Origin of the sequence: Nocardia ninae NBRC 108245, assembly GCF_007990755.1 — a bacterium.
Classification (GTDB): domain Bacteria; phylum Actinomycetota; class Actinomycetes; order Mycobacteriales; family Mycobacteriaceae; genus Nocardia; species Nocardia ninae.
In genome coordinates, this window is record NZ_BJXA01000005.1 from 1 (window position 1) to 57,671 (window position 57,671).

20 protein-coding genes and 1 pseudogene (1 of these 21 running past the window's edge) are annotated in these 57,671 nt (G+C 65.9%); 6 read left to right on the plus strand and 15 right to left on the minus strand.

The genetic code is table 11. The features are described 5' to 3' along the window. Positions 1-774 (plus strand): S8 family serine peptidase (locus tag NN4_RS06095; protein ID WP_147128967.1); only part of this gene is annotated, 774 nt, incomplete at its 5' end. A gap of 15 nt (positions 775-789) precedes the next feature. Continuing rightward, a complete protein-coding gene (gene eccCa / locus NN4_RS06100) occupies positions 790-4,827 on the plus strand; it encodes a type VII secretion protein EccCa (RefSeq protein WP_147128968.1) in 4,038 nt (1,345 codons plus the stop codon). Between the two features lie 92 nt (positions 4,828-4,919). Here the strand turns inward: eccCa and NN4_RS06105 are convergent, their stop codons facing one another. From NN4_RS06105 to NN4_RS06155, 11 genes and pseudogenes are all read right to left on the minus strand, one after another. Further along, positions 4,920-5,306, minus strand: coding sequence for a hypothetical protein (locus NN4_RS06105; RefSeq protein WP_147128969.1), 387 nt, complete (start codon positions 5,304-5,306; stop codon positions 4,920-4,922). Positions 5,307-5,470: 164 nt separating this feature from the next. Continuing rightward, complete coding sequence (locus tag NN4_RS06110; RefSeq protein WP_147128970.1) at positions 5,471-7,597, minus strand: WXG100-like domain-containing protein; 2,127 nt, start codon at positions 7,595-7,597, stop codon at positions 5,471-5,473. An 8-nt stretch (positions 7,598-7,605) separates the two neighbouring features. Beyond that, entirely contained in the window at positions 7,606-37,947 is a 30,342-nt protein-coding gene (locus tag NN4_RS06115; RefSeq protein WP_147128971.1) for a C2 family cysteine protease, read from the minus strand. A gap of 1,473 nt (positions 37,948-39,420) precedes the next feature. Beyond that, positions 39,421-39,813, minus strand: a pseudogene (locus NN4_RS47105) (WXG100-like domain-containing protein); the annotation flags it as partial. 3 nt (positions 39,814-39,816) lie between these two features. Beyond that, positions 39,817-41,025, minus strand: a complete 1,209-nt coding sequence (locus NN4_RS06125; protein ID WP_147128973.1) for a hypothetical protein — start codon at positions 41,023-41,025, stop codon at positions 39,817-39,819. 149 nt (positions 41,026-41,174) lie between these two features. Then, complete coding sequence (locus tag NN4_RS06130) at positions 41,175-42,575, minus strand: sensor histidine kinase (RefSeq protein ID WP_147128974.1); 1,401 nt, start codon at positions 42,573-42,575, stop codon at positions 41,175-41,177. Positions 42,576-42,587: 12 nt separating this feature from the next. Continuing rightward, positions 42,588-43,247: a response regulator transcription factor gene (locus NN4_RS06135; protein ID WP_147129092.1), complete on the minus strand. Its 660-nt coding sequence runs from the start codon at positions 43,245-43,247 to the stop codon at positions 42,588-42,590. Positions 43,248-43,321: 74 nt separating this feature from the next. Beyond that, positions 43,322-43,681, minus strand: a complete 360-nt coding sequence (locus NN4_RS06140; RefSeq protein WP_147128975.1) for a hypothetical protein — start codon at positions 43,679-43,681, stop codon at positions 43,322-43,324. Positions 43,682-43,984: 303 nt separating this feature from the next. Then, a complete protein-coding gene (locus NN4_RS06145; protein WP_147128976.1) occupies positions 43,985-45,580 on the minus strand; it encodes an MFS transporter in 1,596 nt (531 codons plus the stop codon). Positions 45,581-45,628: 48 nt separating this feature from the next. Then, the gene (locus tag NN4_RS06150; protein WP_147128977.1) at positions 45,629-47,062 is read right to left on the minus strand and encodes an aspartate ammonia-lyase; all 1,434 of its coding nucleotides are present in this window, start codon (positions 47,060-47,062) and stop codon (positions 45,629-45,631) included. A gap of 36 nt (positions 47,063-47,098) precedes the next feature. Continuing rightward, entirely contained in the window at positions 47,099-48,850 is a 1,752-nt protein-coding gene (locus tag NN4_RS06155; RefSeq protein ID WP_186818288.1) for a serine/threonine-protein kinase, read from the minus strand. Positions 48,851-49,173: 323 nt separating this feature from the next. On the opposite strand from NN4_RS06155, the gene NN4_RS06160 reads away from it, so the two are divergent. The 4 genes from NN4_RS06160 (at position 49,174) to NN4_RS44795 (ending at position 54,881) form a co-directional block, all read left to right on the plus strand. Beyond that, positions 49,174-49,920 carry a MerR family transcriptional regulator gene (locus NN4_RS06160; protein ID WP_147128979.1) on the plus strand — a complete coding sequence of 249 codons (747 nt, stop codon included), beginning with the start codon at positions 49,174-49,176 and terminating at the stop codon, positions 49,918-49,920. Between the two features lie 121 nt (positions 49,921-50,041). Further along, positions 50,042-50,356, plus strand: a complete 315-nt coding sequence (locus NN4_RS06165) for a hypothetical protein (protein ID WP_135235270.1) — start codon at positions 50,042-50,044, stop codon at positions 50,354-50,356. Positions 50,357-50,365: 9 nt separating this feature from the next. Further along, positions 50,366-53,347 (plus strand): WXG100-like domain-containing protein, encoded by a 2,982-nt coding sequence (locus NN4_RS06170; RefSeq protein ID WP_147128980.1) that lies wholly within the window; start codon positions 50,366-50,368, stop codon positions 53,345-53,347. 73 nt (positions 53,348-53,420) lie between these two features. Next, positions 53,421-54,881: a hypothetical protein gene (locus NN4_RS44795; RefSeq protein ID WP_186818289.1), complete on the plus strand. Its 1,461-nt coding sequence runs from the start codon at positions 53,421-53,423 to the stop codon at positions 54,879-54,881. Positions 54,882-54,902: 21 nt separating this feature from the next. Here NN4_RS44795 and NN4_RS06180 read toward each other — a convergent pair whose 3' ends face one another. The 4 genes in view from NN4_RS06180 to eccB are tightly spaced (at most 36 nt apart) and all read right to left on the minus strand, a layout consistent with a single transcriptional unit that may run on beyond the window. Then, complete coding sequence (locus NN4_RS06180; RefSeq protein ID WP_147128981.1) at positions 54,903-55,259, minus strand: YbaB/EbfC family nucleoid-associated protein; 357 nt, start codon at positions 55,257-55,259, stop codon at positions 54,903-54,905. A gap of 36 nt (positions 55,260-55,295) precedes the next feature. Next, a complete protein-coding gene (locus tag NN4_RS06185; protein WP_147128982.1) occupies positions 55,296-55,760 on the minus strand; it encodes a hypothetical protein in 465 nt (154 codons plus the stop codon). Then, positions 55,757-56,830 (minus strand): hypothetical protein, encoded by a 1,074-nt coding sequence (locus tag NN4_RS06190; RefSeq protein WP_147128983.1) that lies wholly within the window; start codon positions 56,828-56,830, stop codon positions 55,757-55,759. Before NN4_RS06190 ends, NN4_RS06185 begins: the two co-directional genes overlap by 4 nt. Before the next feature lie 29 nt (positions 56,831-56,859). Beyond that, on the minus strand, positions 56,860-57,671 hold the 3' portion of the coding sequence (eccB, locus tag NN4_RS06195; RefSeq protein WP_147128984.1) for a type VII secretion protein EccB. 589 nt of this gene lie beyond the right edge of the window; 812 of the gene's 1,401 nt are visible here — the last part of the coding sequence; the start codon falls outside the window, past its right edge — the gene reads right to left on this strand; the stop codon is at positions 56,860-56,862.

The following is a 57,671-nucleotide window of genomic DNA, read 5'->3' on the forward strand; positions in this document are numbered from 1 at the left end:
AATATCTCCGCGGTGTCGTGCAGGCCCGTCGGCGCCGAGGCGGTCGACGGCCCGCTCGGCGCTTCGCTGCGGTATGCCTACGACCGCAACGTCGTCGTGGTCGCGGCAGCGGGCAACCTGCAACAGCAGGGCGCGTGCAAGGAGCAGAACGGCACTGCGGGATGGAATGCGGTCGCTACGATCGCGACGCCCGCGTGGTTCTCGCCCTATGTCCTGTCGGTGGCATCGGTGGAGCCCGACGGGTCGCCCTCGGCCTTCACCCTTTACGGCCCTTGGGTTTCTGTGGCCGCGCCGGGCAGCAATCTGATGTCCCTGGACAGCGCGCCGGGCGGCACCGGGCTGGTGAACGGCACTCCGCAGGCCGACGGCCAGGTGGCGCCGGTGAACGGCACCAGCTTCGCCAGCGCGTATGTCGCGGGCCTGGCCGCCTTGGTGCGCGCCCGCTTCCCCGGCCTCTCCGCGCAGCAGGTGATGGACCGCATCATCCGCACCGCGCATGCCCCGGGCAGCGGCCACGACGCCCGGATCGGCGCGGGCCTCATCGACCCGGTCGCCGCGCTCACCGCAGTGGTGCCGCCCGCCCCGAAAACTGATCCGGCGCAGGGCATCCCGATCGCGGGCCCGACGCCACCGGCTTTCGTGAGCCCGTGGCCGCGCCGCATCGGCCTCGCGGGCGCGGTGAGCTGCCTGACGCTGCTGGCCATCGTGCTCGCCCTCTCCATTCCGTTCCGGCGCGAACAGCGCAGGCCCCTCGTCCTGCCGGGCGATGACTAACCGAAGGAATTGTCCATGGGCACAAAGGGGTTCATCCGCCTGGCCAGGATCGCACCGCCGCGGCCACCGGGCGGCGAGGTAATCCTCAACGCACCGCCGGAGATCACCGCGCCGGTCCCCGCGCCGCTGTGGCAGCGGCTGCTGCCGGTGGTGATGGTGGTCGCCATGGTGGGCATGATGGGGCTGATGTTCACCATGGGCGGCAAGTCCATGTTCTCCAACCCGCTCACCATGATGTTCCCGATGATGATGCTGATGTCGATGGTCGGCATGTTCGCCAGCCGCACCGGCGGCGGTGGAAAGCCGGCCGCCGAGCTCAACGAGGAACGCAAGGACTACTTCCGCTACCTCGACCAGCTGCGCCGCGACGTCCGCAACACCGGTACCGCCCAGCGCGAGGCGCTGTTCTGGAGCCACCCGCACCCGATCGACCTGCACGCGCTGATCGGCACCCGCCGGATGTGGGAACGCAGGCCGAGCGACCCCGACTTCGGGCACATCCGGATCGGCGTCGGCAGTCATCGCCTCGCCACCAAATTGGTTCGGCCGGAGACCGTTCCGTTGGAGGATCTGGAACCGGTGGCGACCGTGGCGCTGCGTCGCTTCGTCCGCACACACTCGGTGGTGCACAGCCTGCCGACCGCCATCTCGCTGCGCGCGTTCCCCGCGGTGAACGTGGAGGGACCGCGCGAGCACGGCCGCGCGCTCGTCCGGTCGATGCTGATGGAACTGGCCACCTTCCACGGACCGGACAGCATGATCTTTGCGATCGTCACCGCCGACCCCGACGGCGAGGTGTGGAGCTGGACCAAATGGCTTCCGCACCTGCAACATCCACGCGACACCGACCGGATCGGGTCGGCGCGCATGCTCTACGAGTCGCTGTCGGAACTGGAGACCTCGCTGTCGGAGGACCTGCTCGAACGTGGCCGGTTCCTGCGCAACGCACCGCCCACGGCGGGCAGGCTGCACCTCGTCGTGGTGATCGATGACGGGTACGTGAGTGGCGCCGAACGCATCATCAGCGACGCCGGACTCGACTCGGTGACCGTGCTCGACCTCACCGCACCGCAGACCGGCCTCGCTGTGCGGCGCGGTCTGCAACTGGTGGTCGAGGAAGACGTGATCGGCGCCCGCACCGGTGGCTCCGTCGAGAACTTCGCGGGACCCGACCGTGTAAGCCTGGATATCGCTGCCACTTTCGGCCGCGGGATGGCGCGCTACCGGATCGCCACCAGCGCCCAGGTCGTCGACCTCGGGGCCGAGGTGAACACCGACCCGGGGCTGATGGCCATGCTCGGCGTCGCAGATGCGGCAACCCTCGAAGCGGACACCGTGTGGCGGCCCAGGTCGGCCCGTGAGCGGCTGCGGGTACCGATCGGCTCGACCCCCGACGGCACCCGGGTCGAGATCGACATCAAGGAGTCCGCCGAGAACGGCATGGGCCCGCACGGGTTGTGCATCGGCGCAACAGGTTCCGGCAAGTCGGAGTTCCTGCGCACCCTGGTGCTGTCGATGGTGACCACCCACTCCCCCGATCTACTGAACCTGGTGCTGGTCGACTTCAAGGGTGGTGCAACGTTTCTCGGGCTCGATCCGCTGCCGCACGTGTCCGCGGTGATCACCAACCTCGAAGAAGAACTCTCGATGGTGGACCGCATGCGCGACGCGCTGGCCGGTGAACTGACCCGAAGGCAGGAACTGCTTCGATCGGCAGGCAACTTCGCCAACGTCACCGAGTACGAGAAGGCCCGCGCCAACGGGGCATCGCTCGACCCGCTGCCCGCGCTGTTCATCATCGTCGATGAGTTCTCCGAATTGCTCTCGCAGAAACCGGATTTTGCGGAACTGTTCGTGATGATCGGCCGACTCGGCCGCTCGCTGCGGGTGCATCTGCTGCTCGCCTCGCAGCGACTGGAGGAGAACCGGCTGCGCGGGCTCGACTCGCACCTGTCGTATCGAATCGGCCTGCGTACCTTCTCGGCTGGTGAATCCCGGCAGGTGCTCGGCATCACCGACGCTTACCATCTGCCCGCACAGCCCGGCGCCGGCTATTTGAAGAGCGATTCTTCGGATCCGTTGCGGTTCAACACCACCTACGTGTCCGGGACATACGTGCCGCCGGTCGCGGGCCGGACGACCGGCCCGACGGCCATGGCCGGGACGGTCGACCTGTTCACCGCCGCCACCATCGAGGTGGCCGCACCGAGCACGGAAGAGCAGCAACCGATCCCGGTCGAACTGCCCGATCTCAACGAACTCCTCGGTCAGGCGCCGTCCGCCGAACCCGAGCGGTCGCTGCTCCAGGTGGTGGTGGATCGGCTGACCGGACACGGCAGGCCCGCGCACCAGGTGTGGCTGCCGCCCCTCGATATCTCGCCGACCGTGGATCTGGTTCTGCCCGATCATGATTGGCGCTCTCAGGTCAACCAGAATGCCAATCTGTGGCTGCCGATCGGGATTGTCGACAAGCCGTACGAACAGAAACGCGATGTGCTCGCGATCGATCTGTCCGGCGCCCAGGGCAACGTCGCGGTGGTCGGCGGACCGCAGTCGGGCAAGTCGACCACCCTGCGCACCATCATTCTTTCCGCCGCCACCACGCACACTCCCGAACAGGTGCAGTTCTACTGCCTCGACTTCGGCGGTGGCACCCTGGCTGCCCTCACCGGGCTGCCACATGTCGGCTCCGCGGCCGGCCGGCTGGAAAGCGACCGGGTGCGGCGCACCGTCGCCGAACTCAGCATGCTGCTGCGCAGGCGTGAGGCCCGCTTCCTGGAACTCGGCATCGAGAACATGCGGGAATTCCGCAAGCGCAAGGCCGAATTCGCGCTGCTGACTCCGGAAGAGCGAGCCGCGCATCCGCTCGCCGCCGACGCGTTCGGCGATGTGTTCCTGGTGATCGACGGCTGGGCCGCCTTCCGGGAGGATTTCGACCTGATCGAGGGCCAGGTGCTCGCCCTCGCGGCCCGTGGGCTGTCCTACGGCATCCACCTCATGCTCGGTGCGAACCGGTGGGCCGAGATCCGGCCCAACGTGAAGGATCAGATCGGCACCAGGATCGAACTGCGCCTGGGCGACCCGTCCGACTCTGAGATGGATCGCCGTGCGGCGGTGAACGTTCCGATCAACCGTCCGGGCCGCGGCATGACCGGCGACAAGCTGCACATGCTGATCGCACTCCCCCGCCTGGACACCGACGTGAACCCGGAGACGCTTTCCGACGGCATCGTCGCCGCGAAGGCCGAACTCGCCGAGCTCTACGGCGATCGCCGGGCGCCCGGGGTACGGATGCTTCCTGGCGAACTCGACCGCGATCAGGTTTTGACCACCGCACGCGACCTGGATATGCGCCTGGACAACAAGCGGGTGCTGATCGGGTTGAGCGAATCGGAGCTGCTGCCGGTGGTGCTCGACTTCGAGGAGTCGCCGCATCTGCTGGTGTTCGCCGACGTCGGCTGCGGCAAGACCACGCTGCTGCGCAATATCGCGCAGGGCATCGTGGAGAACTCGCACCCGAACGAGGCGCGGGTGATCCTGGTCGACTACCGGCGCACCATGCTGGGTGCGATCGACGGGCAGCACCTGGCCGGGTACTCCACTTCGGCGCAGACGTCGATTCCCACGTTGAAGGAAGTTGCGGGATTCGTCTCGCAGCGGCTACCCGGCGCCGACATCACACCCGCGGAGCTGCGGGAGCGCAGCTGGTGGACGGGGCCTGAGGTATATGTGATCGTCGATGACTACGACATGGTGGCGTCGAACAATCCGCTGGTGCCGCTGCTGGATCTGCTGCCGCAGGCGCGGGATATCGGTTTGCATGTGATCATCGCGCGCCGGTCCGGTGGTGCGGCGCGGGCGCTCTACGATCCGGTGCTCGGGCCGATGAAGGATATGTCGGTGGACGGGATCTTGATGAGTACGCCGAAGGATGAAGGTGTGCTGCTCGGGGACGTGCGTCCGGCCCAGTATCCGCCTGGGCGTGGACTGTTGGTGTCAAGGACGCGGGGGCGGGATCTTATCCAGATCTGCCATCTGCCCCCGCCGAGCTGAGCGGAGGGGATGTTGCTCGGCGATGTACGCGCGAGCAACATCCGGCTGAGCGTGGGTTGTTGGTGTCGCGTGCCGTCCAGCGGGCGAGGCGGTCAGAAGAACGCTGCGGTGGCGTTCTCCTCGGTGCCGTCGAGATCGACTGCGGCGCGGCTCATTCCGTGAGCGAATTGCGACAGGGTGTGCGCCAGGTCGAATCCGCCTTGGAGCAGGTCGGTGCCGAGGTTCACGTAACCGGCCTCGCCATCGGCGAACGACTTGCCGTAGGAGTCGGTGCCCCACGGCGGGTTGGCGCTGCTGCCCGCGGTGACCGTGAATTCAGCGGTACTTCCGTTGTGCTGCAATGCGATCGGATCACCGAGCAGCGTCAGCGTGTCGGCGAGTACACGCACCGCACGGCCGACCGCGTCGGCCACGCTATCCATCACCACGGCGGCGGAATGCAGGTCGGTAGTCGAATCGATGGCGATACTCTGCTCCACCCGGACAACTCTGGCCAGGGCAGGCAGCGTGAGACAGGATTGCGGGCGACCGGCGCCGAAACACTATGCAAATTATGGGTTTCGCGCTTGAGCCGCACACCTTTCTGGTCTTCGTACACCGACTCGCCGCACTGACGCGCGTGCGTTTGTCAGAAGGATTGCGTCTAGCGGGGCTCACTGTCCTTGTTCTCGGAATCCTCAGGCTGCCAATCGGTTTCGGATCTCGGTGGTGTTCCCCACGCAGCCGGGCCGGGTGCCGATGGCGCGGCGTACGGTTCGATCGTCGGCTGGTGGTAGGAATCGAGTTTGGGGCGGGTCTTGGCACGCAGATCGGTGCCCTTGGGCTGGTAGTGGTCCGTCCCTGGACCGCCGGTGCCGTATTCCTTGCCGAGCTGCTCACTACGGAGCAGAGTCCGCTGCCACCAACTGTTCTCCGCGCCGATCGGGCGCACCGTCGGCTTGGCTTCGGCATCGGTGCTGCGGTTGATCACGTCCGGATGGACGCGCACCATGCGCAGGTCGTCGGCGCGATGCTGGGCGAGATCAGCCCTGCGTTGCGTTTCATCGGCGCGGGTCTGGAAGTCGTCGGCTCGGCGCTGATGCGCGTCGGCCCGCAGGCGCGCGGCGGCTTGCTCGAACTCGGCGCTCGCGTGTTCGACACGGGCGCGAGCCACCTGTAGTTCGACCCGCTCGACCTGCTGAGGATCGGCAGAGGCGTTCGCGCGCAACGCTTCCAGACGAGTTTCCGCGGTGCGCAACTGCTGCTGCGCCCGTTCGGTGTTCGTCCGTGCTTGCTCCGCGACGCCGTCTTCCGTTGCCGCCCTGGTTTGTTGCATGGTTGCCCGCCGCTGCACGGTGTCGGCACCTGCCTGCGCGCGATCCGCGGTCTGCTGGGCCGCATCGGACCGATGCTGCATGTCCTGAGCGCGGTCGGACATGCGGGAGCCCCACTGCGGCTGCCGGTCCGCCGATTCCGGCCCGTCCGGCGCCCCGAGCGCGCGAGCCCGCGGCGGGTTCTCGACGGATTCAGAAGGCTGAGCGCGCAATTGTGGCTGCGAAGCGCGCACCTGCCGCTGGTATTCCCGCAGGTTCGCCGCGTCCTGCCGATCGAGCTCGCGCAGCCTGCGCTGATGCTGCGGCGTCGACTCGACCGACCGGTCGACCGAAGGCCGCGCTACCGGTGCCGGTCGCGGGATGGGCTGGTCGCTCACCGACCCACCGACCGCCGCGGCCCGGCTCGCCGGGACATACACGTTCCCTTCGGCATCCAGCTGGAAATGCCGGAGGAAACCGGTGCGCGCCGCACTACCCGGCACGCGGTTCAGATGGAACAGGCCACGTGCACCTCCCGCCACCGCACCACGAAACGCACCACCCGACGCACCGAGACCGAACCCGCTCGCGGTAAACGCCCCCTGCCAGTTACCGCTGTTCATCGCCGACGCCATCGAACTACCGACCGTGCCGGCCGCACCGGCGAACGCACCGATCGCAGCTCCCCGACCCACATCCGCCGCACGACCGAGCTTGTTGGTGAGCCTGCCGATCGAAGCGTCGAACCCGATGCCACCCCAATGCCCAGCCGCCCGGCCGAACAACCCGCTGGCATAGGACGCACCAAACGAGAGCAGCGCCTCATTCCCGTTGAACTGCCGCCGAGTACCCGCAGCGATCTGACCACCCTGAATAGCCGCATCCACCAGCACCGCTTGCCCACCCGACACCGCGCCCTTCACCGCGTACGTAGCCAGATTCTTGACCACCAACTTCGTCCAAGCCTGCTGCCCCACAGCACCGAATGCCCGCAATATCACCTGCTCGATCCGCGCGATCACCAGATCCTCCACCCGCCGCAACCCCGATCGGGTTCCAGCGATCGCCGCAGCCTCCACAGCGGGCGCGGTCGGCGGAAACATCCACGCCCACAAGATCTCCACGGCCAGCATCGCGTAGGAGACGATCATCATCAGCTTCGCCGCCTGCACGGTGGTGCCGAAATCGAAAGCGGCGTTGCCGAGTTCGTCGTAGTCGGCCGCCAGCTTCGCCAGCGAGGCGTCGCCGTCGAGCAAGTCGGTGAACAACGCCGAGATGGTCTCGGCACCTGCGCCGTCGGTGTACGCACCGCTGGCTTTCCGTCGCACCTGAGTCAGCGGGTCAATTTGTGCGGCAAGCGATTTCGACGCTTCGCTCCAGGCGCGACCGATGGCGAAGAGCAGGTCCTCGTTGGCGGCGGGCAGGTCGACGCCGACCACCCAGCCCAGCCATTTCAGATCCTGCGGGATCTCGATCATCGCGAAGGTCAGCGACCGAATGCTGTTGGGTCGAAGAAGTCGACGGTCGAGTGGTGGGAATCGGGAGGAGCTTGCTCTGGAGAGCCGTCCCTAGCCGAGGAAAACTGTGGCCCGGCTGCTGCTTGGGTGGCGGAAGGACTTTGCTGCACAGGATCTTCCGTGGCGAACTCCCACGGTGGAGCGATCTTGTCCGAACCATACGCGGATCGAGCCCCCGGTCCCATCGACGACAACATGTTGAACTGATTGAGGTGCCGCAGCGAAACCGTGACTCCATCCGGGAACGGGTGGCCGGGCTGCCACGAGTTCGAGTCGATCAGCCGCATTCCTGTGACCCGGCCCGTTGTCTCTTCGGCCACCACGTCCGCCACAAAATATGCGTGCCCGTGCGACAGACCGGTGTCGGGATGCACAGACGCGCCCCCCGGCAGTCGACGGGTGGTCATGATCACCATGTCGCCGCGCCGCAGCATATTCGCGATCCGGTCGGCCACCCAGCGTGTCAATACCGAATCAACGAGCGGCGCAACCGAATCCCACCGCGTCATCTCCGCGTGCAGCAGATCCAACTGTGGCTCGAGCTGCTGGCAGCGCTCTGCGCCGAGCGTGTCCTTCAAGAACGTGCGAAAACCGGTCGCTGTGCGTGGATCGCGGGTCTTACGCCACTGGGCGAACGTAGGCCCGGTATCACCAGGGGGTAGGCCGAGTTTCGCAATCCTGTCGTATTCCGCGCGGGCCACGTCCCTCTTGCTGGGATCGCCCCAGTTTTCCAGATTGTCGTGCCACTCGCGAACCAAGTCCAGCAACTCATGGGCGGCCGCATGGTTACCACCCATCAATTGCGCCAAGTCATCCGGGCCCAACATGAGCGGATGCGCGAACACTGAGTCGTCCACCGCACGTATCGCCAGGGTCCGCCCCGCCGCACCGGGCGAATCGACCGGCCACAGCGAGCGCGCGGTATCGCCGGGATACATCAAACCGCTGATTCCCGCGTATCCCTTGTTCCCACCGCGATAGAGCGCCCAGGCCTTCTCGATCACCGCTGGCCACAACGGCTGCCCGTCGGCATGCGCCGCGTAGGCTATCTTCCCCTCATAGGCATAGAACCGCCGATCGACCGGCACCCACACCTCACGCCGAATCGGGTCGATCGACGCCGGGTCGCCGGTCGCCGAGATGGCCCGCCCATCGTCCTGCTCGATGAACCGCACCTCCAGATCACCATCGGCACGGAAACGGATCATCTGACGCACCCATTCAGGATGCTGAGCCGCCAAGCCGATGAGATCGGCGAGCAGGTAGCACGTGCCGACCTCGCCCTGCTTCACATCCGAGGCACGCGGCATATCATCGAGCCCGAACAGCGGGCCGGAAACACGCTGCACGTGCGGGACCCGCACACCGGCGTCCACCAGCAATTTGCGGTCGACCTGATGCCATACGTTCCCGTCGCCCGGTTCACGCACCGAAACCCGGGCTGGGTCGGCCTCGTCCACGCGTACCGCGACCGTGGTTCCTCCTGCCAACGTCACGGTTCGGCCGGCCGCCACGAACGTGACCGTCTTGCCTTCGGAGATCGGCATAGCCGCCGCGGGAACGCGTTCCCTTGCTCGCGCCGCATCCACCACCGGGACCGGCGCCGGAGCGAACGCGACGGTCGCTTCCTCGTAGCTGAGGTGCTCGAGGTCCGCGTCAACCCTGAGGCCGATGGGCTGAGCACGCAGGTATCTCAGCGCCGCGGCGTTCAAATCCGTCAGATCTATATCCGTAGGTGCGTCCGCATAGTCGTATTCGCCACCCCAATCGACCAGGACCCGCAGCACCCCGGCACGTACCTCGATCTCTGCCGCAGCAGCGGCGGGGGCGCCGCCGAGCAGCGACGCGTGGGTGACGTCCTGGCTGCGGCCGTATCGACGCTGCTGTTCCTTCGTGAGCGCGTACATATTGCCGTACACGTCCATCACCATCGTGGCGCGCCGCTCCGGTACGTGCGGATCGCTCTGCAACGCCGCGAAGTCGCGCGTGCTTCCCGAACCCTGTTCAGCGGCCCACACGGTGTCGAATATCGCACCGTCCGCCGAGTACAACCGGCCGTCCGGTCCCACCACGATCCGGAACTTCTCGCGATCGGCGATCGAGATCGGCTCGTAGTCCTCATCCGGCTCCATAGGCTTCCCGTCAACCGGCCGCACGCCGTCGAAGGACAGCCGCTCGGCCGCTGTCCTGCGCTCCGGTACCCGAATATCTGTGCCCGTGAACACCGCCCGCCGTTCCGTCACCGATCCCGTGTCCGCCGCCACGAACTGTTCGCGGAGGTACTCCCAGCCTTCGGGCAACGACAGTGACGAACCCTCGCCGCCATCATCAACCACCGACATCGATGTTGCGGAAACATCGGGTCGTGTCGCACGGGGAATCGGTGGCGGTCCGGCCGAGGTAACAGGTCCGGCACCCGCCGTCGGTGTCGCGCGTACCTCATATGCTGATTCATCTGATTCATCGGGCAAGTCATAATCGTAGTCGTGCAACTCATCCGAGTCGTCGACAGTATCGGGTGCACTTCCCGTCCCAGCGTTCTCTCTCTTGTTGCCATGGAAAAATAGAGTGCCCGGGCCGGAAGAACCGATGCGGCCGAATAGATTGAGATGATTCAACGGGACGGAAATCTCCCCGGAGTTCGGATCACGCACGACTACCTCTGTAGGCGCTGCGGGTGTCTCGTTTTCCGCATCAGCGCGGACGACCCGAATAACAGCGTACGAATGCTCCGACACTAGATTGAGAGGATTGCCAGCGTCGGCTTGATCCTCATTTTTAGTCGCCAGATTGACGGTGTCGCCGCGTCGGAGCAGCGACTCGATGTGATCTGCCAGCACTATCGCGAGCCGCACATCAGCCAATGCAGCGTTTGCTTCCCATGCGGCAAGTTGCTCGATCAGTCTATTCGCGGGTATCTGCCACTGGGCTACGAGAAAATTTTCGAACTCGACGGGATCGTCGGGGGTGTCCTCAGTTCCAGCATTCTCTATCGCCTGTATGGCCGCGACCATCTCTCCGAAGGTTACCGTATTCCCGTAATCCTCATCAATAGCCTGGACAAGATCCGCGCGCTCCATGTTCAGCAAATCCTGCGGAGCCATATTGGATTCCACTATCACCGCCGTCGATACACTCGATGCCGACGTAGACAACCGCGCTGCCACCTGATCAGCCGAGACAGAAGCAGTCGAACCCAGCCAATCCGCAACCATTCGAGCGAATCCAGAAGGGTATACCCCCGGATCTTCTCCAGCTTGTTCAGGAATACCTTCGGTCAGCCGGGTCAACAGGTCCAGATCCATCTGGAACACCGAGCCCAACGACAAGTCCACACTACGCGTCGGCTGCACACGGCCCGCGAAGCCGGGCATCTGCGGGGGGCGCAGCTGCCCAGCGGCGTTGCCGGGCATCCCACCATCAATGCCATGGTAACCCTGTGCCGCACCACGGAATACAGCCCAAGCCTTTTCGATCACGGCAGGCCACAGTGGCCCGAGCTCTTCCTGTGCCGCGTACAGCATCCCGCCCGCAGACTTCCGGTAGAAGTTGTCGTCGACCTTGACCCACACCCACCGATTTTCCGCTGCTTCATAGAACCGCACGCTGAATGTTCGCACCGGCGCCGCCGTACCCTCGCGAATTTCTTCGGTCTCGCGGATCATATCGACGATCAGGTCGGGATTACGAGCAGCCAATCCGATCAGATTCGACAACAGATAGCAGTCCCCTACCATGCCTTGCGTGACATCATCAGGTCTCGGCAGACCGTTGAAAAGGGGGCCTGTAGCTCTACCGATTTCTACATCGAATACATCGGTGGCGTCGACTGTCAGCCACTCGCCAGCGGGTAGGAGCAGATCGACCATGCCCTGCTCGAGCGTATTGATTCTGGCGGCGACGTTGGGTCCGTCCAACCGCACGAACTGATTGTTTTCATCGACGCAAACCAGCCCGGTAGTTCTCGGACGCCAGCCCGCCCGGTCCGGAACGTGTTCGAAGGCCTCCCTCGCCACAGCTTCGGGAATATCGATAACCACATTGCGAGAATTCTTCAGTCGACGAATCGGCAATTCACCGTCCATGCGCCTACCGGCGAGGGTAAGTATGGAACTGCCGGTGATAGCCCGTAGTTTACGGTTCGCGTCCCGCACCATCAGGATTCTTGTCGGTAGCTCGATGGAAGCAGCCGGCATAGTGATTTCCAGCTCCAGCGGCGGTGCATCCGCCGAACCGGTAGGTGAGTGAACCGCTGACGATTCCGGCGAACCCGCGGCCGGCAGCACCGCCGCCGTGAACGCTGCGGCCTCGGTTGCGGGCCCCACCAGCAGATTCACCAAATCTTCGCCGAGCAGAAGAGCATCCTCGGCATCGGCAGCAACGTCCGCGCCGCCCCGCATCGAACGCTCGATCCAGCCGGCCAGATCGCCCGGGACATGCTCGAAGTCCACGGTATCCACGACTGAACCACCGCGCCCGTGCACCGCCACCCAATAGTGCGCGCCCCCATCGGCGCGGTTCAACATGAACGTATTCAGTTGCTGCTGCGGCGACCCGAAATGTAGGTGCGTCACACCACCATCCGAGTGATATACATCCAGGTTCAATGCCAACGCGGCAGCCGCCGACGGCAGCAACAAATCAGCGGCATCGTTGTTCCAGGTCCCCTCCTCCAGCAACTCCGTCAACTGCTGCGCGAACTGGGCACGGCGCTCCACCACCGGCTCCGAAGTTTTGGATCCACCGATAGACGCATCCAGGCGAGCCAGCATCACCCGGACGACTCCGTCTCGGAAATCCCTGTGCGCGTTCCGATCAGCCACACCGACACCAACCGCCCGCGCCAACGCCTCCCACAAGCAATTCCCCGTGCCAGGCTGCGACTCCCACACGCCATCCGCACCCGGCGCACGAACGCCGGCGATCTCTGCACGCACCGGCAGCAGCTGCGCCTTGATCAACCACTTCACCCGGCTGTGGTACCGATCTCCCGATTCCGGCAGGACGGTGCGAGGGTTCTCCACTACCTCGGTGATCACATACCGCATACCTGGCGGAAGCAGATACTCCCGGTCCCCCGCCTCGGTACTGGCGGCACCGATCCAGATACCGGGCGTACCGGCCGGCAGTTCCAGCTCCAGCTGGTAACGAAGGCTCCGGTACATGTTCGGTGCCGCGACACCGATGCTCGTCGACATAGCCGCCGGCTCGACCTGTATCGAGCCGATCAGGTTGCTGAGATCTGCTGGGCTGACCGGATTTCCGTTCGTCCCACGCAGATGAGCGATCGTTCCGACACCACGCACCACCCGGACCGGCTCCGGCAGCGCCTGGCGGTGCAGGCCCGTGACGAAGGTATCGATGTACGTGGCGATCTGCTCGTAGGTCACGTGTGCGCGTCCGTCAGTCATCGCGCCCATATCCGCGGAGAGCTTTTGATAGCTCATCGAGTTTCGCTCGAACTCTCGCAGCCTGATTCTCAGGGCTGCCGGATCGCCGCTGCCGAGGAGGTGGTCGTACACATCAGCCTGCGGCCCCGCTGGCAATTCCGCTCGTAGCGCATGGATTTCGTCCGCCGAGGGCAGGTCGGCCATGATGCCGTCTTTGAACGAGATCGTGTAATCCCGCTCGTAGTCGTCACGCAACGTCCGGAAGAGCTGCTCGGGATCGTCGGCCCGCATGAAGTGGACGACCCCGTCGTAATTCGCGTAGTTCCGGATGGCGTCGTACTCGGCGGGATGCTCATCCCGCAGCTTGTCGCGCACCGGCCCGAGCAAGACCTCAGCGTAGTGTTCGGCCTCCGCATCGGAAATGAAAACCTTTGCCACGGTTATCGATTCGCCATCTCCCGCGCCGCGCAGCCGAACAGAGTTCGTTTCGGCCACGGCAGAACTGCCTGAAGACTGAATCGATTCGTGCTCCCCGGGGAACGGAGGCGGTGGCGGGTCGGGCAGCCTCAGTTGAACGTTGTTGGCCTCCAACCAGGTAATGCTCATCCACACGGGGCGGCGCTGGCCGGGGAACAGCACCGCGAACTCCTCGATACCGGAGTCCTCATTCGGTCGCTGTCCGCCAGTCCAGGTGATCGGTGCTCCGGTAGGCGCCCCGTGGTCTACTCGAAGCTCCGCCGCCAGGCGGGCATGGTGTGCGGCAGCTCGAGCCTGTGCGGCGAGAATCATATGCGGCCACAGGGCATGGTCATCGCTCAGTCTGCCGTGCCAGTTGCCGGTGCGGCTGACCTGTACCCACCGTGGCCTGCCGTCGACCACCAGGCGCACGTCGACCGCGCCGGGCTCATCCGGAGCCTCGCGGACCATGATCCGGATGAAGTCGGGGTCGAGAGCGACGAGTTCGCGGAGCTGGGCGATCGCCCGCGGGTCTACTTCTTCCGGCATGAGGTCGAAGGCCCGCAGGTGGCCGACGTGTGGGCCGCTCTGCGGCCAGAGGCGACCATCGAGCGTTCTGGGGAACCGGAGACCGAGTTCGGCGATCACCGTGCGATCGACTGTGATGGTCTCGCCGTCGACCCGCTGCAGCCGGACCTGGGCCCCGGGACCTGCTGTGATCTCGACGGTTTCGCCGTCTCGCAGCGTCACAGTGCCGTCCGCCGCAGCGATCGTGACCGGGCGCCGGAGATACGCCGACGAATCGGCGACCGGCGCGAACCCGGCCTGGGCGAGCAGACTCGCGTCGACCCAGCCATGACCGTTGCTTCCTGCGATCCAGATCCACTGATCGGTGTTCCCTGGCCGGTGGTCGTCGTCGTACAGGCGGGACAACGAACCGTCCTGGAATGGGCGAATCGGCATCCCCCGATCGGTGACCAGCTGGGGCGCGGGCAGCGTGATGCGCTGTCCGGCCTGCGAACGCACGATCGCCTCGCCGTTCGCCACGGTCAGCGCAGTCAGGTGCAGCGGACCGGCGGGCAGCAACCCCGAGTGCAGCGGTGGCCCGGACTCACCCAACCGATCCTGGGCGACTTGCGAATGCTCCGGTAACGGCTCGACAGGAGGGAGGAACAATCCCCGATTCTCCAGCTCGCTCCAACTCAACCAGATGGTCGGCTGATTCGGGTTGTCGACCCGGATCTCGAACTGCTCGACATCGTTGACCTCGCGACTCTCGCCGGTCCAATCCGCCCGCTGGGGTCCGCGGGGCCGGGCGGCGACCGCCGCTTCGGTATGCATGTCCGCCTGCGCGGCCGCCATGTTGAGCAGCAACGGCCAGATCGGGTCGGCAGCCGGCCGATCAGTGTCCCATGGGAAGGAACGGTCGAGTCGGATCCACCGAGCCCGCTCCTCCACCAGCATGCGGACATCGACAGTGCCGTCGTTGTTCTCGCGAAACATGTCGCGGAGGAATTGGGGATGGTCCTCGGCCAGCAGGCGCAATTGGTCGTAGAGGGGTCCGGGCACAAATCCCGCCAAGTCCGCGACCTGAGGACCCGACTCCGCCCAGAGCGGACCGGGTAGTGGCGTCGGAGGAGACACTCCGAGCGCCGCCGCCGCCGCGTCTTCGTGCACCCATTCCCATTGATCCGACAGACGCAGAGCCACCAGCCCTTCGGATCCTTCCGGCGGCCGGCGGGTCGGATCGAATTCGAAAGTCTCGTTGTCGAACACAATTACGTCATCATCGATTCCAGGTACGAGAACGCCGCGGCGGAAGTTATGGCCGTCGGCACCTTGCAGGAACCCGGCGTCGAGCAGATCGTGTTCCCAGACCCACCCAGAATCGTCGGCGCCAAATATCCGGTACCTGGTTCCGTCACGATCGCTGTAGCGATTCCACCGGAGATTGTCGAAGTCGAAAATGCCATCCTCGGCCGGCAGTATCAACTCACCGCGATCGGTGTACAAAGGGATCTCCGGCAGCCTGATACGCCAGGGGAGAATGGATAGCGGATCATCACGCATACTCGATACGAAGGAAGCCAGCGGAATCGGGCCGTACGGTAGCGAGTGATCGAACCCATTCGAACCATCCGAGGAGGCCACGGCCGATCCTCCGTTGTCGCTGAACTCCGCTTCATCGTGCTGAAGCGAGTCGGGCTGTCCGTCGGACGTCTCCGACGGGACCGCATCGTCGAATTCCGGTATGCGGGAATCGCTCACGGGAACTGATTCGGTCTCGCTCAAAAGCTGCGACCGCACCGAGGTACGACTGGAGGACGCACCCGACCTCGATTCCGGGGAGCTCCAATTCGCGGGATCGTCGTCGACCGGATTCGTCGACGGCGTTGCGACGGGCCACCTTGCGAATGAATCCGCAGCGGGCAGCTCCCCGGGTGGGTCGAGAGCCGCACTCCGCGTGGCGATCTCCGCGTCGCCCACAGCGCGCGATGCGAGCAGGATGGCAGGCCAGATAGGCGCGCGGCCGCCGGGTGGCCATGGTAGGTCGGTGCTGCGGGACAGCCGCATCCACTGTGGGTGGGCTCCCGCACGGAGGTCGACATCGATACTGCCGTGCGCGTTTTCGTGCAGGCGCCGCATGATGTCGTCCGGCGAATTCGCGACCTGGTTCCTCAGCTCCGCAACCCACCGAGTGTTGGGAAGATGGTCCAGATCCTCCACTTCTGGACCGAATTGCGTCCACAGCACACCTGACAGCTCAGTCGGCCGTACCAATCCGAGCTGGTTCGCGGCATCGTCGGTCACCAACAGTTCGTCGGCGTCGTGGTGCAGCCGCAGCAGCGCTGTTCCGTCTTCTGCCACAACAGGATCCGCGTCGATGTAGAAACGGTCGGTATCGACGAGCTCGATCCGGCGCGGCCCGCCACTCGCATCGATGCCGTCGATCTCGGTGACACGGAGCAACCGTCCCGTCGACCGCTGCCACCGGTATCCGTGCTCACGTAAGGTGTCGGCACGCACCCAGCCGCTTCCTTGCACGCCGGTCACCCACATCCAGTCGTCCTGGCCGTGTCTGCGACGCATGGCCGGAGCGTCCGCATGGATCAGGTACTCGCCGGGCGGAGGGGTGATTCGAGCGTCGCTGTGGGTGCGCAGATCCGGCGTCGCCCGCTGGAACCGGGCACCGAGACTATCGACGGTCCGATCCACCTCCCGGTCGTTTACCGCATCGAATGCCACCAGCCGGATGTCCACCGCCAACTCGAGACCGGTAGCCCCCACCAACTGTGCGAGGCCGCTGTCGTTCATCTCGGAGGTGATCGGATATTCGCCACCGCGATCAGCGAGCAGCGAAATGATGCCGTCCCGCGCTTCGATTTCCATAGCGAAGGTCGCGGGCCCGCCGCCGAGTAGCGCCGCGTGGGTGACCAACCGATCCGGGTCGTCGATCCGGCGCTCCGCGTAGAGATTGCCGGCGCGGTCCATGACCAGGATCGCGCGGTGGGTCCCTGTGTCGAAAAGACTTCCGTCGCTCGCACGGTGCAGGCGATGGTCCGAGCCGACAACGAGCCGCCGCTGCTCGATCTGATAGTCCGACAGTGCGTCGTGTGATGCATTCGGCAACACCGAGTCCAGCGCGAGAATTTCGACGTCAAGAGTGGGCGCTCGGGTATCGCTGATCGACGCGACCGTCCGATCGTCTGATAGCGCCACATCGGCGGCGAGCGCGATCGGACCGCTCGCGAGAGCGATCCCCTCTGCTGTCACCGGCGCAGCGGGAACTTCGTTCCCGGCCGAGACCATCGACCGCGTGTCTACAGGCGCCGGGTCCTCGGTGGAATCTGCGGCCAGAAACCGGAAATCGGGGGGCAACACAATCGGATTCGACCCGTTCAGCAAATATCCCAGGGCGCCGTCGGTGAGCCCGGCCGCTGTCACGTACTCCCCACCCTGATCAACCACGACGGATAGCACGCCGTTGCGCACTTCGATCTCCGCGGCCGCCGCCGCGCGACCACCGTTCAACAGCGATGCGTGGGTGATCCGTGGATCTACTTGCTGGGCTTCGGCGATCGCATAGATATTGCCGAAGATGTCGAGCACCATCGGCGCGCGCCGGATCGCCGGATTCTGGTCGCGTCCCTGGGTATCGACGTCGACCGCACCCATCCGCGCACCCGACGTCGTATCGAACAGCGAGCCGTCCTGCGCGCGGTACAGCAGCCCGTCTGGGCCGACCACAATCCGGTGCGAAGCCCGCACTTCCTCGCTCAGTCGGTGGAAATGAGCGGCGCCCGGCAGCGGCGCCACGACCAATCCTGCGCCGATCGTGCTCGGCGGCGGAACCGGCTCGCCAGTGCCCACCAGTACCGGGTGACTCGTCTCAGGCAACACGACTGACTGGTCTGCCCCGGGCACGGAAGCTACGACCGGCTCATCCGCGGCCGTCACGGACGCCACCGACGACTCATCCGCCGACGCCACAATCGGCTCATCCACCTCGGGCACCGGTCCCACCACCGATTCATCCACCGGCGCCACATACCGCTCATCTATCACGGTGACAGGCCGGTGCTCCGCATACACCGTTGTGGCCGTGCGGTTTTCGGTGATCACCGGGCTCTCGACGCGGGGAGCCGGATTTCCTCCGAAGCGCCGCAAGAAGCCCCGGGTCCACCTGCTGTGCCTTCGCCACCATCCAGCGGGCCGAGTGGCCGACGGGCTGACGGACCGTCGACGCCGTCGCAGCGTCCGGCTCAGCCCGCTGACGAAATCACCGACCACGTCACGGGTCCGCCGCCGCTCGGGCCTGGCTTGCTGCCCGGCCACCGGTTGGGCGGGCACGTCGGTTGCCTGGCCGGGCACCAACGCTGACGGCAGGTCCGGCTGCCTCGACGAGCCGGGCCGCCCGAAGAGATCGCGCGCCGACGGCCGCGTACCCGCCACCGCGGACGACGGTGCGACCGGCGTGCCGAACGCGGACAACGTACCGGAGCCGGCCGAGGCGATGGAATTGAACTGATTGAGTTCGTTGAGCGGTATCCGTTGTTCGCTGCCATCATGTGGGTTGACAACCATCACCGCAGTAGGACTTTCGCGCGAACCACCGGCGCGCTCGACTCTGCTGACGGAATAGGCGTGGTTCGGAGCCAACCTGGTCGTCGGCTGATTGGCACTGGCGAGTTGCACCTTGGTGATGAGGGTCACGGTATCGCCGCGTGCGATCAGCCGCTCGATTCGCTGGGCCAGCCACACCGCGAGTACGGGCGGCTTCGCTTGACCTCCCGGCAGGACACTGTCGGGCAATGTGGCGTTCGACTCCCAGGAATCCAGCTGCTGCTGGAGCGCGTCGCGCGACGCCGTCCAGCGCTCACTGAGATACACCAGGAATGCGGCGGTGTCGCTCGCGTTATCCCGGGTCTGCCAGCGCTTACGGGCCTCGAGCACCGCATCGACCACTCCGGCACCACCCAACCGCGCGGCTAGACCCGCACGATCCATCGTGTCGAGGTCCTCTGGCACAGGCTGCGACGGATCGCTCAGGACCTTGTGCACTCCCTCGAAAGCGTCGAGCACTGCCTTCGCCAAGAAGACGCCGAATCTGCCGTTCGTGTATTCGACAGCGCGTCGCGGCGCTGCGAGGTGTCGGCTCTCCCAACTCAGCACCATCCGGGCGAATCCCTGACTACCGACAACATCGGCCAGAGTGTCCTGATCCACGTGGAATGGGTGTTCGAATAGCAGCGCATCCACCGCGCGCGTCGGCTGCGACCGCCCAGCACCGCCCGGCATCCTCGGCGGACGCAGCATCTCGACCGTGTCCCCCGAATGCCAACCACCGTTGATCCCCTGATAACCCGCTGCTGGGTTGCGGAAGAGCGCCCACGCCTTCTCGATCACCGCAGGCCACAACGGCTGCGCCGGATCGTGTACCGCATACAGCATCTGCCCGGCGGCGTTGGCGTAGAAGGTGTCGTCGACCCGCACCCAGACCCAGCTGTTCGCCACAGGATCGAAAAAGCGCACGTCGAACAAACGCTGCCCCGGGCCCCCCTTCATCGGCTTGATCATGTCCTGCAGCAGACTTGGTTTCGTGGCCGCCAGACCGATCAGATTCGCCATCAGATAGCACGTGCCCAGCTGGCCCTGGCGAACATCGTCTGGCATCGGCACACCGGAACTGCCGAATAGGGGCCCGGTTGCCGTGAGTTGTCGAACGTCGAGCTTATCGGGTTCGCCGACCCCGAGCCAGCCGGCTCCCGTGGCTGCCCCGCCGCCCTCGACGTACAGAAGCATCCCATCGTCCATGGTGGCGCGGACGGGGAAAGTGGGACCAATCAGGTTTTTCGCGGCACCCGCCGCGTCCACGAAGAACACTCCGGTTCCGGTTGGGCGCAACACGACTGAGCCGTCGGTCTGTTTCTCCTCCCGGAACGCCGCCTCGACCAAAACTTTGTCGATCTCGGTCGAACTGCCATCCGGCAGCAGGACAGCGACCTCATGGTCTACGAGCTGATCCAGCACCCGCAGCGAATCCGACAAGCCTACGTACCTGAGTCGCCACCGGGCGTCCTTCACGAGGAGCCCGGTGTCCGAGCCGAGGACCTCCGCCTGCGTCGACGGCATCGCCGGGACCAGTGTGTCCGGCGGGATGAGCTCCGAACCGCTCGGCGCACGAACCGCCGCCCGCTCGAACGCCGCCCGCTCCGCCGCTGGCGCGACCGTATCGGGGAATAGCGAAGGCAGTTCCTCGCCGGTCATCTCATCGAAGATGTCGGGAGCTTCGGGCTGCGAATACACCGACCGCACCGACTCCACCGAGTCCACCGACCGCACCGAGTCCACCGACTCCACCGACTCCACCGACCGCACCGACCGCACCGACTCCACCGATCGCACCGAGGAGCGACGCCCGAGTTGGAACTGTGCGATCGGATCCGGGGTGTCCCAGCTCAGCGATTCGTCATCCCCCATCGGTAGCGATCCTGGCGGCTGCACGCGTCGCGCAAGGAACCTGCTGGTGCCATTGAAGTGTGCTCCACCGACCCGCAGCAGAGTTGCCTCACGCGCCGTCCCGTTTTCGACCGCCCCATAGGATTCGATGTGCAGAGTCTCGGTGACGACACGCAGCGCGATCCCGTGCGCCGCGAGCACGTCGCCCAATACCCGTGGGACCAATTCGGCAAGGTCGGAGGCCCACCCATCCGGTGTCCGCAGTAGTTCGACATAGGCGTCGGCGTCGCCGACTATCCAGTCTCGGTACTGCGCACGAAGATTCGGGTCGGCCAACCTGTGGACCACTGCGGCCACCAGGCGCGCGACGCTGTTCAGCTGCTCCGGCAGGCCACTCACTGTTTCCAGCACCGCGCGATAGAGGCAGAACCCGGTAGGCGGCACCGCGACCTCAGCCAAGCTGTGGTCGTACAGATACCGGAGCTGTGCCTCGTTCGCGAGCGGTGTCGCCTCGACATGGATTGCGGGAGCGGTCGATTCATTCGGATCGAACGTCAGCAAATACACCGGCGCGGTGGTTGTGCCCTTGCGAACGGCCTCGAGTCTGGCAGTGAGTTCCGCGTCCACCAACTCGAGCATCGCCGCCTCCGCGTACTGCCCGAGCGATGATGCTGGCTCGGCGACAACTGTCCGCGCTGCCGCTTCCAGCCCTGCCCGGTTGAGTGCGTTTCGCACCGCAGGCGGAATTTCGGCGGAGTTGCGCAAACGGGGAAAATCGCTGACCAGTCGGCGCTGGTACTCCGGCGACAGAGCGGAGAAGTTCAGACTGCTCCACCACTGGCGGCCGTGCTCGTTCCACCAGTCCGCCAACTTCTGGGCTTGGTCGGGAAGCAGTGGCGCGGTGCCTGTTTCCTCGATTTCGGCTGGGAAACGGGGCGGCACAATTCGGTCGTTCTCGTCGACCGGATCGGGGTGCGCCCAGATATCCAGCTTGTGAGACGGTCGCACCTGCCCGGCCGCGAGCGACTCCCGCCATTTTCCGAGGTCACGCTCCTGTGCTTCCAGTCGGAGACCGTCCGACCGCAATTGCTGCCGCATCTGCTCGGTAGCCGCACGCGGTAGCCGTTCACGCACAGCTCTGCGCCGCGCGGTCACCCAGAACTGTCTTCTATCGACCTCGGCGCGTTGCCTTTCCACTTCGCCGACTCGTTCGCGCACCGGACCATTCAGACCTGAATGGGTGGGGTCGAATCCTCTTCGCTTGAACGAACGCGCAGGCTCGAGACCTCGGCTCCGGAGGAGGTCGAGAGCATAGTCGTTCATCTGTGGGGTCGGCCGGTAGTGCCCGCTGTGGTCGGTCAGCACCGTGAGACGGCCGTTGCGTACTACGAGATAGCCTGCGGCGGTGACGGTTCGCCCGCCGAGGAAGGAGGAATGGAAGGTCACTGCCGAGGACGTGCCCGAGTACAGATTGCCGAACTCGTCCATCACGAACTTCGAACCCCACGGCGCATGGAACGGCGCACCGTCGCGCGCCTGATACAACCTGCCGCCCGGGCCGATGAACAGCCGATGCTGTTCGCGTTCTGCCGGAGTCATGTAATGGGTCGGTGTAGTGAAGAGGAACGGCTCGATCTCGAGCTTGCTGCGCTCGATAACGGTCGATTCATCCACCTGCCATCTCGCCAGGACGTTGGCCACGGTCCGGTCGGCCCAGCCGAGCTGGGTCATGGCGTGGATCATGGTTGATTCGGCTAGCTCCTGCCTCCGCAGGAGATCGATCACACCAGAGTCGGCCCCGAGCGCTGTCAGGAACTCGATCGCGTTCAATTCGGTCAGGCCGAGACTCGCCAGGAAGTCTCCGACCTTCGATTCAGCGAGGTCGAGCGTCGTCAGGAAGCGCAGTGGCCGGGTCTCGCCGGTGTAGTTCCTGCCGAGCACTGCGCCGTCCAGCAGCGGTACCTGCCGGGACGCCAAGACGCGATCGAACGGGGGTAAAATCTGCCCCGGCGCCACCGCACCAGGTATAGGCGCCGCCGTAGGCGCTATCGGACGCACTGCGGCCCATAGTGAACCGTCGACATTTATTCCGATTTCGTAGTGATCACTCGGCGACTGTCGCAACTGCACGGTCGGGCGGAGGGGGTTGTCCGAGGAACTGATGACGGATCCATTGGCCTCGTGCAGAACGAGATTCGCATGGAAGTGATCCGCCGCGAGGGTCAGGAATTCTTGCTTCGTAAGCCCACCCCCGAGCTCGAAATACGCGTCGAAATCGATTCCGAAATCCCACAGACTCGCTATCGTGTGCTGCAAGTGGTCATCGACCTCCCGCCAGAACCAGTCGTCGAACGACCGCCGAAGTCCTTCTTCCCACAGTCGGGTATGCGGGATCGTCACCGGATCGGCTGACAAGGCCGCGTCGTAGTTCTGTTGACGAGCATCCTCCCGCGCCCTGTCGAGCTTCAGCTGTTCAGGTACGAATGCTTGGCGATAGTGGCCGAAACCTTCCAGGAGCTGGCCCGCCAGAACGGCGCGCAGGGCGCGCGAGTCGCCGACGTTGAAGGTCCGTGCGAGCGCGGTACACAGCGGGTCCCTGGCACCGGGCACGGCAAGCCAATCCGGTGGCACAGACTGGGAATTCGAGACAAACGGAACCGAATGCACCGCGATCTGCGGCGGTGCACTCGCCGACACGACATTCACCGGTTGCGCCGGCGCGATGGGGAGTTGCGATTCACTCTCCTCGGTGAGCCAGCGCACCTGTCTGAATGCCGCGACCATCTTCTGGTCCAGCACAGCGCGATAGTCCGGCTGCATCAGGGGGCCTACTCCGAAAACTCTGCCCAGATAGTTCGCCACGGTGCCGTGGTTGATCTCCTCGGCATTCCCCAACGCCCGTATCCGAAGCGGACCACTGATAAATGCAGCGTCTTGCACCAATGCCGGGTCGTGACCCCGCATCGTCGCCATCTCACGAAGTTGCGAGATGACCTCGGGAACTGCATCGAACCCTTTGCCGTGCAAGGTGTCCAGCATCGAGCGATATTTGCCTTCGAGCGGTGTGAGGCCGCCGTGGGAGATCTCGTAGTAGTTCAACCACCTCAGCAGCGCCGCCAGCTTCGGGCGGTCCGCCACAATCGCGGTCCAGTCCTCCTCGTGGTAATTGGACAATATTTTCTCGGGAATCGCCGTAATCAGGTCGGCCAGGTACCGAGATCTCGGTGCCGCCACGATGAAGTGATTGCCGAACCACCCCCAGTCGTACCGATCATCGACAGCTCGCTGAATGCGCTCCGACGGCGGAAGCCCTTGGTAACTCGCGTGGTTCACCGCCTGGTGGTCCCGGATCAGCGGGCCGAACATCGGCAGGTCGTCCTCGTGCATGTACATCGGGCCGAGGTCGGCGAGGTCGACCGGGCCCGGTGCGAGGTCGACGTCGGCATACACCCCACCTCGGTCGTGCAGCACCGCGTAGCGCGCGATGTCCGAGCTCAGGTTGAATGCGCCTGTCTGCAGGGTCAATTCGAACGCGGCCGCCAGTTCCTGACCACCGACAGCTCCGACGAAATCCGCTAGATGATCTGCGACGTGGAGCGTGTCGTCCATGACGTCCGCGAGCTCCGGGTCGGCCAGCAGCTGCGTTCGCACCTGGTCGTAGCCGCGCTGTGTCCACAGCGTCAATTGCCAGTCCGAACCTGCGGCGGACCGCACCCACTCTTTGACATTTGCCAAGGCGAACGCGCTGAGCGCACCACCGAACCAGACGAAGTTCAGTTCCTTGGGCACCTCGTGGACCGCAATCTCCGCGGCTGCGCCCGAATATTGCGCCAACTGCGCCATTTCGTCATGCAGCCACAGCAGCCCTGCTTGCTCGAGCCTGCCGATCAGCAGCCGAGCGGGTGCGAGGGGTCCGCTCGCGCTGAGGCGCTCGAGTTCTTCTCTCAATACCGAGACTGTGACACCGCGGCCATGCACGGCTCCGATGATCTGGTCGAGGAAAGTCAGGTAGGTGACTCGAACATTCGCTGCGGAGAGTGCTACGCCGCGTGTCTCGAGCTCATCGAGTGTGTCGAGAAGCAGCAGCCGGTGATCGTTGGTAACGACGCGGCTGTCGCCGTGGAAAGTGGTCAGCATGTCGTCCACGTGCGCAACGTTCACGGCCGTGGAGCCGTCGGCGATCTGACTGTCACGCAGCAGGTCGGTCAGTCGCTGAAAGGTGTTCAACAGTTGGACTTCTGCGGGCAAGTCGGCGCGGACCGGACCGACCAGGTCGTCGCGAAGCTGCCGCAGCGCCTGTACCCGGGAGTCCACCGTTTCGGAGCTGGATTGTTCCAGGCTGGATTGCGCCTGCTCGACTTGCGACAATGCACCGATCCGTGGGATCGGAACGGTGTACTGCCAACTGCCATCGTTCGCCCGGCTGCCGTAGAGCGGCGGTTCGAAAGTGTCCGGTTCGAATTTCAGCAGATACACCGGTGCGACGGCTGTGCCGGTTCCGGCAGCGTCGAGCCGGGACTCGAGCTCACGCTCGGCCAGGTGGAACATGGCTGCCTTGGCATACTGTTCACGTGGTGCTGCGGAGCCGGCCGACACCCTCAATTCCGCTTCCATGTATGCCCGGTTGAGCGTATTGCGAACGTCGAGGGGGATCTCCGCGGAATTGCGCAAGCCGGAAAAGTCGATGACCAGCCGGTGCCGGAATTCCGGCGACAGATCCCGGAAGTGCAGGCTGTTCCACCACTGGTTGCCATGCTCGTGCCACCAGGTCGCCAGCGTGCCTACGCCGACTTCGGCCGGGAAGCCGGGCGGCACGATCCGGTCGTTCAGATCGAACGGGTCTGGGTGCGCCAGCACACTTACCCGGTGCGACGGGAGTACCCGCCCGGTCGCGAGTATCCGCGACCAGGCGTCGATCTCTGCCTGCTTCCTGGCCACCACAGCGCGTTCCGCCTGTACATACGCCCGCACCTGATCGGTGGCCGCGCTCCGCTCCAGGCTGTCCAACGCCGAAGCATGCGCCAGTAGCCACCACTGCAACCTTGTGGTCTCGGCGCGTTGACGTTCCAGTTCACCGACTCGTTCGCGAACCGGACCCCACAGACCCGTGCGGGTTGTGTCATCCATTCCCCTGCGCAGAAAATTGTCCGCGGGCACCAGGCCCTGGCGGCGGAGGAGATCGAGCGCATAGTCGTTCATTTGCGGAGCGGGTTCGTAATGCCCGCTGTGGTCGGTCATCACAACGAGCCGGCCATCATTCACCACGAGATAGCCGGCGGCGGTGACCGTTCGTCCACCGAGGAAGGAAGAGTGGTAGCGCACCGCCGATGTTCGGCCGGAGTACAGATTGCCGAACTCGTCCATGACGAACCTGGCGCCCGGGGTATGGAACGGAGCGCCATCGAGCGCTTGATACAGCCGGCCGTCCGGGCCCACGAACAACCGATGCTGTTCACGTTCGGCTCGAGTCATGTAATGGGCCGGTGTATTGACCGTTCGGGTTTCGATCTCGAGTCGGCTGCGGTCGATCACGGTCGAACCGGCCGGTTCTAATGTGCTCAGGGCATCGCGCACGGTGGATTCGGCGAGGCCGTGATAGTTCAGGACGCTGAGTACGTTCCATTCGGCGAGGCCGAGACTGATCTGCAAGGAGACCGCGTCCGTCTCCGCCAGCCCGTGCTCTACCAGGTAGGCGGTCGCATTCGGTTCAGCCTGGTTGAGTATCCGCAGAACTTCGAGTACATCCGAGTCGGCCATCCCGAGTGCCCTCAGGTGGTCGAGCACGGCGGAGTCTGCCAGCCCGAGAATCCGCAGGTAGTCGCGCACCTTCGGGACAGCCTGGTTGAGTGTCCACAGGACGTTGAGCATGGTCGAGCCGGCCCAGCCGAGCCTGTTCAGGACCTCGATCACTGTCGTGTCAGGCTGGTTGAGCATCCACAGGACTTCGATCGCATCGGAATCGGCCAGGGTGAGCACCTGCAGGCGGTCGAGCACGTCCGACTCGGTAAGGCCGAGCGTCCGCAGGTAGTCGATCGCGTTCGATCCGGCCAGGTCGAGTGTCGTCAGGGTACGCATCGGCCGGGTCTCGCCCGTGTAGTGCGCGCCGACCACCGAACCGTCGAGCAACGGTATCTGCCGGGAGGCAAGCACCCGATCGAGCCGGGCCGGAATCTCGTGCCGCGGTATCGCTCCCGGTATCGGCGCCGCCGCAGGTTCGATGGGCGCCACCTCGGCCCATAGTGAACCGTCGGCGTTGAGTCCGATCTCGTAGGGACCGTTCAGTGACTGCCGCAGCCGCATGATCGGGCCGAAGACACTCTTGAACGAACGGATGACCGACCCATTCGGTTCGTGCAGCACGACATTCGCACTGAAATGGTCAACCGCCAGAGTCAGCAATTCTCGTTTCGTGAGGCCGCCCAAGTCCTCATGAATCGACTCGAAACCGCTCCCGGCATGCCGCAGATTCGCTATCGCCTGAAACAACCTGTGGTGGACCCGCTGCGCGAGGTCCTGGTCGAACTCCCGCCGAGTTCGTTCTTCATGCTCCCAGTTATGCGGGATTTCGGCCGGATTGGTCGACAAGGTGGTGTCGTATTTCGCCCTGAGAGCTTTCTCCCGCGCCACGGAGGCCCGCTGCTGTTCGGTGATGAACAATCCCCGATAGTCTCGAAAGTTCCGTTCGAGCTGGTGTGCGAGCGCGGCCCGCAGAGTCGACGAGTCAACAAGGTTGAAGGTCCGCGCGAGTGCGGTACACAGTGGGTCGACCGCGCTGGGCACCGGAAGCCAATCCGGCGGTACGGACTGGGCGGGAATCATCCCGATCTGCGTCGTCTCGGCGGTCCGTGACTCGGGGCCGACGGTAAGACCGGCGGCCGCACCGCTGTGCTCGCGGCCGCCGTCGCGCTGCGATCTGTCGTCTGCGGCCAGATCATGCAGGGCGCGTCGCTCATCCGCCGCCGTGACACGCACCGGCACGCCGTGTGCGGTGTAGACGACGGCATGCGTGGCGGTCAGGTCCGCGGGAGTAACCGGCGGGAATCCGTACCTGCGGTTCGTGCTGGGATCGATCACAACGACCGCGCCGTCCGATACCCGTAGCAAGTAAGCATGCGCGCCAACACCATTGGTGTCGGCCGGGCCGTGATACGTATCGACGACGAGGGCCGTCGCACCTTCCCCGATACCGAGCAGCTGGACCGCGATTCCGTTGTGATCAGCGAACCGATGCAGCCTGGCTCCGGCTGCCGCCTCCAGTTCCAGTCTCGACATTCCGGCGTCGCCGACCGGATCCGCCGGCAGCCGCACCACGGTGCTGCCGGTGAGGTCGATGAGTCGCCGCAGGGCGAGCGGCCCGCAGTCGTTCGCCCGCCGCGTCGAATCGAACGTGGTGCCGATGCGAACGTTGTCCGATGCAGTCTCGGATTTGACTTGTTCCTCTGCGGAATCGTGCTGAGCGGCGCGGTTTTCGGCCGGGTACGGCGTGCTGCCGTCGGCCGTCCGGCTGCGGTCCGACCGTGGACCGGCCGGCGGACCCGCAGCTCCCCACACGCTACGTGCAGCAGCCGCTGTTTCTGCGTTGAACTCGACGAATTCGGTGAACGAGACCGTTGCGCGCCCCCACCGCTCGACCGTCGATCGGCCGTTCTGGAATTCCGCCGTGGACGTATCGTTCGCCAGTTGCCAGGATACGTTCTGCCCCAGCAATATCGGCGTTCTGCGCTGCTCGAGGCCTGTGTACCACCGAGGCGTCGACGGGGTGGTCGCCGGCGCAGCGCGACCTTGTTCGTGCGCCTGCACTGCGGCATGTGCTTCGAGCAACAACAAAGGCCAGACCGGCGCGCTGTCCGACTGCGGGACCGGCAGTGCGGTGGCCCTGTCTACACGCACCCACCGTGGCTCGCCGGCCACAGTCAGCAAGATATCGAGGCCGATCACATTCGCGTTGCTGACGACCACCGTGTTTGCGTTGTCCTGCAATATATTTCCGGCGGCGTCACGGACATCGTTTCCGTAGTAGTCGCGTGAGACGTCTCCAGTGGCGTCGTGCACGACGTTGCCGGTGGCATCGACGCGATTGCCGCGTGCACTGATCACATGACCCGGGACAGTCGCCACGTTCCCGCCATCGGCGACGACGAAGCGCACCATGCTCGCGATGGCTCCCGGCACGGCGACCTGCTCGCGCAGCTGCTGGACAGCAGGCCAATCCGGGAAGTGCGCAAGGTCTTCGAGCACCGGACCGCGCGCACCGAACACGGCACCGGCGAGCCGCCGCGGGCGCCGCAGCCCAGCCCTGGCGGCCTCATCCGCTGTGACCCAGTGCTGCAACTCCCCGGCATGCAGCAACACCTGTCCCGGCCGCGCGGTCGATGGGTCGACGACCACCGGCTGCTCCCCGAACGACACCACAGCACCGTCCGACCTCAGCTCGCTGGTGACCCGGACGCCCGAAGGACGGACGAGGCCTAGATTCCACGCCTCGTCCGCACTGATCCAGTGCCGCTGGGCGCCGACATGCAGCAACACCTGCCCCGGCACCACGGTCGCCGGGTCCACGACAACCGGCTCATGTTCGAAGATGAGTGCCCCGCTGCGCAGCGGTACAGCCCTGGCGTACCACCCGTTCGCCGCATCCCAGTGATATCCAGCGGTGCTCAGGTGCGCTGCGCTGAGCTGACCGGTCTGATTCGCGCCACGCACTGGAACAAGCGGGTTGCCCGCGGCGTCCAAGGACGGCACCAGGATGCCACCGTCGTAGGGCTCGAGCACCCGATTGCCATCCACCAGCGGTAGATACCCGTGGACGATCCGGGTGCCGTGCCCGGCGGGTGCCAGTGCGGGTTCGTCACTGAACGCACCGAGCGCGGCGAACGGGATCGCTGCCTCGGCACTGGCCGGGGCCCACGTCCGCGTGCTTTCGCGCACGAGTTGCTCGCTCGACCCATAAGCCGAGAACACGACGAACTGGTTGAAATGCTTTGCCGCAACCCAGGTCTGCTGGCCTGCTTCGTTGGTGAGCAACACCGTTGTCACCGCGTTGGAACTTTCGTCGACCAACACGTTCGACACTTGATAGCGGTAGTCGCCGAGCAGTCCGGTGTCGCTGGGGCCCGTCCGCCACGTCGGCCTGGTACTGACGATCAGAGTCGAGCTGTGTTCGAAGAACCACTTGATTCTGGAACCGGCCCAGCGCGTCAGTGGAGTATCTTGCAGTGCGGCATCGGATTCCCACGCCGACATTTCGTCCCACAGCTGTCGCAGGGGTTCGCTGTGACGCTCATAGTCCCTCAGCCGCTGCTGCAAGAATTGCTGGAAACCAGCTGCGGTGTTCACATCATTGCGCTGTATCCAGGCCGCGAAATCGTGTGCGTCGCCGAGCCTGACCAGCTCGTCGAACAACGCATTCCAGCCGGACCAGACGCCCGGGCCGCACGCGAGCAAGTGGTCCCGCAGGCGCCGTAATGGACCAGCGAACCGCCAGCCCTGATCACCTACGGTTCGCCACAACATCCGATCGAATGCGGAATTGTCCCGGATCCGCTCGGTCTGCAGGAGTCCCGAGATGTGGCTGGTGTCGACACCCGTTCTGCGCAGATATGTGAGGACGGTTTTTGCCTCACCCCAGATGTCGAGATTGCTTGATACCGACCGCCGCGCTTGCCAGGCGTCGCGCTGCTCCAAGACAGTTCGTGCCGCATCCGCGTCCCCGAGCCACTCCCCCAGCGTGCGCTCGCTCATCCGCATGGGATGCGCGATCACCCGATGCTCGACCCCTCGGGTGGCGCGCCACCCACCCGCCGGTGCCCACTCGCCGGCCGGGCGCAGCGCGGCGGCCGCACCGACCGTCCGCGACCCGACCAGTTCGTCGGCGAGATCGTTTGTCCCGCCGCGCAGGATCGCCGCGTGCTCAGCGCCTTCGGCAGCGTCACCGATGCGCCCGCCACGCAGCACCGCCCACGCCTTCTCGACCACGGCGGGCCACAGCGGCTGGCCGGGCAGGTGCGCTCCGTATGCCATCCGGCCGTGGTAGGCGTAGAACTCGCGGTCGACCGCGACCCGCCGGGTCTCGCCGTTCGCCTCGGTGAAGCGCACTTCGAAGGTGCCGTCCGCCCGCTCACGCACCATCCGGCGCACCCAGCCGGGTCGCTCTCGAACAAGATCGAGTAGTTCGGCGTGCAGGTGGTGACTGCCGCTGTGCACACTTGCGTTGTCCCACAACACATCCGATGGCCGTGGTATGCCGTCGGCCGCGAACAGCGAGCCGGTGGCCCTGGCGAGCGTGGGCACCACCGATTCGAGCACCGTCTCCGGGACCGTGTGCCAGGCCGTCGCGGGATCGCGGTCGGCGGGGTCGCGGACCGCGACATAGCCCGATCTGTTCGGATTCCGGAACATCGCTACGTTGGTGCCGCCTGGTAGGCGCACCTGTCGGCCGTTCGAGGTGAACACCACGTCGCTGGGGATGTGCACCTGTGCGCGTGGCTGGTGCAGTGCGGCGTTCGTCAACCGATCCATGCGCAGGACACGCGACCGGCCGGAATGTTCGGCGGAGGTGTCCCACCTATGGTCGACCACTTCGACCGACTCCGGTGGATGCGCTCCCTGGAACTCCCGTGCGGCCCGGAACCCGGTGAGCGCGTCGGCGAGCCGTTGCCTGCCGTCGGTCGGCGGCGACGACACCCAGCGGCGCGCACGCGTGAACTGCCCCGACCCCGCCGCCACGTCGCCGTGCGCCAGCCACACCACCGTCGCGGATCTGGCTACCGCACCCTGATGTTCGAGCGCGGCATACATGTCCATCGCCGTCACCAGATCGTGCTGCAGCGGCTGGGCTTCGGGCGGGTTCGCCCCTGGCACGTGCCACACGACCGACCGAGCGACGTCGGTGTTCCCGAAGCTCAGTACCATCGAACCGGAACCACCGAAGGCGGCCGGCTCGAAGCGTTGCAGGTATACCCGCGGCACCGCGATTCCCGCACGCTCCGCCAGCAGCCGGGCATTACCTTCCGCTTGGGCCAAACTCCGATTCGACTCCTGCACAACGGAAAGCAGTCGCCGCTCGGCAGCGGTCAACGGCTTCGCCGCGCGCTGGGGCTCGGTGAGGCGCGCCAGCTCGGCCCGCAGATAGCCACGGTTCATCGTGTCGCGGACTACGACCGGAATACCGTCGATCTTGCGGAGTCGGTGGTATTTCGTTGCCAGCCGGTATTGCGCCGCCAGCGGTAATTCGGTGAAGCGCAACGCGTTCCACCATTCACTGCCGTGCTCGGACCACCATTGGACCGCCTGCCTGGCTCGCACACGGGGGTCGGCCACGAAACCGGACACCGTCAGTTCCGAGGGCAACGCGGGTGGGGGTCTGAATTGCGCATGATCGTTTGTTACGGCCGGTCGCCGCTGGCCACGTGGCAGGCCGAACAGTTCCGAATTCGTTGACCGAGAACTCCTTTCGCCGGATGCGGTATTGGTGGTGCCGAACGCGGCAAGCGCACCGGCGCCCGCCGCGCTGATCATGCTGAACTGGGTGAGCTCGGTCAGGGGTATGCGCAGCTGTCGACCACCGTCGTCCGGATCGGCGATCATGACCGCGGTCGGAGTTGTTCGCATCGACCCGGCTCGCTCGACGCCGACGACAGCATAGGCATGCTTTGGTTGCAGTGCGGTATTTCCTTGGCCGGCAGATTCTTTGGTGCCGAGGGTGACTGTGTCACCGTGCTCGAGCAGGCGGCCGATCCGCTCGGCCAGCCACTGCGCGATCGTGGTGTTCGACAACTCGGAGCCGGAACTCCACGCAGCCAATTGCTTGTGAAGCGCGGCACCCGAATTCGTCCACTGCTCGCCGAGGTAGGTCAGGAATTCGGCTCGATCGCCCTCTTTTTTCCCCCAGGACGCCCAAACTTCCCGGACGGCCTCGAACACATGCGCATCCAGCCGCGCGGCCAGCTCGGCAATATCCGACTTCGACAGGAGCGGGCCCGGCAGACTGTTTATGACCGTGCCAACCCGGACAGTCGCCTCACTCAATTCTTTCTTCAGGAACCCGGTGATGCCCTGATCAACCGACGATGCGGTGCTCGCCGCAGCTTTCGGCGCGAAGAACTTCCCCTCCCAGTCGAGGACCATCTGGGCGAGTCCCAAGTTGCCCACCACCCCGGCCAAGGTGCCCGGATCTACCTCGAATGGATGCTCGAATATCGGCTCGTCCACAGTGCGGGTCGGCTGTGACCGGCCGCCGCGGCCCGGCATTTCCGGGGGACGCACATTCGCACCCACAGCCCCGGCTCGGCCCTTGTCGATCCCCAGGTAGCCCTTCTCCCCACCGTGGAACACCGCGAACGCCTTCTCGATCACCGCGGGCCACAACGGTTGTGCCGGATCGTTCACCGCGTACTTCATCGCACCGTTGGCGTCGGTGTAGAAGGTGTCGTCCACAGTGATCCACACCGGGCTGTTCTTCTCCGGATCGAAGAACCGCACACTGAACAGACGCTTGCCGTCGGTTTCGGTGGTGCTGATCATGTCCTTGATCAAGCCGGGGTTCCGGGCTGCCAGACCGATCAGGTTCGACAGCAGATAGCAGGTGCCGGCGTCGCCTTGACGGACATCTGCCGGCACGGGCATCCGGTCGACGCCGCCGTACAGCGGCCCGGTCGCCCTGGTGGCAGCGATGTCGATCCGGGCAGGATCGATCGACAGCCAACCGGTCTGGCGATTCGGCAACATCTGCATTAGGGCGGCGTTCACCGGGTCCGGGCGCACCTGCACGGAATCGAGTGGCAGCAGTTGTACTGCGTCCCCGTCCGTATCGGTAACGAACACGCCGGTTCCGTTCGGCCGCAACATCGTTGCACCGTCAGGTTGCTCTTCCTGGCGGAAAGCCAACGCGGCCAAGTCCTTCGAGAACACAGCTTCGCTGTTGCCCGGCAGCTGAACCCGGACACCGCCGTTCTCGTCACTCTGCAGCACCGGCAACGGCGACATCGAATCGAAGGGTACGAGGTGGCCGTTGATGTCGCTGACCAGCAAACCCGTCTTCGGGAACGGTGCTTCCGTCGCCGGCATCACCGGTGCCGCGCCGACCGGCGGCGTATCCGTGGTGTCGTCCGGCGCACGGCCTGCCGACTCGATCGAGTCGTCGAACAGCGCGGCGAGTTTCGCGCCGGTCGGCGAGCCCGGCGCGTCGTCGGTCGCTCGTTCGGGGGACTGACCGGCCCGATCCTCGCCGGTCGAGTCATCCGGTTGCTTGCTCTCGTGCACCGGACCGGTGCCGAGTGGTGGCGGAATCTCGACACTCGGGAATGGAGATTGGCTCGGTGTGCTCTGCTCGATCCCCGCGAGCGAGGCGGACAGGCCAGGAACGGTCTGACTGGTCAGGTGTGCGGCGTTGCGCGCCTGGAATGTCGAAGCCAGTTCGAGCAGTTCGGCTTTCGCGGCTCGATACTCCGTCTGCGCGGCATCCCGGGCAGATCGCGCCGCGTCGAGGTCGTCGCGCGCCGCATCGAGTGTGGCGCGATCGCCACCAGGCCGGTCCGCAAGCGCGTGCACCGCCTCCGCGTCCCGGAGCTTGACTTGGGCAGACTCGTGGGCCGTAACCGCCTCGGTGTAGCGGATCACTGTCACGGCATGCTCGGTCGACGGCACGAAGAGCGCATCGTCGACGGCCAGGTAGTACTGGACGCTACCTTCCTGCCCGGCGCGGGCAGCCCGGTTCTCCGCCTGGATGTCGATGTCGCGCAGGTGCGATTTGCCCGACACCTTCACGTGCAGACCGCCGGCGTCGCTCACGTCCTTGCTCACCGGAATGTCGACACCGCGGCCACCCTGCCGGTTGATCACCAGCACCTTGCCCAGCTGACCGGCCTCGTCCAAGATCTTCTGCAGCCGCGCTTCCGCATGAACGCCGTTGTCCAGGAACCACTTCGCGTCGATGGCGATGTGCTTGACGCCTGCCGCCGTGAGCAGCGCCGACACCACCGCGACTTCGCTGTTACGGTTCATGATCACCAGGTGCGGACGCGCCTCGGGGCTGTGGGTGCTCGCAATGTCGTCGGCGATCCTCTGATGTTTGGCCGCCTGGTCGAGCGCCACAGCGGCATCGACGGTCGTGAGCTTGGATTCCTCGAAGCGCGGGACCGTCACCACCTCGGGCATGCCGTACCGCGTGGTCAGCTCACCGGCGACCCCCTTGGCGGTGCCCGACGCACCGGTCACCGCGTCATAATTGGTGTCGGAGATCATCTCCTTGGCGGTGATACTGCTCGAGGTCGCTGCATCGGCTCGGATCGCCAGACCGTGCTTCGCCTCGACCGCCTGTGCCAGTCCGCCGTTCCAACGGCTTTCGGTCGAGGTCTCCGGATCGAACATCACCTTGTGGGTGGTCTGATCGATGATGAAGACCTTCCCGCTGGTCTCGTGGATCACGTAATGGTCGTTCTCGACGAACTCCCAGCGCGCCGTTGCCGCCGAATTGATCCGCTGCAGTTCGGTTTCCAGCGAATCCTCGGGTCGGCCGTCCGCTCGCAGCAGCTTGGTGACCTCGGCAACGCCCTCTTCGGTGAGTTTGGCAGGGCCTCCCACCTGGTCGTGCTTGCGTCCGAAGTGGTCCGGGGTCAGAGCACCGGAATCCAGGTGGTGGTCCAGGAAATCCTTGGCCCGCACCACGCTGTCGGCGATGTCGCGCGGGGCCTGCTGCGCGGCACCGTCGGAAATGATCCACGTGGTGTCGGCGTGCACCAGTGCTTCATCGATCTCATCGATCACGGCCATCCGGCCCGGCACCACTTTGCCGCGCAGATGACCGAATCCGGCGTCGTTCAGAGTGCCGATGTAGATCGTCGGTTTCCCGTCTGCCGGAGGCACATACCCTTCACCATCCGGATTCATCCGGCCGACATGAAACCCGTAGGGCCCCAACACCCGCTGGTACAGGTCGAATGCCTGGTTGGCCAGGGTGTCGCGGGTGGTGAACACTTGCAGTGATTCACCGGCGGCGGCGTGCAGGATCGCATCGGCGAGAAACGCCAGGGTCTTGCCCTCACCGGCGTCCATGTTGATGGGGCCGTGCCGCATGGCCATGGCCGCCATCGTCTGCGTCCAGCGCAGGGTCTTGCCCTCGACCGGATTGCCGTGCTTGTCGAACCCCTCGGTTCCGCGCCGGATCACCTCCATGGTGGCGGTGACGGCCCGGTGGTATTCCGCAATCTCTTTCGGGTCGGTGGATGAGTGGAACTTGCTGCCGCTCAATGCTTCTCGGAGATCATCGAGGGTGTGCCCGCGCCAGTCCTCCGGGCGGTAACCGCCGGCGAGCTGTTTGCCTTCCTCTTCGAAGTTGCGGGGAGGACGGCCCTCGAAGTCCATCACGTCGTCGGACTCGCGCCGCCCACCGAATAGGGCCGGATCTGTGTCGCGGAAAGGGAACGGTTCCTCGCCATCGGTCGGTGTCTTCCGCACCGGCAGGTCGCCCGGCACCACCTCGCGGGGTACCCGGAATTCGGTCAGTCGCGGGTCGGAAAGGATGTCTTCGACGGACCGGTCGAGCGGTTCATCGCTGTCGGCCCGTCGCCAGCCGCCGTCGTTCGTGGCATCTCCCGCGCCGTCGGGGCGCAGCCAAATGTAGTGTGCCGCCGCACTGTCGCCGAGAACAACGACCTTGACCCCGGAGACGTCCGCCGAGCCGTACTCTTCCTTGGTCAGGACGCGCGGATCGTCGCCGAGCCCGTCGACCTTGCTCCACTGCAGTCCGTCGGTCAGCGGCGCCCGGGTGTTTTCAGGCTCGTCCTTCGACCGTTTCGACTCGCTGTCCGAATCGCGGTCAGTCTTGCTGCCGTCGGTGTCATCAGCGGCGGGTTTCTTTGCCTGTGGAGTCTTTTCGGCCGCTGGTGGCCACTTGTCCACGTCCTCCGACGTGTACTTGCGCCCACTCTGGTCGAAGTGGTCGAGGCCCTTGTAGAGGTCGCCGAGTGCGGCTTTGATCCGGGCGGGGGCCGGGTGGTATGAACCCGCCCAGTCGCCGATCGCGGTCATCTTTCCGTCCACGAAGTGAGCCTGGAAGGCCACGTACACGCCGGAATTGTGGAACGTTTCGTGCGGCTGATCGCTGATGTAAAAGCGGCCGTCGTGATCGATCACCACGTTCCGCATCGCCGGGGCGTGGCGCTCGGCCCAACGATTGAGCAGCGGGCCGCTCCGAGGTAGCTCGGTGGTGATGGGGCCGTCCTCGCCGACCATGTTCTTTCCGGGCTTGCCCGGCGCCGGCTTCGACTTCGACGGTTCGTCGGAGTCGGTGTTCGGCTTGCTCGACTTCGACTTCGACTTCGAGGAGTCATCGGACTCGGTCTTCGACTTCGACGTCGAGGAGGTGTCGTCTGAATGGTCGCCCGTCGGCTTCTTGCCCGAAGGGTTGGGAACTTTTGTGAAAGTCCCATCTTCGGAGACAACGTAGATGTGGTCGGCCCGCTCCGCCGCGGTGAGCCGGAGCATGCCGCGAGATCCCCACTTGTCGACACCGGGGGAATCGGTTACCGCCTTGCTGCCGTCCTTCTTGCTGCCGTCCTTAACCGCAGGGGGCGGCTCCTGCCCACAATTGGAAAGCAGCGGCAAGTCGTTGACGCCGTCCTTGGGATGACGGAAGGGCTCTCGACCCTCGTGCGGGGACTTGTTGCCCTTGATCCACTTCTCCAGCAACGCGGCCGTCTGCTGGAAGCCGAGGATCTGCCGGAGGAACGACTTGCCGCCCGGCCACACCGGTCCGAGCAGCAGGGGATCGATTTGGCGCCAGCGCGGTTCGAACGCCGCGGCTTTCAGATCGGCGAGCCGACCACTCGGCTTCGCTGACTTCGACCCGCCGGTGGTCGCACCGTCGTTGCCGTCGCCGGTTTTACCCGCGGCGGTGGACGAACCGTCGCCACCAGCCTTGCGCGTGGGGGTGGACGAACCGTCGTCGCCATCACCAGCGGGCTTACGGGAACGGGTAGAAGCACTCTCGTCGCCGTCACCACGGGTTTTGCGGGAAGTAGTGGAGGCACCGTCGTCACCGTCGCCACGGGTTTTGCGGGACGAGGCGGACGAACCCTCATCACCATCACCACGGCCCTTACGCGAAGTAGTCGACGCACCCTCATCGCCGTCACCACGGGCTTTGCGGGACGAGGCAGACGAACCCTCATCACCATCACCACGGCCCTTACGCGAAGTAGTCGACGCACCCTCATCGCCGTCGCCACGGGCTTTGCGGGACGAGGCAGACGAACCCTCATCACCATCACCACGGCCCGCCGCATTGCTGCGCGAGGGGTTCGAGTCCGACTTGTTCGGTGTCGAATCTTTCGGCGGTGTCTTGTCGCCGGTCGGTTGTTCGGCAACCGACTTCGACCGCTGCGTGGTCGGCTGTGAGTCCGGCGCGCCGGACTTGGTCTGTGCGCTCGCCTGCACCTGCTGGTCGGACGCCGCCGCCGAGCGTTTGTCGGATTGTGTTGCAGCCGTGTCGAATTGCTTCGCCTGCACGCCCTGGATCCGATCGCCGGCGGGCGACGCGCCCGATCGTGGCGAACTGGACCCGCCGGTCGACGCGGACGATGGAGCGGCATGTGAGACGCCGGCCGCAGCCGGCTTCGCACCCGGCTGCTCTATCTTGGGCGGCGGCGCAGAGCCCACTGCGTCTGCCTTGGGCGCTGCCCCGGCCCCGGGCTGCGCAGCCGCGCCCTGGCCGGTGGCGGACGCCCCACTGTTCGCCTGCGAAGCCCCGGGCTGGCCGCCACCTGTCTGCGAACCGCCGGGCTGCGCGCCACCAGCATTCGAAGCCCCGGCCTGCGCACCACCAGCATTCGAAGCCCCGCTCTGCGCGCCACCACCCTGCGCGCCATTTACCTGCGAAGCCCCACCCTGAACGCCACTACCTTGCGCGGCCGCAGCCGCAGCCCCCTGCGACTGAGCGGCCTGGTCCCCTTGCGACCGGTTGTCCTGACTCGTGGACGATTCCGAGCGATCGGCGGAAAGCTGCGATGCGCCATCGCCTTTCGGTGCCGAGGCGGAACTGCCGTCCTCCGTACCAACAGCCCGATCCGCGGAATTCCCAGGAACCGAAGATGATCCGTCGTTACTGACCGACTGTCCATCCTCGGACACCGACGACCTACCGGAAGCCACGCCGTCATCGCGCGATCCACCGGACTGCCCGTCACTTGTCCCGGCACGCCCGGACCCTTCATTTCCAGCCGACCGGTTCCCGGAAGAACCTGCAGCCGGGGACGATTCGCTTTTCCCGCCCGAACTTCCTTCTGCTGGCGGTTGCGTACCAGGAGCTCCGGCCTGCCCGTCACCATTCGGCTTCGTCCCCGTAGGCGTTTCCGACACAGGCGGTTTGCCGGACGGACCGTCCCCCGCCACGGGCACATGCACCGACGGCGGAACCTTCCCCGCATTCCCTACCTCGGGCACATCGACATGCGTCGACGTATTGGGAGTGCGGAACCCACGCCCGGCACCGGCGAACGCACCACCGACACCCGCGGCGAGCATGCGCGGATCGAATTCGAATGGACCGCCGTTGATCATCTGGTTGGCGAGACCACCACCGACCATACCGCCGACACCACCGGCGCCACCTTGCACGAAGCCGGTGGCTGTCCGCTGATACAACTTGTTGAATTCGGATTTGGTGACCTTGCCACCCAAATGTTTGAAGAGATCCGCACCGACCTTGCCGAACAGCGAACCGAACGCACCACCCAGCGCGCCACCGAGCGCGTACTGGCCGAACGATTTGCCGTCGAAGCTGTCCTTGTGCCCTGCGGCCATCTGACTGAGCTGAAGCAGGATATTGAGGATCATCTGCTGGCCCATGGCATTGAGGGCGGCGATCACCATTTGCATCATCATGGCCTTGAGCCATTGGAAAACGAGCTGGTACCAGGCGGTCAGCGCCGCCTGCGTCCCGGGCGCGGTGAGCGGAGAAGCCCAGGCGAGCCAGATCTCGACCATCAGCTGTACCAGGCCGACGATGATCATGATCTTGTTTTCCTGAATCGCGCAACCGACCTTGTCGCACGCTTTGGAAAGCTCCATCATCGATTTCGCGATCGACTGCATCGACGCGTCTTCCGACTCATCGGTGAGGTGCTTCAACGTCTGCACCATCGACGAATTCAATTCTTCCGCCGACGGATACGCCTTCAGCACATCCTTGATCGCGTCCTCGATGTCGGACACCAACGCCGACAATTCGCCGCTGGCCTCCGACCACGCGTCGGCGAGCGCGAACATGCCGTTCTCGCTGCCCTTGGGCCATTCGCCACCGGCGACGTAACTCAGGCCGTGCAGTCTTTCGGGCAGATTGATGTCTGACTGGGAGATCGCGTCGGGAACCGACATTCGCTACCGATCACCGGTGCGCCAGCCGGAGCGCTGCCACGGATCGCCCGGATCCGGGGCTTCGCTCTGTTCGTCCACCTGCGGCGACGACTTGCGCCGCTCGCGCCGCTTCTCTTTGCCGTCGCCCGAGGCGCCACCTTGGCCGCTGCCGGGCGGCATTCCGCCGGGCATCCCGGGCGGGATTCCGGTGCCGGGCATGCCCGCCCGGGTCTGCGGACCACCCTGCCCGTTCTTGCCCGCCAGTTTCTCACCGTCGAACGCGGAGGTGGACCGTAGCATCGGATTCCCAAGGGTCCCACCGGGACCGCCGCCCTTGCCGCCTTGACTGCCCGACTTGTCCACTGGCGCACCGGTTACCGGATCGATGGCCGGCTTGTACGCATTCGGCCCAAGCACGCCCGGCACGCCCCCGGCGAGACCCGATTCCAGCCCGAAGTTCTTCGCGTTCGACGGGATGCCGCCCAGCACGTCCTTGGGATTGCCTGGCCCTGGACCCGGACCCGGGATGTGCGGCGAGTTGGGGCCGGTCATACCCGAGGAAGACATGTTCGCGACCGGAGGACCGGTCACATCACCGATATTCGGTCCACCAGCATTCGAGCCACCGGGGCCTGGACCCGATCCCAACGCGCCTGGTCCGGGACCACCACCGGTCTTGGTCTCCGGACCACCACCCGATCCCTGATGCCCACCGGGCGGCGGAGGCGGTGTCGGCGGTCCGGTCGGACCGTTCTTTCCGTCGTCCTGGTTGTCCTTCTCGTCTTTGTTGCGGTTCGGATCAGAACTGAGCGGACCCTTGTACGGTCCGGGGTCCCCTGAGGCGTCCTCATCGATGTAGTTCTTCAGAATCCACTCGGCGAAGAGGTCGTCACCATTGCCGAACACCTTGCCCGCTTCTTCGATCGTGCGGCCGTAGTTCACCAGCAACTGCCCGTAGACGGGCACCGCGCCCTTCGCGTCGGGCCCGGTACTGGCGTTGCCGACCAACGTGTCCTTCGACTTCAGATAGCCCTGATCACCTTCGGCGAACTGCTTGCCCATCTTGTCGTCGCCCCACGGCTCCCCGAGGCTCTGCAGGTTGTTGTTGAGTTTGGCGAGAATCTCGAAGAGCCCGTTCGGCAAACTCGGCAGCTCTGCCAGCTTTTTGCCCTTGTCGATCAGTGCTTCGGGGTCGACGCGAACCGTGCGGCCGTTGTTCGACTGCGATGCCATCACGATTCCTAACTCATGTCCTGCGGCGGGCTGACGCGGCGGCGCGGGAGGGAGCGGGGGGGGTGGCCGCGCGGCACGACAGTCATCGTGGCGTGCCGTGCGCAAAAGTCGCGTGCCGGAACGGGTTTGTTCACCGTCCCTTCAGCAGTTCACCCAGATGTAAGGTCGGCGGGATCGGCGACGGCGGGCAGACTCACCGTCACCACCAGCCCGTGCGGCTGTGCCGATTCGACGAACAACAGCCCGTCGTGCTGCGCCGCCAAGGTGGCGGCGATCGGCAGCCCGAGCCCCGACCCACCGGTCGTCGCCTGCGCGCCACGGAAGAATCTCGTTGTGATCAGGTCGATTTCCTCGGGCGACACTCCGGCCCCGGTGTCGGCGATCGTCACCACGACCGACTCGGCCTCCCGGTCGACGGTGACCGTGGTGCTCGCGCCCGCCCCGGCGTAGCGCGCCGAATTGCTCAGCGCCACATCGAGAATCTGCGCGAGCGCACTGCTGGGCACACCCGTTTCCGCCGTCGTGGCCAGCGATTCGAAGCTAAGTGTGATATCGGCGCGGACGTAGGCGTCGTGCCAAGCGCCGACCCGGTCCGCAGCCACCGCGGCCGCATCGCACCCGGCGGCAGGTGGGCGGAGCTGCCTGTCTTGCTCGGCGTCGGCGACCGCGGCGGTCAGCAACCCGTCGAGCAGCTCGGTCAGTCGATCCACCTCGCTCACCACGCTCACGAAGGTGGCGGCGGCCTGGTCTTCGGCGAGCATCGGCTGCAGCGCCTGGAGCCGAACCGCCAGCGCCGCAAGCGGATTGCGCAGCGAGTGCGCGGTGTCGACCACATGCCGACGCTCAGCGGCGGCCAGGGCGGCCACCGCCCGCGTCACCGACTCGACACCGGCCGCCAGTTGCAGGATCTCGGGCGGGCCTTCGCTCATCGGCGCCTGCCGCCGGGGCGGGCCGCGGTGCACCGGCAGGGTCGAGGTGAGCGCGTCGACCTCGCGCAACAGCCCGGACACCGGGCGCAGGATCCAGCCCGACACCAGCAGCGCCAGGCCGGAGACCAACAGCAGCGCGGTCGCGGTGACGCAGGCCAGCTGCGTCCAGCGGACCAGGATGTCGATGCGGGTCTGCGACGTCGAAACGTCGATCACCACAACACCGCCGGACTGCGGCGGCGTCCCGATCGGCTGTGCGACGAGCAGCGGCTCGGTGTTCCACGGATACAGCGGGCGCGGCATCTCGAGCCAGTGCCGTTCGCGGGCCGCCGTACGCACGCGCGGGTCGGCGAAATCCATGCCGAGACTGCACAGCACCGTGCCGTCGGCGCCGAGGATGAGCACGCCGTTGCTGGTGCTGTCGCGGTAGTTCTGGGCTTCCTCGCACAGGCTCGCCGGTGTCGTCGCGGCCAGCACCCCGAACCGGCTGGCGTCCTGCACTCGGTCGATGACCAGCCCGCGAGTCCGGCTGGTGGCGAGTTCGTTGGCGATGCCGACGGCGAAGCAGATCATGCAGAGTGTGGCCAGCGCGGTGAACGCGGTTACCAGCCGGGCGCGCACGCGGCGAGCCTCTCAGCGCGCCCAGCGATAACCGAAGCCGTGGATCGTGACGATCAGCCCGGGCCGGTTCAGTTTGGCGCGCAGCGCACCCATATGAACATCGAGTGAACGAGAGGTCGCCGCGGTTTTCTCACCCCAGACCTCGGTGAGAATCTTGTCCCGCCCCACCGCGACGCCGGACTGCTCGGCCAGCACCCGGGCGACGGCGAATTCCTTCTGCGTCAACGAAATCGGCTGCCCGGCCACCTCGACCGAGCGCGCCGCCAGATCCATGGTGACATCGCCGGTGACCACGACCGACGCGTCCGGTTCGGTGGCCCGCCTGCGCCGCACCACCGCTTCGAGGCGTGCGACCAGCTCGCCGACCCGCGGCGGTTTGACCATGTAGTCGTCGGCGCCGGCCCGCAGGCAGGACACGACGGCGACCTCGTCACCTTCGGCGGTGAGCACGAGGACCGGAACGTCGCTGACCTTACGTAGTTGGCGCAGCACGAGATAGCCGTTGAGGTCGGGCAAGCCGAGATCGAGGATGACCGCGTCGTAGGCGGTGTGCGAAGTAAGGAGGTCGAGCCCGAGGCTCAGATGGTCGACAGCGCCGAAGCCGTGTGCCCGCAGTCCGTCGACGACGGCACCGGCCATCCCGGCATCGTCCTCCACCACTACCACACGCAGCACCCAAGACCTTTCCCGCAAGCCACCACCGGGTAGTGAGATTACCGTAGGCGCAGCAGGACTCGGTCGTTACGTCATGCGGTGGCTTGCGGAGCGGTCGTCCTGGCCCCGTTCCCGAGCAGCGGGGCGACGGCGACCGGCGGGTATCCGACGCGGCGCGGCGCGGGCGGCAGGCTGGGGAAACGCCTGCGCAGGCCGCCGAGTTGCCGATAGACCTCGCGCAGTTCCTCGTGCAGCGCGCCGAGTTCCTCGTGCAGCCGCTCGGCTTCGTCCACGAGATTCCCCCAGAACAGCCGGCCTTGCTCGAGCTGCGCGCGCTCGGCCCGCGAGCGTGCCAAGGTTTCCTCCGCAGAGGTGCGCGACGGGCCACGGCGCGCCGCGGTGGCACGGCGGTTGGTGCGATGGGTGGCAGTACTGGATTCGGTATTCCGCATGGCAGATCCCGGCCTTTCGGTAAGTCTCCGGACACAATTATGCGCACAATTCCGAATTCGTCAATCGAACCGATGTAATTTGCATCGGCTTAGGCAGCGCAGGGAACTTGTTGAGAATCTTTAGAAACTATTTAGAAGTCGGCATACTTGTGCAAGTTTCTTGAGAAACGGCGCATCTACCTGGGCAAACGGCGGACACAGGCGGCAATGTCGCCGCCTGCGAACATTATTTAACGCAGCAGCTACTCACGATGAATGCGTGCTAGAAAGAGGATGCTATCGCGCTCGACAAATCACCGGACGCTACCGACTCTGCTGCGCTGCATTCGATTTCCGGGCCAGCGCACTGGCGACGAGCATAACGACGACGACAACGGCGATCACCGCAATCGTGGCGAGCAGGCCCTCGCGATAGCCTGCGACGAACGCGTTGCGGACTGCGACGGCGAGCGGCACACCGAGGTGATCCCCCGCGATGTTTATCGCTCGCACCCCGTCGCCCACGGGATCGCGACCGATGGCCGCGCCACTGATGGCGAGCACATCGGCGGGCACAACGAAGCGCGCCTGATAGCCGCGATCGACGAGTCCGCCGACGATCGCCACACCGAGCAATCCACTGAGCTGAACGAGCATCAGCTGTGCGGCCCACGGAATCCCGGTGCGCGAGGCCGGATGCACCGCGCTCACCACCTCCAGCGCGATGCCGAGCACCAGGGCGCAACCCAGGCCCGTCACCGTCACCATGGCGACGAGCGGGACGAGGTCACCCGGCTCCCCCGCGGTCAGACCGATGGCGAGCCCGTCCATGATCGCGGTCGAGCCGATGATCACCGCGGCGACGACGCACCCCGCACGCTGCAGTGCCGCACCCACTTTCGCACCGATCGCGGTGGCGAGGCAGGCGGGCACGAAGAGGGCCAAGCCCGCGACCACCGGCACCCGACCCCCGAGCACCTGAAGATACTGAATGACCAGGAAGACCATGCCGAACATCGCCAGGATCGCCCCGCCGAGCGCGAGCATGACCAGCCGCACGCGCGGCTCGGCACTCAGCAGCCAGTCGTGCGGCAGCGAACCACCGCGCCGAATGGTCGCCGCCACCACCGCGAGCGCCACCCCGGCACCCAGCGCGATCGCGAACCCCTGAGATGTCCAGCCCCACTTGGGCGCCTGGTACAGCGCGAGCGCGAGGAGTCCACCGGACAGCGTCATGGTGAGCACAGCGGGCCAGTCGACCGGACTCGCCGGGTCCGCCGGGACAGCAGGGATTATCACGAGCACCCCGACGAACACGATCAGATTCGCGGTCACCACGCCGGCCATCGCGTGTGGCCAGTACACCTGGTTCAGTACCACCGCGGTGACGAACAGCGTCATCATCACGCCTGCCGAGGAGCACCCTGCCCACAGCGTGACGGCTCGCGCCCTGCGGCTTCCTTCGCCGTAGACGAGCACCACCATCGCCAGCGTCGCGGGCAGGATGGCCGCAGCGCCCACACCCGTGACCGTTCGTGCGATGAGCAAGCCGATCGGGTTCTCCGCACAGGCCAGATGGAGCACGGCGCCTACGACATACACCAGATAGCCGCCGACAATCACCCGCTTGGCGCCGAGTCGGTCGGCGAGCGCACCGCCGACCAGCAGGAGCCCGACGTAGGCGAAAGTGTGCGCCGCGGGCAGCCACAGCGATATCGCCATGTCGGGCCGATGCCCCAACTGCCGCAACAGAGTATGGACCGCGATGCTCTGCATCGCGGTGTCGTAACTGATCATGAACGCGGCGGCGCACAGGGTCAGCAGCGTAAGGCGACGACGCCGGCGACTCAGGCGCATCGGTTCGCCCCGCGTGCTCGCCGTGTCGGTGGCGTCTGCGAGCGGGTCCATCTCCAGTGTCATCACGTGCCCTTTGTCCAACCCCGGACATCAGATGTCCAACCCCGGACATCAAACTACCGGGTCGGTCGTCCCGTGGATGACCAGCGGTGGCAATCCGGCCAGCCGACGGCTCGACAGCAGCTCGCCGACCTCTGCCCGGCTGAGCAGTCCTTCGGAAACCACGATGTCGGAGATCATTTCGCCGGTCGCCAAGGCCCGCTCGGCCACTTGCGCACACGCCTTGTAGCCCAGGCGCGGCGCCAGCGCGGTGACCACGCCGATCGAATTGTGCACGCCGTCGGCGAGATGCTGACGATTGGCGGTGATGCCCGCGATGCAGTCGGTGGTCAGGGTGTCGACGGCGGCGCTGAGATGGCTCAGCGACTTCAGCATGCTGTAAACGATGACCGGTTCGAACGCGTTGAGCTGGAGCTGCCCGGCCTCGGCCGCCATGGTCACGGTCAGGTCGTTGCCGATCACCTCGAACGCCACCTGATTGACCAGCTCGGGGATCACCGGGTTCACCTTGCCGGGCATGATCGACGAGCCGGCCTGCACCGCAGGCAGATTGATCTCGCGCAGGCCGGCCACCGGGCCGGACGAGACGAGCCGCAGATCATTGCAGATCTTGGACAGCTTCACCGCGACCCGCTTGAGAATGCCCGACACCTGGACGAAAGCGCCGCAGTCCTGCGTCGCCTCGATCGGGTCGGCCGCCTGGACGACCGGCTCGCCGGACAGCTCGGCCAGGTAGCGGCAGGCCAGCGCCGGATAGTCGGGGTGGCCGTTGATTCCGGTGCCGATGGCAGTGCCGCCGAGATGGCACTCCAGCAGCAGCAGGCAGCCCTCGGCGAGCCGAGACCGGTCTTCGCGCACCATGGTGGCGTAGGCGGCGAACTCCTGACCCAGGGTCATCGGCACCGCGTCCTGCAGCTGGGTGCGCCCCATCTTGATCACGTCGGCGAATTCGACTGCTTTGCGGTCGAACTCATCGGCCAGGCCGCCGAGGACCACGCTCAGGACGCGGAGATGAGTCACCAGACTCAGCTTGATCGCGGTCGGATAGACGTCGTTGGTGGACTGACCGAGATTGACGTGTGTCAGCGGATCGAGTTCGGCGTAATTTCCCCGCTCGAAGCCGAGTATTTCCAGCGCCCGGTTGGCAATCACCTCGTTGGCGTTCATATTCGACGAGGTGCCCGCGCCGCCCTGAATCAGGTCGATCGGGAACTGATCGAGCAATTCCCCGTTCCGCAATTCGGTGCAGGCGTCGATGATGGCGGCGGACCGGCGTTCGTCGAGCAGACCGAGATCGCGGTTGGCCTGGCACGCAGCCTGTTTCACCGTGGCCAGCCCGGCGATCAAGGCGGGATAGCTGCTCATGGCCGAGCCGGTGACGCGGAAGTTCGCCATTGCGCGTGCAGTGTGGATACCGTAATAGGCTGCGGCTGGTACGGCGAGCTCGCCGAGTGAGTCCTTTTCGATGCGTGTTTCGACAGCCATCAATACCTCCAGTTGTTCTTGCTGTTCATCGTTCGTTCACCACCACGTGCGGGCGCGCACGGCATTGGCCCGGTCCACCAGTGCGAACCGGGCCCACCGGTCCGGCGTCGCGAAGGCGAGTTCGCGTAAGGCCGCTTCTACTCCGTCGCGGAGGCCGCGCTCGGTGTAGGGATGGCCGAAGATGGTGTCGCAGTGCGAGTTCGGCTGGCCACCCGCGCACAGCCACGCGAGCGCGCTCTGCAGGACGGTGGCTCGGGGTTTCAGCACGCGCCGTTCGGCGGGCAGGGTTGCGAGGCCGACCGCCGCCTCGTCCAGCAGTTGCTGGGTGAGGTCGGCGAGCGGCAGGTCGGCCAGCAATTGCGCGAAGGCGCGGCAGGCTATGCCATTGTGCGGCAGTGCGATTCGCACCTGCCGGACGAGACCGATCGCCGCGACCGGGGCACCGTCGCGAAGCTCCTGCCTGGCCAAGCCGAACGCCGCGGCGACCACCGTGTGATCGGTCTGCCACACCGCGCGGTAGTGGTCGGTGGCGAGCCGGTGCCAATCCTGTCGTAGTTCCTCGTCGGTCGCTTCGTCGGCGGATAGCTCGGCCGTGGCCGCCAGCGCGAGCAGCGGCATGAGCTCACCCGGCACCATCGCGCTGACCTCGCCGAAACTCTGGTACGCCTGCGCGAGCCGGTCGGTGGTCAGCGCCGTGATCGCGTCGTACCAGTCGATCCGCCAACCGGAATCGTCGGAATCGAGCAGCGGGACCGGCAGCGCGGCGGCGAGCTCGTCCGCCGTGAACCGGTCGTCGCCGCGGAAATCGCTGCGTACGGAACCGAATACCGTCGAGATATGCGGATCGTCGCGAAACCCGTCGTGGGCGCGCACCATTCGCAGCACACCACGGAGCTGATCGGACAGTGCTGCCACCGAGGGGAAGCGCCGGGCGGGGTCCTCGGCGCTGGCCCGGTCGAGCAGCCGCGCGAAAGCCGGGTACCGGCGCAGGATCGGCGAGTCCGTCGGCAGCGGGTCGGTGGGTTTACCGGGCAGGGTGAGCGCCGCCAACGTCCGACCGACGGTGAAGATATCGGACGCTACCGTCGGCCCCGTGCTCGTCACCTCCGGCGCCTGGTACCCCGGCGTGCCGTACAGGCTCCCGCCGGAGCGCAACGCGGAGACCGCACCGAGATCGATGAGTTTCACCTCGTCCTGACCGGCCATGATGTTGGCCGGTTTGAGGTCGTTGTAGGCGAGTCCGAGCGTGTGGATGTAGCCGAGCGCGGGCAGGATCTCCAGCACGTAGGCGATCGCGTCGGCGACCGGAAGCGGGTCGGGCGCTTGCTGTTCCAGCAGCACATCGAGAGACATACCGCCGACGTACTCCATGACGATGTAGCCGCCCGCGGTGCCGTCGCTGCCTCGATGGGTGACGAAGTTGTAGATCTCGACGATGCTGGGATGCGCGAGCTCGGACAGGAACTGCCGTTCCACCAGCGCCGTCACGTGGGCATCGATGTCCTGCGGATTCTGTAAACCCTTGAGCACCACCCAGCGTCCGCCCACCCGCCGGTCCTTGGCCAGGAACACCCAGCCGATCCCGCCGTAGGCCAGGCAGCCCTTGACCTCGTATTGGTCGGCGACCACGTCGCCTTCGCGCAGGGCGGGCCGGAAGCTGAACGGAGCCCCGCACTGGGCGCAGGTGCCGCGCAACCGGCCGGGGCCGTGCTGATCGTGGCGGCCGACCGGGCGACCGCACTTCCAGCAGAATCGCTTGTGCTCGGCCACTTCCCGGATTTCCAGCACCGGCACTTCTATTTCAGTCGGCCGTACCTTCGTCCCGCCCCGCACGTCGTTCGTCATTGCTGGTCGGCGCGGTGATCCGGCGCTGGGTAAGCCGTCGGAATACCTTGTGGCCAAGCGGTTGTCATGATCCGGCCTTCCCGCCCAACAATCATGCCGATGTTCAACGTAACATACCGCCATGTGATGGCACACACAAGAGGTCGCGGACCGAACCGTGCTGACCTCCCGCTATCGATGATGCGACGATTCAATCAGCCACCGACCCTGCGAGCAGCACTGAGGACAACGCCGGAGACACTGTTCACCTGTGGTTTCCTGGAGACATGGCGAAGGAAGCAGAGTTGACCATCAGCGATCTGGCCGAGCGGTCGGGGATGACGGTGCGGACGCTGCGCGACTACAACGAGCGCGGCCTGCTGCCGCCGCCGAAGATGAAGGGCCGCACCGGCTTCTACGGTCCCGAGCATCTCGACCGGATCCGCATCGTGGAGCGGCTGGTCGAGCGCGGCATCACGCTGAACGGGGTACGCGGACTGCTCGAAGCCTGGGACCGCGGCCAGGATCTCGCCGACGTACTAGGCGTTGCCACCGCTGACACTCCCCTGCCGCCGCAGGACGCCACACCGGACGGACTCATCGCGGCCGCAGAACTCGCCGACCGATTCGCTGCTGCCCCTGACGGTTTGGCCCGATCGGTGACGGCCGGACTGTACGAACCGGTCGATCCGGGTACCTACCGGGTGACCGAGTCTGCCCTCTTGGAGGTCTTCGAGCAGCTGCTCGACGCCGGAGTGAGCACCGATCGCGCGCTCGACGAGGTGGAGCAGCTGCGCCTGGACTGTGACCACATAGCGCGGCAGTTCACCGATATCTTCGTGCGCACCGCGGTCCGGCAGTTCCAGCGCTCGAATCGCGCGGAAGCGGATGCGGAAGCCTTTGCGGCACAGCTCGACTCGGTCCGCGCACGGCCCGCCGCGATCACCGCGACCGTAGTGGGCAGATTTGTCGAACGCTATGTCGGACGAGTGGTCGATCGCGAGTTCCCCGGCATGTTCTCGCCCGGAACATGATCCGTTCACCTTCCGCCGAAACTCTGGTCTGTGCCACGGAATTGTGGTACCTACATTGGAACCACTTAGCGGCGTTGGCATTTCGCCGAACCTGGGGCGCAGTGAAGGTGAGGCGAGTAACTTGGCGGAAACAATAATTGTCGACCCCGCACATGTGCGCGCAGGCGGCACGGAATTGATCGCGGCGAAAGCCGCATTCGAGACCACCATGAATACCCTGTCCGAAGCCATCGGCTCGCACGGGCCGGAAACATGGGGCAAGGATTCCTACGGCAAGGAGTTCGCCGACGGCGAGAAAGGTTACCGCAGTTCCCGGAACAACCTGCTGAGCGGCGGGCGGGAAATGGTGCAGACGGTCGAGGAATTCGGCAACGGATTGATCCGGGCCGCGAACAGCTCCGAGTCCGCCGATGTCGGCAATTCCACCGCGTTCTGAGCGACCCCGATGTCGCTGCATTGGCCGGAGGAACTGCGTTTCCTGACCTACGTGGTCGGCCAGGCGTGGCCGGACGGCGACGAGGACCGCATGTTCGCCATGGCCCAGGCCTGGTTGACGGCCGCCGAAGACCTGGAGCAGCAGGTACTTCCGGTGCTCCGCACGGCGGAGGGGCGCACCCTGAACGGGTACGAATCCGGTGCGGGCCGGGAGCAGATCAGGTCGGCGTTGCACCAGTTGCAGGCCGGTGATCATTCGGTCGAACGGCTCGTCGCGGACTTCCGGCAGGTCGGCGGCTCCACCCGCAACGCGGCGACGACGCTGGAAGCCACCAAACTGATGACCATCTTCGCGACCACGATGCTGGCCGCGCAGATCGCGGGGGCGTGGCTCTGGCCGCCCACCGCGCCCGCCGTCGAGGCCGCGGCGATCGGCGCCACCCGTGCCTCGCTGTATCGGGTGAGCAATCGGGCGCTCGCCGCGCTCGGCAACCTGCCGCACGTGGGCGAATACCTGGTGAAGACGCTCAGGTATCTGCCTCGGCTCACCGACGAACCGGGGCGCATCGCCGGGCTGGTCGCGAAGTACCCGACGGCGCTGACCGCCAAGGCGACCCCCGGACTGTTCAAGGCCTTCGTCGACGCCGGCTTTCGTGCGAGCACCGCGCGCACCCTGGCTGGACTTCCCGCCGACGCAGTGCAATTCCTCATCTCGAAAGCGACGAACAACCTCATCTGGGCCGGCGGACTCGACGCCACCATTCAGGGCATCCAGATGTCGAAGGGGCATCGCGACGAGTTCAACGCCACCCAGTTCGGCATGTCGGTCGCCGCCTCCACCGGCGGCTGGTACGCGGGTGCGCTCGTCGCGACCAACGTGAGCAAGTACGGTGCCCGGTTCTTGACCAGCCGGGGCAAGGACCCGACAGCCGGGGTCTGGGGCGCGGGGCTGGGCACGTTGTCCGGCACGGTACCGACGGTCGTCGCCACCCTGGTGGGTGGTGGAATCGCCATGGGGTTCACCGGATCGTTCGACCCAACGATGGGGCTCATCGGGGCGCTGGCGAGCAATTCGCTGATCGGTACGCCGCGTGGGTATATCGGCATGCGCGGGCAGGAGCCGGCGGCGACCCGGACCGATGATGTTGTGGCACAGTCGAGTCCAACGCCTTCGAGCCTGCGGGCGAGCGGCGACAGTCCGGCGACCAGTCGGCCGCTCGCGTCCTCGGACGAGCTGATCTCGCAGGTCCGGGCACGGGATGATCAGGGGTATCAGGCGGCACGGGCGCAGGACCGGGCGGCGTCGCGGGAGGCCACGCCGGAGAGCGGACCGGTCAATCGGCGGGCGCATCGTGACGCACATGTCAGCGAACAACGCAGCCAGATAAAGGAACTCGCCGATGCCCGGCGGGCGGTGCTCGATGCGGAACTGCAGAACGTGCGGGCGCGGGATCGCGCGGCGGCGACACCGGACGATCCGGCTGCGCTCGATTCCGTTGTGCAGACCCGGCTACGGATGGATGAAGCCGTCGGTGCCGATGCTGCGGTCCGGGCGCGCATCCAGAATCGGTTGGAGTCCGATCACCAGCAGGGTGGCGTGGTGGAAACCGAGTTGCCGTTACCGACGCGACCGAGCACGGATATCGAGCAACCGCTGCCGTCACGTTCGAGCTCCGATGGTGAAGGCGCGGTCACTTCCTCAGCCGGACACCGTGATTCGGCCGATGATGGCAGGGCGATCGCCTCGGTGCGGAGCCAGGCGGACAGTGAAACCGTCGACTCCGCCAGAAACTCCGAGGGCAACCTCAGCAGGGGCGCGGACGGTAGCGTCTCCGCGAGAAACTCCGACGGGAGCGTCTCCGCCAAAAATGCCGACAGCAGTGCCTCCGCCAGGAACCCCGACGAGAGCATTCCCGCCAGGGACTCGGACCTCAGCGACTCCGCCAAGGACTCCGACGGCAGCAACGCCGACCGCAACGCTTCCGCCAGGGACTCGGACGGCGGCGACTCGACGGATGGCCGGGCATCGAACTCGGGTGCGCGGACGCAAGGTGAGGAATCCGAGATCAGGGCGGCGACGCCCACCGGGTCCGGGCACGACCGCAGGTCTTCGAACACCGACTCGGCCGATAATGTGGCCGCGCGCAACGACATCGAGCACAGTCCAGGCTCGGCAACACGTGCCGAGGATCCGACGGTGGCGACACTGCGGAGCAAGATGGCCGCGGCCGACGCGCACATCACGACCCTGCGCGAGACCGACAGTCGAGTCGACAAAGCGTACAAGAGCGCGGTAGGCAAGGGACTCAATGACCTGGTCGAACAGCGCGGCAACCATCGCAGCGCCTTGGCCGACCTCAAAACCGCCAGGGAAGCCACCAACACCGACCTGCGTCAAGCGCGCATAGACCATGACAGCGCGTCTGTCGAGCAACAACCCGCCCTGCGGCAGCGAATCAACGATTTGGAAAGCACGCTGAAAACGCAGGATCGCGCGATCGAGGACCAGTCCGCACACCTGGCCGTCGTCGACCAGCAGGTCACCAGAACCAGCGCCGACCTCGACGCTGCCCTCAGCGCCCGCGAGCACGCCATGGCCGACGCGCGCAGGTCCATGACCGAACTCGAGGACGCCGGGCGTGCGGCAGCCGCCGCGAACGCCGCACGCCCCGACCGGACCGGGACGGCGCACGCTTTCGCCGACAACGAGCAGCTACAGCGCGACATCGATCAGCGCCGCACCGAACTCGACTCGGCGAACGCCGATTACGAAGAGCTCGCGCTGGCATCCGGAGCGGCCGAGCGCAAGCTGGAGCGACAACTCGCCGACTTCGATACGAGCATCCGCACCGAACGAACAATGCTCGACGGCGGCTACATGAGCGGCAAGCCGAAGTCCAGGAAACTCCCGCTCGACCACGGCATGCCCGACCCGTTCACCGCGCTGCCACCACCCGCCTACGACTTCTGGCGGTATGGCGGAACCAGGTGAACGACAGCCAACGCCGAACCCGAAAAGCCCGGCGCACCAGCGGAACCCGAACCCTGCGATCCAGGAGACTCCGATGCCGACCGAAAGCCACGACCAAGCCCCCGCCATGGCGACAGACGAGCCGGGCAGCCCCGACGTGGCCTTCACACTGATCACCGAGTTCGACGACGGCACAAGCCTTCCCGCAACGGCCACCGCACCCGATCCCTCCTCGGCCACCGCACCCGCCCGACCCCCGACCCTCGCGCCTGCTCCCCCCTCGACCACGACCGCCGCACCCGCCTCACCCCCCACCCATGCGCCCGCGTCGTCTACGACCGCCGCTTCAACCGCGACCGCAGCGCCCACTTCCCCCACGACCGCCACGATCTCGTCACCGCCTACCGCCACGCCCACCTCATTCCCGACCGCCGCGACCGAACCTGCCGCTGCGCCGGCACCGGCCGAGGACCACGCGGCCGAAATGCGTCGGTCTGCTGATCAGCTCGCCGCCGCCATCACCGACCTTTTGTTGCCGGTGGCCCCGCCGCGGTGGGAACAGTTGCGGCTGGGATTCTCGGTGAGCGTGGCTGCGGTGTCGGGCGATGCCGTGTTCCTGGTTGACGACGCACCTGTCGCCGTCGAAATACCCGCGGACGCACGGGAACTGGTTCAGGCACTGCGGGCAGTGACGGTGCTGCCGGGTGAGCGGGCGTGGTGGCAGGTGACCTTGGTGCGCGATCGAACAGGCTCTACCAGTTACGAATTCGGGTACGGCGATGTGGCGTTTCCGGTCGACCGGCTGCTCCCGACCGCGGCCTATCGAGCCGATCTGGAGCACTTTCCGCGCGAGCGCCTGCCGGTGTGGCTGGCCGGACGGCTGCGGGTCGAGGCCCGTGCACAGCAGCTGCCGCAAATGCTGACCCAGGCGAGGCTCGATCGCGCGCCCGCGACGTCCGTCCGGTTCCTCTCGGCGCAGACGGTGTGGGCGCGGTGGGCGACGGTGGCGGCAGCGGCGGTGGCGATCGGCACCGAGTGGGGGCCTCGAATCTTCGGGGCGACCGCAGTTTTTGAGGGAACAGACGGCAGCGGCTCAACTCTGCATCTGCTCCCCCGCGGCCGGGCGGTGCTGTCCGGCGGTCTGTGGAACGCCCCGGAACTGGACGCGGCCTACAACGACGGCGCGCCGATACCGGAGTACTACGCGGGTGTCCCTGATTGGCTCGACGGCTCGGTCCTGAACCACCGCGCGTTTACCGCCCAGCTGTCGTTCTGCTACTGGTGGGACGGCGCGGACTGGTCGAGCGGACAGTCTCCGGAGCCCACTACCATCGGCCCGGCGATCCCCGGCGTGTGGACACCGGCGACGGTGGTCGACATCGTGTGCGCCGTACTCGGCACCTCGGCTTCTCGGCCCGCAGTCGAAGATCTGCTCACCGCCGCCGAATCAGGTTCGGTGACAAGCGACTTGGCCGAAGCAGCCTTCGCCACCGAGGACTACACCGACGTGCCGGCCGCCTGGTCCCAGCTCGCGCTGGCCGGACTCACCCGCTGAGCCCGGACGCAGCCACTGAGCTCAGCGCAAATGCTCACGCAGCGAGGCGATCGCACCGAGCATCCCCGCCAGGTTCGGCGCTTCACCTTGGTCGATCGAGATCGGCGCGACCACTTCCGTTGCGCGCTGGGCGACTTCGCGCACCGCGTCCTGCGAGGCCTCGGTGACAGCGGCCGCGATCTCGTCGTAAGTCAGATCTTTGACGCCGGCACCGAACTTGATGTCGATGGCGATCCCGTCGGCGTTCACCGTCACGCGGACCCGGCGGCGTTGCGCCCAACCGGTGGCGACGAGTTGCGCGCATTCTTCCTGTACCTGCGTCACCTGCGCCATCTTGGCCTGGAATTCGGTGACGGCACTGGCGAATTCGTCATCCATCGGAGTGGTTCCTTTCGCAGGCGGTCCGAGTGTTGCTCAACGGTCCAGGATTCGGTTGCTCTTGCCGCGCGACCCGCCTGCGTCGCGCTCGGCGGGCGGTGTCAGCGGCGCTCGCGTCGGTTCGGGCAGCTGGGCGCGTAGCGCGACCAGTTCCTCGGGCAGCTCCATCATCGACGGCAGTCCCATCCGCATCCCCGACAGCGAACCCAGCAGTTCCTTTTTCTTCCGTTCGACCTCCGCGGCCGCCTTCTGCGCCGCCTGCACGGTGGCGCGGGCGATCTGCCCGTAGCTGAGTTCGTCGATGCCTTCGGCATACACCGTCTCCATGATGGAGCCGGAGGCGTTGACCACCACGGTGATCCGGCCGTGTTCCACCGTCGCCGACGCGGTCAATGCGGCACTGGCGGAGCGTATGTCGGTCATCTTGCCGAGCGCACCGACGACGGAATCGATGAAATCGATCGCATCGCTGGCTGTGTGCTGGTTCTCCGGTCGAATCATGCCTGCATCGCCTCCGCCATCACGTCCACCAATCCCTCTGACTCCACCCGTAACCCGGCGTAGCGCTCCAGGTACGCCGTCACTTCCGCGGGCTCCTGTTGCTCTTCGGCATCGGGCAGCAACACCAGGAACCGGGTGGGGTTCGGTTCCGCGTCACCGACCAGCGCGACCAGTTGCCCCCCGCGTATTCGCAGCACCAGCAACGGGTTCTCGCCGTCGGGCACGTCGGCGAAGGGGGCTTTCACCGCCCACTCCAGGTCGCTGATGGCTATATCGACCCAGCCGATAGGCACGCTGGCTCCCATCGACGGCCAGGTCTGCGGATCCACCGACACCAGCGCGGGTTTCGGCCACGGCCTGCGCCGATCGAGCTCGGCGACCAAGCGCTGCACGAAGTCCAGGATCTGATCCTCGGTGAAACCACCGGCAAGCTCGACCGCCAACTCGGGTACCGCTCCTGCCGTAACCACCTGTGCGAGTGCCGGATAGAACTCCTCCACCTTCGCGAGATAGCTGATCCGGTCGATCACGTCCGTCGCCGCGTCGGCGATGATCTCCGCGCCGGACAGATCTTGCACGTGTGCCATGGACGCGCAGAGCTGGACCACCAGGTGTGGCTCATCCGATTCTGGGTCGAACTCTATTGCCGCGCTGTCGGTCTCGGCGACCGCAAAGCCGTCCAACGAGAACGGACGGTCCACCACGGCCAGCGCGGCACTGTCGGGGTAGGCGTCGCCGGTGTCGTGCCGATAGCGCAGATACAGGTCGACCTCGGCGCTGCTGAGGCCGGGCCGATCGGCGTCGCCCGGCACACCGTCGACGTACCCGACCTCCCAGTCGAGCATCGCCGCGATCTGGTCCGCCGAGAGCAGTCCGTCCGGCATCGGCTCGTCGGCGGGGGCGAATCCGGGGTCGGCCGTGACGGCACCGACCAGGGTCACCCGCAGCTCCTCCGGCGCTGTCACGCAGTGACCGTTGGCGTCCACCAGGTCCGGCCCGACGACCACACAGGCGCCGCCGACCGCCACCACCAGCGCACCATCGGCATATCTGCCCACAATTCGTGGCATCGCACTTCCTTCCTTTTTCGTGCCTGCTGTCACCCGGCGGCGACGATGTCCCGCGCGATCAGGGCCGATTGCCGGTCGAGCATCGGCCCGCCCGGCAGCTGGCTGACGATCTGCCACGGCGCCAATTTCGGCTTGGTGAGTCCGAGCACGGCAGCCGTCGCCATGTCGGGGATGCCGAACCGCACGCCGGTGTCGGTGACATAGAACAAGGCGTCACGACGGGTGCTGTCCGGCTCGATCCCGGTCACCTGGATGAATTCACCGGTGGACGCGGGCAGGTACGCGGCGTTGGCGCCGGTACTCGCCACGAGCGTCATCGGCGCGGCCCCGCCGGCCAGCGGCACGCTGCTGCCGAGCAATACCTGCAACCGCGCGGCCTGATCGCCGTCCGCACGCGTCCAGGAGACGCAGGCCACCGGATCGGCGTCGGCGGAGATGATGGTCAGGTCATCGCCGGGAAACTGGTCGACCGGCAAGCTGTCGACCACCGGAATACCCCTGATCGCATCCGGCGAGAGTTTCGGTATCGCCGTGAGCCCCATAGAATTCGCGGTCCGCAACACTCGCGCGGTGAACTCCGAGATCTGCTGAACACCGTCGGCGAGCACCACATACGGCGCCGAACCGGTGACGCCGTGCACCCTGATCACCGATCCGATGACGAACTCGCCACCGCGCACCGCACTCGGCTCACCCGCCCGCGGGATCACCGGCACCGCGAGATCGGGGACCGCCACACTCGCGTTGAGCAGGCCGGTCCCGATCGGCCGTGGCCGCAGGGCACGCAGCTGCGGCAGTGCCGAAACGATCGCGTCGTTGTTCTTGTCCACCCGTGCGTGCT

Excerpts from the sequence above, each read along its gene's own strand:
- eccCa (WP_147128968.1), top strand. The coding sequence starts at position 790 with ATGGGCACAAAGGGGTTCATCCGCCTGGCCAGGATCGCACCGCCGCGG.
- NN4_RS06110 (WP_147128970.1), bottom strand. The coding sequence starts at position 7,597 with ATGATCGAGATCCCGCAGGATCTGAAATGGCTGGGCTGGGTGGTCGGC.
- NN4_RS06125 (WP_147128973.1), bottom strand. The coding sequence starts at position 41,025 with ATGGCATCGCAGTCGAACAACGGCCGCACGGTTCGCGTCGACCCCGAA.
- NN4_RS06140 (WP_147128975.1), bottom strand. The coding sequence starts at position 43,681 with ATGCGGAATACCGAATCCAGTACTGCCACCCATCGCACCAACCGCCGT.
- NN4_RS06145 (WP_147128976.1), bottom strand. The coding sequence starts at position 45,580 with ATGACACTGGAGATGGACCCGCTCGCAGACGCCACCGACACGGCGAGC.
- NN4_RS06150 (WP_147128977.1), bottom strand. The coding sequence starts at position 47,062 with ATGGCTGTCGAAACACGCATCGAAAAGGACTCACTCGGCGAGCTCGCC.
- NN4_RS06160 (WP_147128979.1), top strand. The coding sequence starts at position 49,174 with ATGGCGAAGGAAGCAGAGTTGACCATCAGCGATCTGGCCGAGCGGTCG.
- NN4_RS06170 (WP_147128980.1), top strand. The coding sequence starts at position 50,366 with ATGTCGCTGCATTGGCCGGAGGAACTGCGTTTCCTGACCTACGTGGTC.
- NN4_RS44795 (WP_186818289.1), top strand. The coding sequence starts at position 53,421 with ATGCCGACCGAAAGCCACGACCAAGCCCCCGCCATGGCGACAGACGAG.
- NN4_RS06180 (WP_147128981.1), bottom strand. The coding sequence starts at position 55,259 with ATGGATGACGAATTCGCCAGTGCCGTCACCGAATTCCAGGCCAAGATG.
- NN4_RS06185 (WP_147128982.1), bottom strand. The coding sequence starts at position 55,760 with ATGATTCGACCGGAGAACCAGCACACAGCCAGCGATGCGATCGATTTC.
- NN4_RS06190 (WP_147128983.1), bottom strand. The coding sequence starts at position 56,830 with ATGCCACGAATTGTGGGCAGATATGCCGATGGTGCGCTGGTGGTGGCG.